The sequence below is a fragment of the Posidoniimonas corsicana genome (genome assembly GCF_007859765.1).
GTDB classification, from domain to species: Bacteria; Planctomycetota; Planctomycetia; order Pirellulales; family Lacipirellulaceae; genus Posidoniimonas; species Posidoniimonas corsicana.
In genome coordinates this window covers 57,672-115,342 of record NZ_SIHJ01000001.1, presented here as the reverse complement: position 1 = coordinate 115,342, position 57,671 = coordinate 57,672, and the positions used below count along the sequence as shown (strand labels likewise).

Genomic DNA, 57,671 nt, shown 5'->3' with positions numbered 1-57,671 from the left:
GGTAGGTCACGCTCTCCCGGCGGATCGTGTTGCTGCCGCCTGACGCGTCGTCGTACCCGTACTGCACCTTGGGCGAGGAGCCGGTCGCCGCCGCGCCGTGCTGCTGCCGCTCGGTCGTGATCTGGCTGAAGTCATTATACAGGTACTCCACGTCGCTGGTCACGCCGCTGGCGCCGCTGGTGGTGCTGTAGCTGGTGATCTTCTGCAGCCGCAGGCGGTTGTCGTAGCTGTGGGCGATCCGCCGCACGCCGCTGTCCACGCCCGAGCCCACCGCAGACACCGTGTCCTCGACCTGCCTCCCCAGCCCGTCGTACGCGTAGTCGTGGACCGAGTCGTTCTGGTCGGTCATCTGGGTCCGCTGGCCCTGGCGGTTGTACTCGTAGCTGACCGTGCGGTCAGAACCGGTCCCCGGGTAGGTGACGCTCGCCAGGAGCTGGTTGCTGGCGACCTCCGAGCCCGCCAGCGTCACCCCATACGCGTAGGTGGTCACCTGGGCGCCCGTGTCGCTGTTGGCGGCGGTGAGCGTCTTGACTTGGCCATCGGCCGTGTAGGTGGTGTCGACCTGTTCGGTCTCCGACCCGCCGTGGTTCCGCACCACGCTCGCGACGCGGCCCGCGTCGTCGTACGTGCTGCGGGTCGTCTGCGTGGTCGCCGAGGGCGAACCGGCCTCGAGCGGAGCGATCTGGTCCTCCGCCTCGCCCCGCGCGTTGTAAACGGTCTGGCTGACCAGCAGCGTCGCCGTGGAGCCGGCCGCGTTGGGCGTCGACGACGGGCGGCTGAAGGACGCGCTGTCGTTGCCCTGGTTGCCGTACTCGGCCGCCGCCACCGAGCGCCCGATCCCGTCGTAGTACAACGCCGTGTACGACGGCCGCGCGTTCGTGCCGGCCGCCAACGCGCCGTTGCCGCTGCCGTTGCGGTAGCGGGCCAGCGACTCGCTGATGGTGACGCTCGACGCGTCGTCGTAGGTGGTCTCGCTCTGCTCGATGACCACGTCGGTCGCCACGCTCTGCGGCGTCTCGGTCCCCGTGCCGCTGTAGTACGCGGTGTAGCTGGCTGTAGCCCGGCCGACCGCGTCGTAGCTGGTCTTGGTAAACGCGTCGCTGCCGGCCGGCGCCGACTTGAGCACGTTCCCCTCTTCGTCGTACCAGGTGTTGTCGGTCAACGCGGCGCCGGCGACGCCCGCGCCGCTCACCGCGTACCGCTTCGTCTGGTAGACCCGCCCCCGGTCGTCGTAGGAGGTCTCGCTCTGGGCGATCAGTGTCGTGCTGCGCTTCTGCTGCGTCGTCGTGGCTCGGCCCAGGTTGTCGAGCGTCGCGACCGCGTAGAACGTGCTGGCCCCGTCGGTGGTGACCGTCGTGGTCTGCCGGTCCCGCCAGTCGTAGACGTACTCGACGACCCGGTCGTTGCCCGGCGTGTCGTCCACCGGCTGGGTGGTCTTGGTCAACAGCCCGTCGAGCGAGCTGCTGCCCGAGCCGTAGGCGTCCGTGTCGTAGGTGTTGACCGCGACCTTCCGCATGTTATCCGAACCGCCCCCCGTGTCGTTGGTGCCGACCCAGCTCTCCAGCACCAGCCCACGCGGGTCGTACACCGTCCGGGTGATCGTGCCGCCGGGCGTCTTGACGTAGTCCTGACGGCCCATCGCGTCGTAGTTGAACTCGGTCCGGTCGTAGTTCGTGCCGACTGACCCCGGGCCGCTGTCCGGGATGTTGTGGTACACGTCGGTGCACTCCAACCGTCCGTTGTCGCCGTACTCGTGGCGGGTCCACCGGCACCACTGCGTCTGCGGGAAGCTCATGCCGCTAGCCAGCTGGCCGGCGACCTCGTTCACCGGGCTGCCGCCGCTGAACAGCGCCGCCTGGATCTCGTCGGTCACCCGGCCGCTCGCGTCCTTCCTCGTGATCGAGACCGGGCCCACCGTGTAGTAGTCGTAGGGCGCCGCCGCGCCGACCCGGTAGCCCGCCGCGGCCCAGACCTCGTGCTGGTCGTCCAGGTAGACCGTCTGCTGCAGCGTTTGGACCGTGTCGCCGTCGACGTCGTGCGCCGGCCCGATCGTCTTGGTCGGCCGGCCCATCCCGTCCGCCTCATACGCCGTCAGCAGGTCCAGACCCGACGGGTCCTGCGTTGTGCTGGCCATCGTGCCGGTCGCGTCGTCGTACGTGTGCTCCGTGACCGTGCCCCGCGCGTCGGTGCTCTTCACCAGCCGACCGTCGATGTCGTACTCCTGCACGCGGGTGTTGCCCGACAGCCAGCCGCCCCCGTTCTGGCCGCCGCCCACGTCGGGCAGGTGCTCGGTCCGCTTCTTGACCTGAACGGTCGGGTCCCCCTCGCCGGGGCTGTCCCCCCACCACTCGTGGGTGTAGGTGGTCTCGACCGGGTCGCCGCCGCCCGAGTCGCTCTGGTACGTGACCCGCTTCTTGACCGGGTAGACCGTCGCCTCGGTCGGCTGACCCGAGTTGATCGTCCGCCCCCCGTACTCCAGCTTGCTCTGGTTGATCGCCGACCCCGCAGAGCCGTGCTTCACCTGCTGGAACTGGGCGTACCCCGGCGCCCCGCCGGCGCCCGGCGTGTTCACATCGTAGTAGGTCGTGACGTTGATCAGACCGCTCGACTCGTTGAGCTGCACGTCCAGGTCGGCGAACCCCTCGTCGTACGGGGCGCCCGACATGTCGATCGCCGAGGGCTGCGCCCGCAGCGTGACCCGGCCGTTCTGCTCGCTGAACTCGCTGTAGTGGATCCACCGGCCCTCCCCCGACTTCTCGTGGTCCAGCAGCATGTCCTGGCCGAAGTGGTTCGCGAACACCGTCTTCGTCGAGCCGTCCGGCATCGTCGCCACCGTCTTCAGCTGCCAGTGGTTGTAGCCGATTGCGTTCGCCGACTCCGTGAAGCTGATCGAGAACTCCTGGCTGCCGCCGTGCGTCGCCGCGTAGGTCACCCGCCGGCTCGTCGGGTCGTACTCGTACGCCTTCTCCGCCACCGCCGCCACCTGGGGGTCGGTGGCGTTCCCGGGCGTGGAGCCCAGGCTCGCGTAACCCGATGGCCCCACCACATACTTCAGCCCGCCCGCGTAGGCCGTCGACGAGTCCGCCGTGTAGTACCGGTAGTAGTGGGTTCCCAGGTCGTCCCAGCCCGACACCCCGTCCGGCGCCTGGGTCGTGACCGTCTTCAGGTCGCCCGGCCGCCCCTTGCCCGACTCCAGCGCGGTGTAGTACGCGAACACCACCCGCCGAACCGCCTCCGCATGGGGGGCGCCGGTCGTGCCGCGGTAGAGCGTCGCTGTCTCCACGTTGCCGTCGCTGTTGTAAGCGAACACCCGCGACTCCACGTCACCGCCCAGCGTGCTCCGCTTCTCAACGACCCGACCGTCCTCCTTCAGGTACTCCGTCACCTCACCCCCCGGCGAGACCCGCCTAGAGATCAGCTCGTCGATCGCGTCGAACTCCCACACCGTCCCGTCCGGGTCCGTCACCCGCCACGTGTTACCGTCCAGCGTCAGCGTCTGACGCGCTCCGTACAACGCCGTGTACGTCGAACCGCTCTGGCTGAAACGCAGATACCATCCCACCGCTTCTGTAACAGCTAGCACCGCTGCCATCAGCGTGTATTGAAAGAGAGGCGGGCCACGCTTGGTTTCCTAGAATTGTTTGTTGTGAAACTCAAACAGAAGGAGACTAGCCATGACCCACCAACCGCATCCTAGCACGACGCGCGGCGTTGTCGAGCTGCTCGCCGAGCACGGCTTCGAGGGGATGGCCCAGGCGATGGAGCTGCTGCTTGACGAGTGCATGAAGATCGAGCGTCAGGAGTTCTTGGGCGTCGGCCCCTACCAGCGTGGCGAGAACCGCAACGGCCGGGCCAACGGCTTCAAACCGAAGCGGGTGAGGACCCGCGTCGGCGAGCTGAACCTGGCCGTGCCGCAGGTGCGCGACGCGCGGTTCTACCCATCGGCCTTGGAGAAGGGAGTCCGCAGCGAGCGGGCGCTGAACCTGGCGATGGCCGAGATGTACGTGCAGGGCGTCTCGACCGGCAAGGTCACCAAGATCGTCGAGGAGCTGTGCGGCTGCGAGGTCTCCAGCAGCGAGGTGTCGCGCGTCGCGGCCGCGCTGGACGAAGAACTCGAAACGTGGCGCAACCGGCCGCTGGGCGAGATCAAGTACCTGATCGTCGACGCCCGCTACGAGAAGATCCGCGAGGGCGGCTGCGTGATCGATTGCGCTGTACTCGTAGCCGTTGGCGTCGATCCGACCGGTCACCGCAGCGTGCTGGGCGTGAGCGTTTCGCTGAGCGAAGCGGAGGTCCACTGGCGGGAGTTTTTCAAGTCGCTCTTGGCCCGCGGCATGCACGGCGTGGAGCTGATCACCAGCGACGCGCACGCCGGGATGGCCGAGGCCCGCAAGGCGTGCCTGCCGGGCGTGCCGTGGCAGCGGTGTCAGTTCCACCTGCAGAAGAACGCGCTGGACCACGCGCCGACTGAGACGCTCAAGCAAGAGGTGACCGAGGACCTCCGCGGCGTGTTCAACGCGGCCGATGCCGAGCGCGCCGAGCAGGAACTGCGACGCGTCGTCGCGAAGCACGAGCAGGACGCGCCGAAGCTCGCCGCGTGGATCGACACGAACGCCCGTGAGGGACTCACCGTGTTCCGCCTGCCGGCGACCCACCGCAAACGCCTGCGGACCACCAACCTGCTCGAACGGCTCAACCGCGAGCTCAAACGCCGCACCCGCGTCGCCACGCTGTTCCCCAACGAGGCCTCCCTGCTACGATTGGTCACCGCCGTCTTGATGGAACAAAGCGAACAGTGGGAGACCGGAAAGCGGTACGTCACGTTCTAACCAAGCCTGCCCGCCAAACTCGATCTGTGGCTTTTACAGAAAGGCTGGGGCGGTATCGAAACGCACCGACTTGCCACGCCGCCCAGGCGACCAGATGAACACCAGCTCGTCGTCCGGGTTCGTCGTCAGGTACGCGAACGTGTCCAGCGACCAGTTCGCGCCCACGCCGCCGTAGAAGTCCGCCGGAACGCCACCGTTGTTCCAAAGGTTGTACCACGTAAGACGGAAGTTCCCCTCCCGCGGCGTCGACAAGAAGCTACCGCTCGTCTCCGCAGCAAGCTTCGCGAAGTCGACCGGGCAAGAATCACCCCCGCAACCTGCGTTCGTGCCGCAATCGCACTCCGTGCACGTCGGCTCGTCTTCCGGCCTCGCCTGCGTCGTCATGACTACTAAACTCCTGAATAAAAAGGAATGATAGGTGGCGGATCATCGTCAGCGGGTTAACGCCTGCTATCTCGTTAACGGACTCAGCCGCACCTCCGTCCGGCGGCGGGTAAGCCCCCTCCCACGCCAAACCCCGTCGGGCGAGCACGACAACCGACTCTTCCGGCGGCCATCCGCCCCCACGAGCACCAGACTGCCTTCCTCGATCCACCAAAAGTGTTCGTTTGGGCCAAACCCTTCCTCGACCTGTCCCGTTGGTCCCAGTCGCATCGGCCAGCGGTTCTGGCCAGGGCGGTCGTACAGGAACCTCTTGCCAGCCAGATCCGCCATGAACTCTCGGTCATCTTCGCGAACCCTGCGCATTAGATGGCTCTGCGGACACCAGGCAAGCCGCAGCTCATCCAAGAAGCCGAGGCAGAGCTCTTCGTGCACGAACCCGGGGATGTGGGTGTTTCTCCCGTACAGCGACCACTTGCGGTAGAAACGGTGCTGAAACAAGACCTCGCCGCAGAAGTCGTGCTGCTCAAGCGTGAAGAGGAGTCGACTTGAGGCGTAGTTGGCTGGCCAGCTGATCGGCTGATCAAGACGCTGCCATGCAAACCGGAACGTCTCCTTGTCGCCGTAGACCTGCGTGTAGTAGAAGTCGGAGTGCTCGTTGTACCAGTTGCAAAGGCAGAGCGCTCGCCAGCATCGCATCTTGTCGATTAGCAACTGCCCACTTTCCTGATCAGGGCTGTCGCGGTAGCTGGCGCCGAACACACTCCACAACGGGCTGGACGGCGGGGTATGAAAATGCTTCGGGTCCGGCCAAAACAACGTCCCCGACCGCTCATACTCCGCGGTGTCGAAAAGATCGCTAGGGTCACGCACCGGGACGTTGTCCGCGTCAAGGAACAACACCTCCCTAAATCGGCTGTGCTTAATCGCGTAAGGTTTGAGCTCCCAACCCCCCAGCCGTGGGTGCGGATGCTCCGGCAGCACATCTTCCGCATTCCGGCAAGTCACACCCAGCGGGCGGAGGAGCTCGATCCACTCCGGATCAAACTCATCACTATTGAGGCACCAGACCTCAATCGGCAGTTCACAGCCAAGGTGTCTGAGAAGGCGACAGAGGACCCAGACACACCCGCCGTACTTGATTCCACCACCGCAGGTTACAATCCCACGACCTTCACATTGATCGGGCCACTCCGGGCACCGATCTAGGAAAGCATCCGCATGCTTTGCCGCGTTGGCCCGAGTGAGTTTGACCATACCGTCTTTTCGAGCGTGGTCGCCGTCGGCAATCGAACGCGTAGCTGCACACATGGCGCCTCCTAGCTGACCGTGCTTCCCGATCGCCACCACTGGGAGCCAGAAAGGACCCCAGAGCCATGCAGTCCGTCGCAACGCGATTGGCGTCGTTGTGCCAGAGGTCCAGAATTGATGCCGCGCGACGCCAGTGCCGGCGTCCGCCGCTGTGTCACTGTAGATAAGCAACTGGGCTTATCGTAGCGGACTGCGGAGATCCGTCAAGCAAGTTCTCAGCTCTTCCTCTTGGAATATCCATGGACCCTACTGGCGCGGAGGCGAGGTGTCGCGCGATTGGAGTTGCAGATGGCCTCGGCCGCGTGGATTCCCACTGGGCTTCACTAAGTCGTTGTCGAACTACGCCGCAGCGTTTGTTGTCCGGCATCCAACGGCATCTCCTCACTGCCGCTCGACGTGCGCGGTAAGAGTCTCGAAGAAGTTGTATCTTTCCGCGAGCGTGCGGTATACTTGGCTGTGCGGGACACTCGCCATCGAAAGAGGCTTCTCGCTGCGGTCCGAACGCCCGCCTTGCTTAGCGTTGCAACTTTCGGTGGAGCCGATCGCATCGCGATTGGCCGGTCCTACCGCCAACTAGAGCATCGACAGGTGTTGAGGGGCTGACCACTTGCAGGCAGCAATCGCATGGACGCTGCAAACGGCGCATAGCAAGTCGCCCGTCAGTGCCTAGCATCGTCACACGGACAGAACGCAGTCGACGAGGCTGAAATAGTCGTTCTTTCGAAGTTGGGCCAGTCGGTTCTCCAGTCAGAAACGCTAGACGCAATGCACCACGGGCCCCAGTTCGTCCGTACGGGCCCGATCCTGGACCCCGCTCAGATCCGGAAGGTCGCTCCCAACTACCCTCACCACGATGCGATGTTTCCGTCGGTGGTGGCCACGGACGCCCTGCACAACGCGAGGGGCAAGTACTACTGCTACTTCGGACCTCATGACCCTCCTGGCGGCATCTATCTCGCGGTCGCTGACGACCCGGCGGGGCCGTGGCGCCCCCGAACTGAGCCCGTCATTCGGCGGGTCTGGCCGGGCCGCCTCAGTGTCGATCACGTAGCCTCCCCCCACGCACTTTGGGTCCGCGAACTGGGCCGACTCATTCTCTGGTTTCACGGCCCGAACTGGGTGACGCACTGGGCGGCGAGCGACGACGGGATTCACTTTGAGTATGGCGGGGTTTCGCTCCAAGACACGAAGCCCGCGACCGTGTCCTACGCGCGTGTGTTCAGATCGCTGGACGGCTTTCTCATGATCTACATGCGTAGGGACACCAATGGCATCCACCATCTGCACGCGGCGCATTCGACCGATGCTGTGAACTTCCAGGAGGCCGGCCGGGTACTACGATCGCAAAGGGGGCACTACTGTGGTGGCTGGCTTTGGCGTGGCTTGCTAATCTACCACCATGACCTACCCGGTCACGTACCCGGACGATTCACGGCGAACTTGGTCTGCCGTGAGTTTGACCCGTTGACTCTAGCATCCGGTGATGAGCGGGTGTTTTACGAAGCTCCCCTGCAAGATACGCCAAGAGTCGCATCCGCCTGCATCCTCGAGCAAGACCTCGCCCATCTCTACTACGACGCCGGTCCGCGACTAAGCAACTCCATCTGCCATGCCGTCCTCCGACCTTAGGATTTCGGTCCTCAACCGATCCCACGAAACCACGCCCGTGCACATTCATTGCAGCGGGATGCGGTGCAAGGATCAACGCCCCGGGGGCGATCAGCGGTCCGGCAGAGGCCTCTTTGATGCATTGCTAGCGTCGATCGAAGGACGCACGGCGGCGACAACTGCCGCAAAACAGGAACTGGAGGTCGTCACCTGCAAGACCTACAAGAAAAGCAGCCCCTTGGAGCTGTCGCTCGCCATGGTTGGGAGCCGCGCTGTCGTCTATCAGCATCCCCATGAACTATGGCACAACCGACTTAAGCTTTCGATCTACCTAGACCATTGCCGCCGGTCGCGTGCCTCATTCCTGCTGCTGAGCGACTCGTGGGACGCCGTGGTGCTCGCCTCGGCGGAGGTGATGCTCAGGCGTTTTCTGCATTTCGAGGTCGACGCCCTCTTGTCGGGCGAGCGCGTCAATCACCCCAGGTTAGATGATGTGGCTTCAGAAGAGCAGGCGTTGGCGAAAGGGAGCTACCCCTACGGCAACTCGGGGGGGGTCATCGGCCGCCGAGAGAAGTTGATTGAGATCCTCCGACTTTCTCGAGAGTTGCTCCCTGAACGACGACACTCCGATCAAGGCTCGGTGCGGGTAGCATGCCTAGAACTCGGCGTCCCTCGTGATACTCGGTGCGAGTTCTTCCAGAACCTCGCCAGCGTCAATCCAGGCGAGATCGAACTTCGGGCCGAGAGCTAACCGTCCAGGAGTTCAGCGACCCCTCTAAATGCCATACACTGCTGGACTGTGTTATGCCGAAAGTCTCCGCACTCATGATAACCGGAAAGTCGTCTCACCGGCGAAGTCTTGCAGAGATAGCCGTTCGCTGCTTCCAACGACAGACACATTCCGATCGCGAGCTGATCATCGTCAACACGGCGCCGGATGCCCCGTGGTTCACCACGCAAGCGAGCGGCGTGCACGAAACTGCGCTCCCTCGAAGCGACGCTACCCTGGGCGAGCTGAGGAACCTGTCGGTTCAGTTGGCGCGAGGAGAATTCGTCCTGCAGTGGGACGACGATGATTGGCATCACCCGCACCGCATGGCGTGGCAAGTGAGCAAACACTCGCCCGGAGAAATGACGATCCTGCGGCGGCAGTATTGTCTCGACGCAGTAACCGGCGAAGCCGGGGTGATCGATGGCCTCGATCTCAAGCGTGACCCCAAAGGAATCGCCGGCACGGTGCTATGCGAACCGAGGTCCCTGCATTACCCGGCCAGGGCCCGCGACGAAGACACTCTGGCCCTGCGTGGCAAACCGGTCAACATTGTAGAGAACGAACCATCGCTCTACGTTCGGGTATACCACGGCGGAAACACCTGGTCGCGTGACCATATCCTTGGACGAATTACGAGGCCCGTTCCCGACCAAAATTTCGTCGAAAGAATTGGAGCACTGTATACGCCGATTGACTAGTCCGCCATTTGACTCAGGAAGATCGACGAGCGACGACTATCAGTCACTAGTACGACATTCGACAGCTTGACCACGGAAAGGCCATCAGTTGCCAGTCGGAGATTTGGCCCAGCTCGCCGGGATGCCCCACTCCATCACATTAGAATGCCATCCGCTAAGCCAGTCGCCATTGAGCCCGCCACACCCAGCAACACGGCGGTTCTGACGATCGGATCGTATCCGCACGAAGAGCTAGAGTCACGGCTTGGCCCCTTGCTACGGTCTGCTCGGCGATTCGGCGCCGACTTGCATATCAAGGGCGTTGGAGAGGAGTACCAGTCCCACTATGTCAGCAAAGTCGTCAGGATGCGACGGTGGATAGAAGACCTCCATGCTCCAATCCGCTACGTACTGTACGTCGATGGGGGCGACTCTTTCTTCTGCCGACCGCTCGGGGCAGTCTGCGATGCTTTCCGCGATCTCAACTGTGACGTACTGGTTGGGGCCGAGAGCACATTCTACCCGTGTGGGAGGCCCGAGTGGAAGAATCGATTTCCTGCTAGGTGGACTGGGCGACGGTCAATTAATGCCGGCATGTGGATGGGGTGCCGGGAATCGCTTTGCAAGCTCTTCAGTTCGATGGCTGCATTCTCCGACTCTATTATGCAATCTGGGGTGAGGTGCGATCGTGCATGGAAACCCTACCGTCGCTTCATGCGAGACGACCAGTTCCTATGGCAGGCCTGCTACACCGATCCGAACATCGCTGCACTTCGCGAACCGATTGTGGTCGACTCGAATATGCGCTGCTTCGCTAACGTCACGTGCGGCTCCTGGAGGACGCCCCCCAACCGCGACTTCGCTCTGCGGAATCAGACGCCGATCGCACGACGAAGCGGTGCGAGTCCTGGCGTGCTACACTTTCCTGGACGCAATCGCGGGCATGTCCTGCTTGCCTGGGCCGAGACCTTGGGCCTCGGCTTTCAAGCCGAGGACAGATAGCTGAACGCGACTCGCGGATGCGGCGTGGTATACGCTCTATTTCGCCGGGCGTATAGCGTTGATGTCACGTGTGAAGCCGCGATCTTCGCAGTAGCAGAGCAAAGCCGGCCTAAGTCAGTCAGCAGATCGCCCCCAATCAGGCTCTAATGCGTAGCATTTTCGATCAATCTGCCGCGGCAGGCGGCCATAACGCCGTAGAAGTTCATCCCTGATCGCTCGCGCCTGGGCGAAGTTGAAATCGGTTAGCCTGCGAAAACGCCTGTGGGTCCACCGCTGCGAATTCTCCACGTGATAGGTCACATGTGCGTCGAGTGTCCGGACCTCTCCAGCTGCCGCGAGCATGTTAATCAGCATCGCTCTCGCGACTGGCGGCATTCCGATGCAAACCGGGCGCCACACAAACTTGCGTGCGTCCTCACGGTGAAACACAAAGCAGTCAGCCCCGGTGTGCGGCGCCCCGATCTCTGCGCCGCACACGGCCAACGCGTCACCGATGTCCGTGCAATCCCTTAGCACTTCCTGATCTACAGTGCGCCGCCGCACCTCGAATGAGCGCCACCCTCGGCGAACGCACGCAGCGATTACCGAGTAGAAGCCTGGAGTCGCGATAATGTCCGCGTTGGAATACACCAATACCTGCGCATTAGAAGTCGCGAGCAGGCGTCCGATTATGTCGCCAAGCAGTGGCAGTGGTGGCGCATCGAAGTCCCCAAAGTCGAGGATCGACCTATCGAGCCCAGCCGCCAGAATCCAATCTGACGACACTTCGCGCCGTTCATTAGGGTCCTGCACAGAAACGAGGTCGATGTCTAGCGCGTCTTCCGCTGCATACCGGCGTGCCCGTTGCAATGACTCCATCGTCAGTTGCTGGGCTAACGCGTGCTCGTGATCATCGGTGTTGAAGAAGTTGACCGCGTGCGCGATGTGCATGCCGGATGCCTGCTAGTTGGCGAATTGACGTGCGGCGCCTGTTCAAACGCCGTTACGGAAATGCTTCTCGTTGCCGTTTCCAATGGTCGCCCCTGCTGACGATAGTCCGAAGTTTGCCAGCGCTTGACTAACCGCGGCGCCGCCGTTCAATATCAGCGACTCGTAGCTCACGTTGATATAAAAGATGTTCGTTTCACACAGGGCCTGGTAGATGCGGCGATATGAGTCTTGTAGTCGCGCCAGAGCGGTCTCCGCATCGGTTGCGTGCCGACGCTCCAGCTGCGATTGCACAACGCAGTGCCAATCGCGTGTCATAACGACCGCCTTCGCGATATACCCCGAACTCTGGAGCCGTCGGATCGCCGCCACCGCGTCGGGCCAACCGTCTCCGTGAGGGAAGCTCCGGCGCCAAACTATCGGGCCGCTCTGGGGGATCGTGCGGTCGATACGCTGCCGATGGGTTGCATCCCCGTAACACCCCGCGTCGATTAGTAGCGAGGTCATGAGCCTGGTTCCGCTAGACTCGGGGCCCATGACAAGTATCGCCATGGTCTGATCGCCGGCGTCCACGCTGCGTGCCGAGTTGGGCCGCGGACGCACCGGGTAGTACATCAGGTCCTGACTTGAGTCTGTCGTCGGCGGCATGAAGTCGGACTCACTGCCGAGTGTAGCCCCACTGTAGAATCGACCTCGCCTGTCGGCAGGCGTGAACGGTCCGGTTCCACCTAAATCCTCAATGAGCAGGCCGGCGCTATGCAAGATCGTTGGCAGAAGGGCGTCTTCGTGACCTGTCCAGCCTGTCCGCGCAGACGTTCGCAGCAACTGCACCGCGCGCTGGGAGAGCCTATACGCGCAGCAGTTTGCGGCCAGGAGCTTGAAGTCCGTCCCGGCCACATCTCCTGAAGGCGCCGAGACGCTATCCCAGTATGGCCAATCCGGACGATCCCGGCGGCGAACCACCATCGGCGCCGCGAAGTCGACCTCATCGGCTACCGCGCTAAAAAGGTGTGCCCAATCGCCGCTAAACCGAACGTCGTAGTTGAGCACCCAGAAGTGTTGGACGCTGTCGTGAGCGGCTGCAAACTCAAGCACAGCGGCGTATGCGCCCCGCGGCGATGATTGCCCCGATCGCAACATGCGATAGCCGAGCATCTCGAGGTCCCGTTCGCAGGACCTCGACACTTGGTCTGGCGAGACCACGGGGAAGTCCGCGGCCTCAGTGTCCTGCAGCACTTGCAGCTCTACTTTGCAGGTGGCGCCCAGCAGTTCCTTGTAGAGACCACAATCGGGAACTTTTGCGCCATGGGCGACCAGCAGGACGGTGTGTCGAGATCCGGCGGCAGCTCCCATTGAATTGAACCCTCTTTGCTCCAGTATGTGACTTGCAGTCAGCACACAGCCGATGCCGTTGGCTTAACTGGGATCCCCGACCGAAGACGCGAGTTTGAGTTCAAACGCGTGTCGTCAGCGTCCTTCCTAGCGACCCCTCCATTGCGGAATCGGCCTTGCGGATCGCCTGCGCGATGACTTGGTCCATGTCTAGGTACCGGTATGATGCCAAACGGCCGCCGAAGACTACGCTCGTGCCGCCAGCGAGCTTCTCATACTGCGCAAGAACTGCGTTATTTGCGGCGTCGCGGACCGGATAGTATGGCTCGTTGCACCTATCGTGCGGCATCGAGTACTCACGTGTCACGATCGTATGGTTTACGCTACTGGGCGCGAAGTGCTTGTGCTCGGTGATCCGCGTAAATGGAACGGCCTCGTCGGTGTAGTTCACGATCGCGACACTTTGGTAGTCTCCCTGCAGCCTCTCATCGTCGAAGCGGAGGCTCCGGTAGGCTAGTCGGCCTCGTTCGTACCCAAAGTACTGGTCAATCTTTCCGCTGAATACGACCCGCCTCGCTTGGCGGCTAAGCTGCTCACGGTGACTGAAGTAGTCTACGCCGAGCTCTACTCGGATCTGTGGGGCGTCAAGAATGCTGGCGACGAGGTTTGTGTACCCTTCAACTGGAATGCCCTCATGGACAGAGGAATCCTTGAAGTAGCGGTCGTTCTCCGTCATTCGAATTGGGATCCGACGCGCGATCTCGGCGGGAAGGTTGGCCGGATCCTGCCCCCACTGCTTGAGTGTGTAGCCTCGAAAGAACATCTCGTAGAGCTCCTCACCCACTTGAGAGAGGAGCCAATCTTTCATCGACTTCGGGCGTTCGATTGCGACGCGCTCGGTTGCGATCCTCTCTCTTGCTTCAGCGGCTGATTCTACCCCCCATACCTGACGAAGTGTTGCCAGGTTGATTGGGAATGAGTAGAGGCGCCCTTTGTACGAGACTCTTCCGCGGTGCTGATACTTATTGAACTCGCCGAATCGTCTTACAAACGCCCAAACCCGATCGCTCGCTGTATGAAATATGTGGGGGCCGTAGCGGTGCACGTCTATGCCGTCAACCGATTCGGTGAAGCAGTTCCCCGACACATGCTCCCGTCTATCAATTACAAGTGATCGCATCCCACAATCCGCGGCTCGCCTTGCGAACGTGGCGCCAAAGAGCCCTGCGCCGACAACAAGAAAGTCAAAGTCTTTCACCAAACAATCCTGGCGTTGGATTTGCGTAGGCAGGCTTGCCGGAACAGTCTGGCGCGACCGGCGCTTCATGCAGCGATCTAGAGTAGACGTCCCTAGAGCTATGCTCCCGAGTCGTTCAACGCTCTCTTTCGAGCCGCAGTTTACTGATGCCTAGGATCTCGAGCTTATGGCCCGCGTTGCACTTGCGTTCGCCACAGCAGCATCCCGTAAACCAATGCATTGCCTTGATTTAGGTGCAATGCTCAGCCTCTGCACCGCGCTCCCTGTGGCAGAGCTCAGGCGTCGAAATGTCTGTACGATGCTTCAGTGCCTAGGTTCAATTGGAACTTCAGTTGGTTTGGATTCGTCGGCTAGTGTACTTTCACTAGGCCTCAATCAACCTGCCTTTCGAGATACGCTATACAGCCAATAGGCGTAGGTTCCAAAACAGGCAAGCACCGGAGTCCCTAGTACAAGCATACATGGCAATAAACCGCCAAAATACGCATCCAATAGACTGACTTGATTACTATCGTAGGTGCTTGTCAATGTAATGAACCACTGAGCAATCGCGACTATGCTCACTGCAAACAAGACTCCGGCCCCCATTACCCAGCCTGGAGTAAGCCGGCCAGCTTTTCGAAGTCCAATTACAATCGGGATGCCGAATACTATGGCACATACACCTGCGATCAGCGGGACAACAATGATAGCCCCAGCAATTAGAAGTGGAATCGCTGCTGGATTGTCTACTCCGGTCAGCAGAGCAACAATAGCTACTGCCACCGCTATGATTGCGGACGCCCCCCCAGCAGCTAGCGGTACAAATACCAAGCCGCGAAGAAGGTTCCCTTCACTACTCTGATACTCCTCAGCTGATGGGGAACTGTATGGGTTTTGTTTTTCGGAATCCATTGAATCGTGTTGGGTCGAGGCCCCCACTCCGAATATCGCTCCACGTTACCGGCGTCCAGTGCCCCACTCTTCATCCCAGCCACCTGTGATCGGGTAGGGCGTACCATCAGGATTCCACTCCCCTGGGAAAATGTCGATTACATCCCATGGGTCTGAGAAGCGGTCAACGATTCGATAGGTTGTTTCGCAATCGTACGTCATCCCCTTTGTGTCCATAATGTCTGGATCAGGTTGGTCCGTCTGGTTATCGATGCAGGGTTTGTAGCATTCTCCGGTGAAGGTGCATGTTGTTACTATCTGAAGAGTCGTATTGCCAAGTACGAATATAGAATCCTCAAGCTGAATTCCTCGGCACGTGTCCGTGACGGTTACTGTTACAGAAGCTGTCTCACCTGGTTGCTTTCCCTCGCACGGATTCGGATCGGAATTGCTGATGCGTTTCTTGTGTTTCCTAACGCAGTTTCTTACATCATCATCGCGCTGAAAGTCGTCTAGTAAGTCGTAGTCGCCAAGGTCGATCGGAGTTCCCGAATTGTCCCAGTAGTGATTGAACCAAGGAGGTTTAGGCTTTGGTTTTGGGCAAAACCGCGAAGGGTCACCGATCAGACTCTCGCACCATCCCTGGATTCCGAAGTCCCCTTGCAACCCGGTGGGATCGACGTAGAACGTAGGCCTGGAAACAACATAACCGTACAGATTCAAGCCGCCGAGATACCCAATCGGATCCCTTGACAGCCACGTGCCGAGTTGCTGGTGATAGTATCGCTTGCGATTCAGCTGCAGCCCGGTTAGGAGGTCGAGTTCCCTTGTCGCCGTCTTCCTCGTTGGCATGCTTTTCTGACCGTCTACGCTGCGATCCAACTGCTTCGCCTACTGCTTCGCGAAGTAGGTCCGCGATCTCTTCAGCACCGAATTTCCCGTTCTCGTTGGAGACATTTCGTTTAATGTAAGTGGCGACAAGACTGCGATCTAAAGGGAGGGGCTTGATAGGAGTTTGCCGTAGTGCTTCCGTGAGTCTTCGCCCAGCAAGATCAACTTCAGCGCAGAGCTGAATCTTTCCATCTGGCGTGAGGGAAAAATCGATGCGGTAAAACTCCGTCTCGGGTTCTTGCACAGGCATGCGAGTCGTAGATTGTGCTTTCGTAGGTTGCTTAGGCATTAAAAAAATCGTCCTATGGTTTTGCTAAGATGCCAGTGGTCGAACGCGCTAGCTATCGCAGTATATCGGTCGACCGACTCTTCATAAGTGCGTATCGATATAAGCTCAAGCGTATAGGGATCAAACTCCAGAGTCAGGTTCCTGGCCATGGGAATCCCAATTCGCCCCACTACAATTCTGCTGAAACTGATTAGGAGCGACGCGATGGCTCCATGAGATGGAGTTCGCAGTCGCGGATCGCGTTCGATTGCGGGAATCTTGCCTTTGGCAAGTAAGGCTCGTTCAGCCGCGCCGTCTGCGAACGCTATCCGATCTTCATTGTAGTCAGGGCAGCCTAGCTCCAGTTCTGCGTGTCTCAAGCTGATGGTGTGGCATGCAAGCATGTACTGTGCTGTTGGCCTTGTTGCGTTGGGCACCTTCCACTCGAAGGCCGAGATTGGAACTCGAACACCGCACGCAGGCCAGTAACTTCCGTCCGACCGAAGGCGGACCGCGTACAGAGCTGTCTTGTCGCATTGAAACGTATGGGCGGTGCAGGGATCCTCGTGTTCTCTTAGGGCCTTCGGAAGGCGAGCAAACACTATCGTCCACCATCCAAACCCTTGGGCACATCGCCCGAAAAAATCTCCCACGAGGTGGGAAAGGGCAATGTGTTGCGCACACCATGTGCTCTCTCTGCAGGATGACACTCCCGGTGCTTCCCCCATCAACAGGTCGCATTGCCGCTTGAAGAATTGCGACAGCGTATCTACTCGGTTTGCTAGGTCGATGCATGCGCCGCCTTGAGCGAAGGACCAGTTTCCATCGAATCGAGCACTATGGCCGAACTCGTCGAGGATTGGACTGCAACGCGATATGTCGCCAACGCCGCGCTTGAATCTCACGCCAAGGGAGCTTTCAAAGCAGCCCCTGATCTCAGTGAGAGGCATTCTCTCATGGGGCTTCCATGCTTCTAGATTCATAGTCGCTACCAACGATGTAATGCCTGGAGCAAACAGTGCTACCTCTGTGACTTCGGCAAGTGCGGTACAGCCGCCACTAGGTGAATCCAGTCAGGATGCACCTTGCGATCCAATACAGGGGCTGTCGTTAGCAGAGGGGTAGTCGCATCGCTCCTGCCGAGCGTATTTCGCCCTTGTCCACGATGCGTTCGATCATCAGGTTGCGATATGAAGAAATGAGGTGCGTCTTTCAGCGTTTGCTTGACATAGATTTTGAGACGAGGTAGGAGACACTGCGGAGGGATCGAATGTTTCACTGCCGTTGGGTCACACAACCGGTCGTTTGCGTGACACGCAGGAGGCACGATCAAATGCAAGGAGGTTGAATGCTGGTTGGATACATGCGGGTGAGCAAAACGGACGGGTCGCAGGCGACGGACCTGCAACGCGACGCTCTGCTCGCCACGGGAGTTGATCAGCAGCACCTCTACGACGACACCGCTTCCGGCAAGCAAGATGATCGCCCCGGACTGGCCGCCTGCCTCAAGGCCCTCCGTGAGGGCGACACGCTCGTTGTCTGGAAGCTCGATCGACTCGGCCGCGACCTCCGCCACCTTGTCAACACGGTCCACGATCTTACCCAACGCCAGATCGGTTTCAAAGTATTAGCCGGCGAAGGCGCCGCGATCGACACCACCACCCCGTCCGGGAAGCTGGTGTTCGGCATTTTCGCTGCCCTCGCCGAGTTTGAACGGGAGCTGATCCGAGAGCGGACGAAGGCGGGGTTGGCGGCCGCTCGGGCACGAGGACGCTACGGCGGACGCCCCTTCGCGATGGCGCCCGCCAAGCTGCGGCTGGCTCAGCTCGCGATGCAGAACCGCGACACGGTGGTCAGTGAGCTCTGCGAGCAGCTGGGCATCACGCGGCAGACGCTCTACCGGCACGTCGGGCCGGATGGCACGCTTCGAGCTGATGGAAGGAAGCTGCTGGAGCGATCCGCCAAACGCACCCGCACGTATGCCCGTAGCGGTGATGTGTTGACCGATGCTGTGCAGGATGACTAGCCGTGGAGAATCTCATTCGCTTGGCCTTTGAGGCCCACAGTATCGAACTCAACCGCCACCGACACTACGAGATCACTGTCGGGCGGGACCTGTTCGACGACTGGACGGTAGCGATCCGCTACGGCCGGGTAGGCGCCGGTGGCCAGGCGCAGCGTTGGGCCGCGAAACAGACGGCGGACGTGAAACGCCTTGTCAGCGAGCGTCTGCGCCGCCGCCTAACCGCGAAGAAGCGTATCGGCTGCCCCTACCGGCTGGTGATGCTGGACTCCGCGCCCGGTTTGGACGCCGCCGCGTGGTTGCCGAGAGAGCTCATGGCCAGATTCTTCTAACCTCGCCCGGTGATTGCACAATGTCGCATCACCGCATGTCTGATTCTATTGGTCTGGTTCAGATTAACCGCGAGAAGCGGATCAACGGTAATCTCGGCGGCTGGCTGGAGTCACCTCTCCTTCTTATTGCTGGTTGATCGAGCGTCCCGAGCGGGCCTGTTGATGCCGATGCTTAAGCCCGTCGCCGGCCCTGGCAAGCCGAAAAAATCGGCGCCCCCTGAAGGTCTCCCCCAATTTTTTGGCTGGCCCTGTCCGGCTGTTTGGCGGGCTTTTCTGCAGGCATCAGGCCGCGAGGGTCGCAGCCGACAACCCAGAAGAAGGAGTAACTACCATGACCAACTCAACCACCAAGAACGCCCCTGTTGACCGCGTACGCCTCGGACGCATCTCGGCCGCCATCTGGAAGCAGACCGCGGGTGACGGCAAGACGTTCTACAACTTCACCATCGAGCGGAGTTACAAGGACGAGGCAGGGAATTACCAGTCGGCCGCGAGCTTCTCGCTCGGTGACGCCCTGGTCGTCGCCAAGCTGGCCAACCTGGTCGACACCCGCATCCGCAAGCTGATGGATGCGGAGTACGCCGCGTCGCGGAGCGACGAAGAGTACGGTGACGCCGAGTAGGCCTCGCCGACGCACTAGCCGGCCGGGCCCAGCCCGGTCGGCTTTTTTTGTGCTGTTGTCGCTTTGTAGGTCGTCGTCCAGCGTCTCGTCTGATGGCCGGAGCTGACGACGCTGAGTGAGTATTGGTCGCACAGTCGTCGCCGTTGGCGTTCGTCTTTATGAGGGGGGCTGTCCCCCCAAGCCGTCAAGGATCGGGGCCACGCGACCGGCGGCTTCCTCCCCGCTTCCGCGCTGCGCTTGTGCAGCGGGGCCCCTCCGCCGCCGGTCGTCCTTGACCGCTTTCCCCCCGCACTTTCGGCCTTCGTCCCCCTTGCCCAAAAGCAGTTGCTTTTTTGCAAGGGGTTTTTCTTGCAGTGTTTCAATCACATGGAGTATTGACGATGGCTACCAAGTCCAAGAACCGCACCGACATTTACGCGAAGGTCACCAATCAGATCGTGGCCGAACTAGAGCGGGGCGTCCGGCCCTGGCACAAGCCCTGGAACGCCGAGCACGCGGCGGGCAGGATCTGCCGGCCGCTGCGGCACAACGGCGCGCCCTACCAGGGGATTAATATCCTGATGCTGTGGGCGTCGGCAGAGGACGCCGGCTTCCACTGCCCGCACTGGCTGACGTTCAAGCAGGCCAAGGAGCTTGGCGGATCGGTCCGCAAGGGCGAGAAGGGATCGCCGGTGGTGTACGCCAGCACGTTCACCCGGAGCGAGACGACCGACGACGGGGCCGAGGTTGCGGAGCAGGTGCCGTTCCTGAAGCAGTACACGGTGTTCAACGCCTGCCAGGTCGACGGGCTGCCGGCCCGCTACTATGAGCTGGCGGCGGCGCCGCGTGAGACCGTGGAGCGGATCGAGCAGGCTGACCGGTTTTTTGCCGCTACCGGGGCCGAGATCCGCACCGGCGGGAACCGGGCCTACTACACGATTGAGGGCGACTATATTCAGCTGCCGCCGATTGAGTGCTTTGTCGACTCAGAGTCGCACGCAGCGGTCTTAAGCCATGAAGCAGCCCACTGGACACGGCACCCGTCCCGACTGGACCGTGATTTGGGTCGGAAGCGGTGGGGCGACGCCGGCTACGCGATGGAGGAACTCGTTGCCGAGTTGGGTTCTGCTTTTCTGTGTGCCGATCTGGAAATCACGCCGGAGGTCCGCGAGGACCACGCCAGCTACCTGGCCAGCTGGCTGGAGGTGCTGAAGGCCGACAAGCGGGCGATCTTTACGGCCGCCTCGCTGGCGTCCAAGGCGGTCGACTTCCTGCACGGGCTGCAGCCGACGGCTGAGAGCTGACCGTTGGCGTTTCAGCGGAACTTAGGGGCCAGTCCCGGGGGACCGATCGCCGTGTGTCCCGCTGCCCACGGCCATGCCGGCCGGTCGTGGATGCCGTAGCAGGCGTGCCCGCTTTGGTGGGCCTGACAGTGGTGATCCTGCCAGCCGCGTGCGGGCGGTCAACGGTCGCCAAAAAATCCTCTCCGCTCCGCTGCCAGGATTTTTGGGTCGAGCTGCGAGCAGCAAACCGTTGACAGCCCGCCCTGTCCGGCTGGCTGTCGGACACCCTGTTCACTCTAACCCAAAGGAGACTATCTATGATGACATCTATCAAGAACCAGCCCGTTCTGCCACGACGAGTCGGCAGCGTCGCGTCCTACAACGCCATCGCTGTACTACGCAACGAGGGAGGCCGCTAATGGAGCTTGCTATGTTTGCATTCGCTACCGACGAAGTATTCGATCGCCCGGTAGACTTTCTGGCAAAGAACCCCATCAACCTCCACTTCTGGACGGCGCACCCCCACCTGCACGGGTGGATGGAGAGCCTCTACAACCGCAAGGGCGGTGCGCAGGTATTTAAGGGCGTGGCCGTCGAACTAACGACCGACGACCTGCTACAGCTTGCGGAAGACCTGTTCCGCGACCGACTGCGAAGACCCGTTGGCCTCGGCTTCGGAATAAGCAGACATTGTGAGACCGAGGACGACTTCGGGTTTATCGTGAAGGCCTGGCAGGCGCTCGCCGATGGCAACACGGTCTACTACGAAGCCAGTTGGTAGCCCGCCCGGGGTGGGGCCGCTGTCGGCGGCGGCCTCTCTTGTCGTTTTTCATTGCCACAACCGGCCGGGTGTGGCAGTATCGCACCGGGAGGAGAGAAGCATGTCTGATTTACAATCACTGAAATCCGAGTTGTCGCAGCTGCCGCTCGACCAGCGTGAGGAGATCCTCGCGGAACTCGAGCAGAGCATCTCCGCGGATCACCGGTCGATGGCCGAGGCCGCCGAGTCGGAGAACCTCGACGTCTGCCAGGAGCGGTTGGACCGGCTGGACGCGGGGCAGACTCAGGCCCTGCCGTTCGGCAAGGCGGTGCGCGGCGCCTTCCGAGGCCCGTGAAGTACCGCGTCCTGATCGTCGCCGAGGCGGAGGCCGACCTGCGGGAGATCATTCAGCAGCTCCGGGTAGAGTCGCCGGTCACCGTAGTCAAGCTGCAGCAGGAGCTGATGGCCATCAGCCGCCAACTGGAGGAGTTTCCCTACGCCTACCAGGCGTCGGCCGAGCCGACCGTCCGCCGGGCGTGCCTGCACTCCACCCGCCACACCGTGTACTTCCGCGTTCGCGGGCGTGTGGTCGAGGTGGCGGCGGTCCTCCCGCAGCGGATCGACCCCAGTCTTACCCGCGAACGCCTGGGACGCACAATCGTCGGCTAGTTGGCGGCTGGGATCGCTTCATTAGGGCCGGCCAGCTCTCCGGCGAAGAGCTCTTTGACCCCTTCGGCGGCCCGCCTGGTTCAGATCGCCACACCAGTGGCCCGACCGATGGCATGCTGAAGCCGCCGCCGGACGCCGCCAGCAGAAAACCGGTTCCTCCCCGCGTCCGCTGGCGCTCCCGCCGGGTCCCTCCCGTTTTCGGCTGGCCCCGCACGCTCCGCTCCGGCTGGGGCGGCTTCCCGGGATGCCATCGAGCCACGAAGGGCGTGGCTCCTCATCAACACAGGAGAACTATAATGCCGAGCCCAACGCAGATTCACCCACAGGAAGCCTACATCCGCCAACTCCCTGACGGATCCGTCCTGGAGGCCGAGGTTTCGCCTTGCTCATTCATTTACTCGGACTACCCGCTCCAATTGAAGGTAACGCTTAGGCTAGACAACGGAGCCGCTGGTGGCGTCGTCTACCCAACTGTTCGTGGACTCTCAGCGGCAGCCGCCACAAAAGCGGATGTTCGTTCCCTGCTGGACACCGTGCAAACCGTCCCCTGCAGCCGCTGCACGGCGCCGGCTTTTGATCCCACGGCGGTCGCTACCAATCGAAGTGGGCTTTGCGAGTCGTGCTACATGGGTCACTGGACGGCCGAGTTTGAGCGGCGCCTCGACGAACAGCGTCGACAGCTTGCTCAGCAAGACAGCGCGCAGAAAGCGGCTGGCATGCGGTTCCGAGCGTCCGCTTGGATTCATGGCCCAGTGGGCGATGACAAGCAGGTTGACTGGTACTTTTGTGCTCGACCGTCGGATTATGTCATGCAGCAACTCCTGCGTGACGCGGGTTGCGAAGCCCTCGACGACTATGAGATTATCCCTCTCTAGCCGTCGTGGAGGGTAGGCCACGACGCTGGCCCGCCGAATGCGATTGACGGCAAGGCAGGTCGCCTCGGCCCTCTATGCCGCTCCGCGGATGGCGAACCAGCGGCGGCAGAACCCGAGGAACGCCGCGTCGGGGCGCCGCGGGCGGTCGGTGAGCCAGGCCCGCCACTCTTGCTCGATCATGTAGACGTCCCACCCCGGCGCCAACCGCCGCGCCGCGTCGTAGGTCTCCGCCGCCAGCAGGATCCGACCGTCCCACTCGGTCGCCCGCTCGTCACGCCGGAGCCGGTTGGTGAAGTTCACCATGTCGTTCTCGTCGAGCCAAACGTCGTAGTCGGGGATATGCTGGTGGACGGCGTGCTCACGCGTGATCCGCGTGATCAGCCGCCGAAACTCCTTGAGTGTGGAGGTCGAGCCGCACTTCTTGTGCAACAGTTCGAGTGAAATCTTCCACGAAGCCTGGCGGCCGCAAAACTTGCGGCCGCACTCATAGAGCCGACGCTCCAACGGCTTCCGGAGCCGAAAGTAGTCCTTGTTGAGGGTCAGCACCTCGTTGTGCCGGATCGCGGCGAACACCCATTCCGCCAACTTTACCTCGATCTCCTGCATCCTTCCGTCCCGCGTCTGGCGGACGATCTTGGCCCGCTCGATCAGCCCGAACGTCTCAAATATCTCCTGGCCGCCGGTGACGATGTTGGTGCTGATCCGGGTGCCCGAGAGCCGTTCGAGCGCCGCCTTCAACGCCTCGTAACCCTGCCCGTTCGTCATCCGGTTGGTGGCGGTCAAGAGGTCGTACGCCTTGAACCGCACGACCTGCGAAACCGGTTGGCCCGCGTTGCGGGCGGCCATCAGCTGGCTGATGCAGTAGATCAGGATGTCGCGGTCGTGCACCGTCGCCAGGCCGTCGGACGATGGCTTCACCTCAACAAAGCAGTCACCGTGCTCGTAGCGGCGGACGCGGCGGTCGGGCTTCGACGAGAGTGAGAACACCGGGTGCTCCATCGACGCCATGTCCCCCTTGGGGGCGGCGTCCAGCACGTCGCACACAAAGAAATCGGCCGTCGGGTGCCGGTCGGGCAGCAGCGGCGAGCGGTCGCCCGGCGAGAGCTTGTCTGAAGAGAGGTCGAGCAGCGTGTCGGTCATCGCCGCCGATACTTCGATATTCTGCCCACCGTGTCAAGCGATTTCGATAGTTCACCCACCGCACGAGTCTTCGACGGTTTACCCACCGAGTTTCGAGCGTTTGCCCACCGGCTTTCGATATTCTACCCACCGCGTGGTTGGAGAACGTCTTGCGAATCAAGGGCTTGCCGATCATTGTCCACAGCGTAACTCATATTTAACTCTCTTCTTAACTCTCCCTCGGGAAGAATGATTGCCTGGGGATAGGTAACGGCTCCCGTCGAGGGAGAGCAGAAAATGCGTGGGCTGACGCCCACAACATGCCTGCCTACCCTTCGGCGCGTTGCGCCTCGCCCCATGCTCCGCATGGCCTGCTGGTGGTGATGGCAACGTCTCAGCGTTTCAGAACGGACCCCGTTCTGGGAGAGATTCGATTGCTTAGCAGAATGAGATTGGAGGGGGCCTCAAGGGAGTTGCCCCCAATCGGCTTCTCAGCGTGCCGAGAGGGCACACTTTGAGACAGCTACCCCCTCCGCCAGCGCCGGACAGTTGTGGCCCACACATCAAGAAATCGCGTGACAACGGCCGATTGCTGGCTATGCTCGCCCGATGCCCAAACGCTCGCCTCTGTTGGACTCGGATTCAAGGTCTCCCTACTCGCCTCAACCGCGGTTGATCTCTGCCGGTGAGTTGCGTTTTTACCACACCGTGCTCGAGCCGGGTTTCGGCAACCGATTCTACATCGGTGTGCAGGTCCCGATGACGGCCGTGCTCCGCGTTGACGAGGATCAATGGGACCGGGCCGCCGGGCGGAAGATCCGACAGAAGCGGTTCGACTTCGTGCTCGCCTACCCCAAGACGTTTCGCATTGCCGCGGTGATCGAGCTGGACGACCTCACCCACCGCTCACCAAGTCGCCGCCGGCGGGACCGTTTTGTCGAGGAAGCCTTGCTGCAGGCCGGCGTGCTGTTAGTCCGGATCCCAGTCTACCGGAAGTACGACGCCAAGCGGATACGGGCGATGATCCAACGCCGACTGCGTGAACATCGCACCCGAAAAAATACAGCTTAATGAAGACTTGATCCAATCATGCAGAGTCTGTTTCCCCGGGAAACAACAGAGTAAGGCAGTAGACTGACTATTGTGTCTATATGGGAATTGAAAGAACAGGCGTTTCCCTTAAGCACGCTTAAGAGATGGCCGCCTGTCGGGCGGCACGCAATTCCATCTGGGCGTCCAGCCGTCATGACATCCTGCTATCCAGACGGCAGGATGGCCATACAGCCAGCAAGTTGCATTGCGAGGTCGCTGCCTATCCATACCGCCATGCGCCTCGGCAGCCAACAGGCAAGCCATCCAATGAAGCAAGTGGCCAGTTCGACTGCCAAGCGGAGGGCCATCCCAGCAGCCGGACATTTATTGCTTGCCACCATGTTCGAAGTGCGCTATTAGTCCGCCTATGAGAAATCAGATTATCGCCGTAGCCAATGGAAAAGGGGGAGTGGGCAAGTCCACCGTGTCAGTCCACCTCGCCGGCTGGCTCCACGACCAGGGCCACCGCGTGCTGTTGGCCGACTGCGACGCTCAGCAGAGCAGCTCGCAGTGGTTGGAGGAGGCCAACCCCGATATCGACACCGTGCAGTTCGAGAAGGCCGACGATATTCTCGATAGCCTCCAGGAGCACGCCCGCGAGTTCGACTACGTCGTCGCCGACGGTCCAGGCTCTAACAGCGAGACGAGCCGAGCACTGTTGATGGTAGCCGACCTGGCCGTCCTGCCCTGCAAAGCCTCGCTCCTTGAGGTGCGCGCCCTGGCGGAAGCCACCAAAATCCTCATGCAGGCCCGCAAGATCCGCGGCGGACCGCCCCCGGCGACGATCATTCTGAATATGGTCCAGCCGCGGTTCAAACTGGCGGCCGAGATGAAGAAAGCCGCCTCCGCATTGCGACTACCAATTGTGAGCAAGCCGTGGATCCTGCGGCAGGTCTACGCCGACGCCCCCGGGCAGGGCAAGTTCGTGTGGAAGATGGGGGCTGCTGGCCGTATCGGCGCTGCCGAGGTGCAGAAGATTTTTGAGGAACTGATGCCGGAGGCGATTGCCACGAACAGGCAATCCAGCAGATCAAAGAAGGAGGCTGCGTCATGACGCGAAGAACACTAGAGGACGGAGTCAGTCTCTCCGATCCTTCACGCACGGAAGAAGCCCGCCGGTTTGTCAAAGGCGAAGAGCCCGGCAAGGCTCCGGACCCCAGGGCCGTTCTGCCGCAGATGGTTGGGCGGAAGTCCCTCACCATCAAGCTTGCCCCCCAGGTCGCATCGGACCTAAAGCGCCTATCGTTGGAACGTCAGCTCAACGGTGTTGATCCCCACACCATGCAGGACATGGCGGAAGCCGCGATCACGGCATGGTTAAAAAAGCAACAGTAGAGTCTCGCGTTGGGCCGTGGAGGGGAGTAGAGGGGTGTGAAGCGACTTGCATTCCCCTTCATCCCCCAGGAGCACTTTGATGCTCCCGGGGGCTTCTTCGTTGCTTGCTATGACGGAATTGGGACTCAGTAATCTCTCGCTAGCAGCAGCTTCCCCAGAAACTCGACAACGCCGCCGAGAATCTTCCAGGTCGTGACTAGAGCTCTCAGGACTAGAGCTCTCAGAGTCTTGCCGATGGCAAAAACCGTCCGTTCACTGGCCGCTGCGTTGTCTTCGCAGCGACGCTTGTAGCGAAAGCTTACCGTTACATCAATCTTGGACATGAGATAGTCCCTTATCCTGATTAGGAGCCCGTGTGGGCTTGGGGAAACACTACATGCCTACTGATCGGCAGGTTGATGTCATAACCCCTAGCCGGTCAGGATTGATTTCTGGGAATCCGGCCGTTTTCCATGTAGAAGTCGGGCGTCATGGTCGGGCCGGCCTCGGCTGGAGCCAATCTGATCGCGAACGCGGTGTGCGATGAGCGCCGTCGACTTTAACAATACGGTAACCTTTTCGTGCTAGGGTGACCCTTCACCAAACAGCGAGGATGGATGACTCATGAAGAGGAATCGCAAGACCCTGTGACTTGGGAAGATGTTTGCCGCAAGTGCGAAGAGGCGGAGGGCAAGGACAGCCGTGAGTTCATTCACGTGCGAGACGGGACACGTGTCGCCAAGACGATAGCGGACCTAAAGATGGTGTTGATCGAGCTCTATGCTTCGAGGCATCCGGATAGGTTTATGAGGGCCTTTGAGGCGGCTAAGGCGGGAGAGCCGATCACTGAGCTGATGGTAGGTGCTTCGTTTACCAATGAGGAAGAAGAGTTGATACGGCCACTTCTACTCAGCAGTGTGCTCGAAACGCCCGAGGGCTTAGTTGTCGGCAGCCCCTACGCCCGTGACGAGCGTGGGCGCCCTCCCAAACGTGACTTGACCCGGTTCGGCCGCGAAATGATCGATCGCCTTATGCCGCCCGACCAAGACAGCGGGCCACAGCGTTAGTCCACGATCCCCAAAACCCTTGTACGCCCTGAGCCATTTGAACGGTTCCTCGTGCCGCGAACGACTTCCAGTCGTTCTCGCGGAACCGCGGGGACATCGTCATCGTCACCGCATCATGTTCTTGCAGCGGGGTTACGCTGCCTGTCTTCTTGAAACCCCATGCCAGGGCGCGCTCGGTAATCTCACCCCCGTAGACGTGCGTCACCAGGTGCAAAGAGTGGTCGTTCACGCTCTCCGCCACCGACGCTAGATGCAGCAGGCTTAAACCTACTGCTTTGACTCGGAAGGCGGGTTCTCTCCATTTGTCGCCGAAATGTGCCCCGACGAACACCCACTGAGATTTTCCCCGCACCGCCACCTCCACAACATCTGCCGGATCGAGTTCTCCTGCCGCCAGAGCATGGAACCCTTCCTCGGAAATCGGCATGTAAAAGCTGGAGTAGGTTTTCTGGGGGTCGCTGGAGTCTCTCCACAGCCAATGCGATCCGGGAGAGGCGATAGCTTCCCTTCTGAAGATCTCCTGCAGCTCTTCAAACGACACGCCCCACAGGTCTATGCCTGCATCAAAGGCTTGATCGTAGGAAAGGCGACTCCGCCCCTCGAAAGCCATCAGCCCCCAATGGGCGGCTACACAACGGGCGAGAGCGGCGACATCGGACCTGCTGTGAGGGTTCAGCGGCCCTAGCTTGTCGGGGAAGATCATGGGCCCCGGGATTGCTCCAAACGGCAATGCCTCTGGTCCATCAGTGGGCTTGTATCGTGAACCGTCGTCTGCGGGGAGTTGCCGAGACGCGGACTCTTGCCAAGGCTCGATATAGCGATCCGCCAGCACATCTAAGGGAAGCTCAGCGGTGCCGTGACCAAACGCCTCGTCCAAGATGGCAGGTTTGTGCTGCTGCAGATAATCCAAACCGCACTTCAAGAGCCGTCTCTGCTCACGCCTACCGTACTTGAGGGCGGTTAGTCGGTCACTGTGGATGCTCAACCCCTCGTAGCATTTCTTGCTAGCGGCGAAAGCCCGGAACTTTCCCAAGGGAAAGACTCGCCCGCCAAGTATCAACTCCCGCAGCGCTTCGGGTAGTTGATGATTTCTCCCTTTGAGGCTGGCTGGCATCGGGGACTGCTCCGTTTTTTCGAAGGCTCGATAAGGCTTCCACGCGGCCGTGACGCGACTGTGCAGTCCGTGCAGTCGGTAGGTTTCCCCAGGAAAAGAGGTGCGCAAGGTTGCGGCCGAAGCGAAACGCTTTCGCTTGCCGCATTCCCATCATTGTACCGGGGAATCCCTTCTCGGAGGAGAAGTCTGTCGGCATTCTCTCACTGCCAACCTGTGGGACCTGACGCAGTTCCAGCGACTTCCAGAGAGCAACGTGCAGTCCATTCAGTTGCTTGGTTTCCTCTCGAAGCACTGAAGAATTGATTAGGCCGAGGCGAGCTAGTTCGCAAGTTGCCTTCCCTATCACCCTACTGGAGCAACCCATGCTGACCTGTCTGCTGTGCGTCCCGATGCTTGAGCCGCTGACCCACCCGTTGACGGTGCTCATTCATCTGCTTTGTTACCCGGGCCTGCCTTTGCTGGCATAAGCCACTGCGCGTACGCGAACTGCCCCATTCCTCTCAATTGGAGCTGTTGATCATGTTGCGAAACTACCTGCCGCTATTCTTGAACAATGATGGTCCCCGCCGGTTGGGCATGGCGATCGCCGCTCTCTCCCTTGCGATGGGTCCTGCGGCCCAGGCCCACCCGCTTGTTCACATCATGCATGCAGCGGGGCACGCCGTCGCCCACGCCGGAGCAAAGCTGATGGGCGGGGCTTCTGCTGCTTCTAAGACCGTCGGAACGGCCGCTACGCAGTCCGCCAAAGCCGCTGGGACCGCAGCGACCAAATCCGGCGCCGCCTCGAAGAGCGTGGCGGGAACGAGCAGCGGACTTGTCCGCTCTGTCGCTCTCGACACGGCCGTTAGCTCCGCGTTCCACGGCGGAAGCAAGGCGCTCGCTTCAAGGGCCCCGCAAGCGGCCGCGGGAGCCGCCCGCAGTGCCGGTAGTTCGGCGATCGACGATGCCGCCAACGCCGCCTGGCGCCACCGTGGAAAAATAGCAGCCGCAACCGCTCTAGGCGCCGTGGCGGTCCACGCTGATGCCCTCGCTGAATCGGCGGGGGAGAACGTGGCGAAGCCGCTGATCACCGGCACGATTGAGCACGTCGCCAAGCCAGTGGTCAGCCCTCTGGCCAAGCTCTTCGCCTTTGCTTTGGGTGGGCTGGGAGTGTGGCTAGCGGTAAAGACCCGCGTCACTCGCAAGCTCGTGCGTACCCTCAAGCACCACTTCTGGCCGCGGGTTATGAACTACCCCCTGAAAAAGTGAGCGGGTCTTCGAAGCCCCTCCGCAGTCCCTGCGGAGGGGCTTCTTAGCACGATCCGTGCGGCGTTAGCAGCAGTCGAGCCTGCGGCCGCCAACGCTCTATACACCTTCGACCAGATGACTCAAGGAGTGCCACGATGCCTAGACCAAACGCAACTGCACCGGCCGAACCCCGATGCGTCGCAGTAGAGTTGTTGCAGCCGATGTCGTTGTCACGATCTCTTGACGATCCAACGATTGCGAGGCTGCAAGAAAGCATCCGCCAGCACGGATTGCTGCAACCGATCCTCGTTATTGAGAGCGGTGGCGGCTATGAAATCGTGAGTGGAAACCACCGCACTGAAGCCTGCCGGCGCAACGGGGAGACCGAGATCGACGCGATCGTTCTCCCCGCGGGCACAAGCCGCGAAGACGCATTGGCAAAGTCGCTCCATGAGAACCACGTGCGCCGAGACGAAACGCTGCCGGACGTGATGAAGCGGGTGCATGCCCTGGCGAGCTACCACAAGTGCCGCTTTGAGGAGGGGGCCCGTCTGGCGGGCGTGAGCCGTTCGACTTTCAGTAAGATCCAAACCGTGCTCGACAAGCTCGGTCCAAGAGCGATGGCGATGGTTGCCGAGCGCAAGATTGGGGTCTCGATCGCGTACGAAGTAGCTAAACGGGCAGTGGATCACGAACAGCAGGTAGAGTGGTTGGCCGCCCACGCCGCGGGTGACATGCGGCGCGATGATATTCTCGCCGCGACGAGACCGTCTGGAGCAACGCCTAAGCGGCTAAAGCTTGCACTGACGATTGATAGCGTCCGGCTACAGCTCACAATGCCTGCAGACTCGGGGTACGACGACCTGCACCAGGTGCTGGGAAAGCTCAAGAGCCGCCTCGTCTCTCACGCCAAGCAGCGTCATCCGTTGGAGCTGCTTCCGAAACTTCTGCAGTCCCAAGCTAGCTAGGAGGGTGTCGTGTTCTTTAGAAAACGCCAGAGTGACATCTTTCATGACCTCGATCTTGGGACGAAATCCCTATGCGATCACACGCTAGCTGTAGGCGGATCGGGTTCGGGAAAAAGCTCCCTCCTGAAAGTTCTTCTGACCGACGCCCTACGCCGCACGTGCCAGGGGCGACCGATTGGCTGCGTTTGGTCGTGCGTCAAGAACGACGAGGCGGACGCTGCGATCCGGATTATCAGCGCCGCCAGCGCCGAGGGCCGCCTGCTGCATCTGGTCCCCGGGCAGTTCACCTGCAACGTGCTGTCTTACGAACTGAACGACCGGCCCGGCGGGTCGCCAATCACGGCGACGATCCTGCTGGAGCGGTTGAACAAGCTCATGACGCGTAGCAATGGTGAGCGCGGCGAGGCCTACTGGCAGAACCTCTTCTCGCGTCTGCTGGAATACAGCATCACCATCTGCTGGCTTGCCAAACGAAGGGAGGTTTGCCTCGCTGATGTGTTCTGCTTTTGCGCATCGACGCCGAGCAGCTTCGAGCAATTGAGTTCCGAGGCGTTTCGGAATAAATCTGTGTGCCTCAAGATGCTCCGGCAGGCCGAGATGAATCTTGTGAGTGACGCCGAGCGCCGGCAGTACGAACTCGCCGCCACGTTTATCTGCAACGAGCTCATCCTTATCGGCAGCAAAGGGCGCGGTAGCGCATTGACCCAAGTCATGGCGATCCTGTCGCCGTTCATGCGGTCGCCGCTCTACGAGACCGTCAACACGCCGGGTCCGAGCAGCTTCACCCCCGGGATGGCCCTGAAGGGCAGTTGCGTAGTACTCGACTTCCCGCTGCTAACGCACCAGACGGGCGGCCTGCTGTTCACGTCGCTGATGAACATCCTTGTCTGCGAGGCGGCGCTCAGGCAGACTGATCCATCAAACCTAACGCTGCTCGTGCGGGATGAGCTTCCGGCCATCCTCGCCGACCCGGACTTTGAAGTTTTTGTCCAAAGTTTGGCGCGGTCGCATTTGCTGGGATTTGTTTCCAGCGGCCAATCGCTTGCCCAATTCCGCGCGGCGATGGGGGGCGGCGCCGACGCTGCTGAGAGGCTCCACGCCATACTTGCGAACTACTCGCAGAAGTTCTTGATGGCCACGCCGTGCAAAGACACGGCCGCTTACTTCTCCGAGGCGTGGGGGGAGCATATCGAAGAGACCGTCACGGTCTCCGAGCGGACCGAAGAGATCGAGAAGCTGAACCTGATGGACATCATCTTCGGGTCGCACTTTACCTACAGCGTTGGCGAGTCTCGCGTCAGAAGATGCCCCGTCGAAGCGTTCTTGTCGCTTCGCCGTGGCGGCGGGGCCAACCGCCGACTCGTCGACTGCTTCTACACCCAGGCGGGCCGCACGTTCGGCCGCAACGGTTCGCCCTTCCGCGTTTATACATTCGAGCAGAGGTGATCACGATGGACGAGTTGAATCCCGACAAGGCCCCGCCCACTAAGACTGCCGAAGAGTTCGCGAAAGAGGATATCCATGCCGCCAAGAACGCCATCGCCGTCATGCTGCTGATCGGCTTCGCGGCCGCGGGGAGCGTCCAGCTGCTGAGCCGACGCCTGGCGACTAGCAGTCGGCCGCTGCACGCAGCTCGGCTGGTCGGCGTAGCGCTGCCGCTGGCGGTGTACCAGGGGCGACACGAACTGACCGGCGTCCACGATGCGATCCGAGTCGAATACTTGCTGCTATTGCTCGCTTCGATCTGGACGCTGGCGACTGTCATTCACCTCTTCCGGCCGCCTAGACGCTCCGCCAGCGAGATCGAATTCGGGCTCAGCATTCTTTCCCCGAAGTTTCCGTCGCAGGTTGCAGGGGGCATCGGCGACCTCGCTGTCGCCGGCGGGTTGAGTTGGTTCTTCTACCAGTTCAACTCACCGATTCAAGGCGGTTTCTTCTTCAGCCTTGTCACCTGGCTGGTTTTCTGCCACGGCTGGCTGTTCGCTCGTGAATCCTTGCACCGATCGCGTCGCAATGCCGCTCGTGGACGCGCACGTGATTGGCGGCAGCAACTGCGAAAGGGGCACCCATGAGCCGCCGTAAGCCGACGGGGCCGCGTCGCAAGCTGGGGCAGGGGAGCGTCTCTGGCATGCTAAGGCAAGGTCACAAAGAGATCGGTCGTTTATGGAACGCCGTCGAAGAGCCGGGTGTGCTCGGCACTGCTACCCCGATGTTGGTCTCGATTCAAACCGGCGTCAGCCCTCAACCCCAAACCTCACGAGAATTCCAAACCATGTCAGCAACCGAACCCCATGAGATCGCACCGCCCGAATCGATTCTCGACAACCTGATCGAACAGGCAGCGGAAATGGCGCAGCCGGAAATGGAACCCGAGATCGAACGTTGAGCCGCTATCAACGGTAACGAAGTATTAACCTTTCTGCGGTAGGGTAGCGAATGGCAAGAATCACGACCCATCGCGGGTCCGCCAAGCAGACGCACAACTACTACTTAGCGGACTACTACGACGCTGGCCCGGAGTTCGAGGGGCAGTGGCTTGGCGCCGGCGCCAGGCGTCTTGGCCTGGAGGGGGCGATCGACCCTAAGCAGTTCATGCGGCTGCTGGAGAACCATCACCCAACTACAGGCGAGCGGCTCTCGCAACGCACCCGTGACAACCGTCGCAACGGCTGGGACATCACGTTCTCGGCGCCCAAGTCGGTGTCGATCGTCTTTGGGCTGAACAACGATCGGGCCGTCGTCGACGCGCTGCGTGGCGCCACGAACGATACGCTGCTCGAGATGGAGCAGGATGTCATGCGACGGGTAAACATTGCCGGAGGCGAGCAGCGGCACGAGAAGACGAGGAATTTCATTGCCGGGGTGTGGGTTCATGTCGACGCCAGGGGCGTGAAGGGCCACGTTCCTGACTGTCAGCTGCATTCGCACGCCTTCGTATCCAACCACACGTTCGACGAAAAGTCGGACCGCTGGCTTGCCGCCGATATCAGCAACCTGTTCCGAGACGCCCAGCGGTACTACGAGTCGGTGTTCCAGAGCCGCTTAGCGACCAACCTGCAAGACCTGGGCTACGCGGTCGAGCGGACTGCCAACGGCTTTGAGATCGCCGGTGTCTCGCGTGGCTTGATCGACAAGTTCAGCAAACGCACCGCGCAGATCAACGAGCGCATCGACGAAGGCTACGCCGAGCGGCTCGCCGCCAAGCACGGCGTCTCGCTCGCGGACGCCAAGGGCATGATCGGGGCCCTGTCCCGCGACCGCAAGGGCAAGTCGTTCTCGCTGGACGAGCTGCAAGAGCATTGGCAGCTGCAGCTCACCCCGGCAGAGAGCCGGCAGCTTGACCAGGTCGGCCGCAGCAAGCTCGAGCCCACACCGACCAAGAATAATGCCATCACCGCTCAAGCGGCGGTCGACTTCGCCCTGGAGCACGGATTTGAGCACGAGGCGGTGCTGCGTGAACGGAACGTTCTCAGCGACGCCTTGAAGCACGGCATCGGCGACAACAGCGTGGCAGAAATTAGAGCCGAAGTCGCCCGGCGACGTGTGATTCGGCAAGGCAAGGAGGAAGCCGCTGTGCTCACAACGAAGGAGCTGCAGCAAGAAGAGCTAGCGATTCTGAATTTCGCCAAGCAGGGTCGGGGGCAGGTTAAGCCGCTCAATGCAGCCTACGAGGCAGAGGCAAGCGACCTGAGCGAGGAGCAGCGGCGTGTGGTCGCCGGCCTGCTCACCTCCACCGACCGTCTCCAGGTTGTCCACGGCGTTGCCGGCGTCGGCAAGTCGTATATGCTCCAGCACCTTGTTCCCCAGATCAATGACGCCAGCAAGCCGACCGCCATCATGGCGCCGACCAACAAGGCCGTCGACAACCTCAGGGAAGACGGGTTCGACGCCAAGACGGTGCAGTCGTTTCTGTTGGATGAGAAGGCCCAGTCGGCTGTCAACGGCGGCGTTCTTATCGTCGACGAAGCGGGCCTGATCGGATCGCCAACATTCCGAGCACTCGTCCGCGTAGCCGACCAGCAGAACGCAAGAATTATCGCCGTTGGCGATACCCGACAGCACCTGCCGATCGAGCGCGGCCACCCGCTCAAGATGCTGGAAGAGCAAGCGGGGATTGAACCGGAGTCGCTCTCGACCATACGGCGTCAGGAGGGGAGCTACAGAGATGCCGTCGAGGCGCTCAGCCGAGGCGATATCAGCGAGGGATTCGAGCGGCTGCAAGCTCTCGACTACGTTCATGAAATCGCGGATGAAGAGCGCGACGCTATCTTGGCACGCGACTTTGCGGACGCCAGGGAGAAGCATCCCGACCAGAAGCTCCTCGTTATCGCGCCGACCCATGCCGAGCGACGGCAGGTGATAGACTCCATTCGAGACGAACTTAAGTCTCGCAAGCTGATCGGCGACGAGGAGCACGCGCTCACCAGCTACGTCCCGAAGCAACTCTCGAAGGCACAGCGACAGGACCCGCTTAACTACCAGGCGGGGGATCTGGTGGCCTTCCACGCCAAGGGACGCGGCGGAATTCAATCGGGCGATCAGCTCCAGGTTGCCCGAGTCACCAACGGCAAAGTTTTCACCGAAGAGGGGAGGACGGTGCCGCTCGAATCCGCGGGCGCCTTTGCTGTGTTCCGCCCCGAAGTCGCCGACTACGCCGTAGGCGACGTCATCCGGCTCACCCGGGGACGGCGTCAGGAGCCCGGTCAGAAGAAGCTGACCAACGGCAGCCTGCACACCATCCGATCGATTAGCAACGGCGCCATCCGGTTAGACAACGGCGAGAAGCTGGCGCCCGACTGGAGGTTCTTTGACCAAGGAATCGCGGTAACGAGCCACGTTAGTCAAGGCACCACGGTCCACAGGGCGTTTGTCGCCGCGTCGAGTTTGAGTTTTCCGGCGAGCTCGCCTGAGCAGATGTATGTCAGTGCCTCGCGCGCCCGCACGAGGTGCGATATCTATACGGATTCGACCGACGGGCTTGAGCGAGCCATCAGCCGGTTTCGTCACAAGCAGCTCGCAACGTCCGTCCAGCCCACTCAACTCGGTGGGCGCACGCCCACCCGCTTGCTCCAGGCGTTCAATCGAGTCAAGTCCGTTGCCCAGCAACTGGCCACCAAGCAGCTCCAGCGTTTCCACGACTGGTTGCCGCGTCATGAAATGCAACCTCAACCGGAACGGTAACCATGTCCAGCACGATCTCAGACAGACACACCTTCAGCCACTTTGGCGGCGGCGGTGAGGCCGACCTTGACGCCCGTCCAGAAGAATACAAGGCCTTCGCCATCGACGATCAGGTTCGCCCAACCAACGCCTTGATCGACTTCTGGCTGGCCAACGGCGACCAGCGGGCGATTTCCTACAACCACCTCTACGACGTTGCGTGGAATCGCTCGGAGGGTTTGGAGCTGACCTTCAGCGACCACAAGGTGGTCATTCGAGGCCACGGACTGGAGGGGCTCTACCGCGGCCTCAAACGCCACCGCATCGTCTACGTCTGGGAGGCTGCGAAGCAGGAAGCCATAGCCGCCTCCGAGGGTCAGCCCGTTGTGACCCGCATCGAGATTCAGCCCAGGACGCTGCCCACTGACATCCGCTTTCCATCCGAGCCGGCCTGAACCAGAGCACTCCGATGATTGACGCCACTACCGAAACGCTGCTGACCATCCGGCAGGCCCGCGACGTTTTTCCCAACTCTCCGAGCGAAGCCACCCTCTGGCGATGGCTGCTCAAGGGCGTGCGGGGGCACGTGCTGGACTCCGTCCGTGTGGGGGGGCGCCGGTTCACCAGCCGGGAAGCGTGCCAGCGATTTATCGAGGCCACCTCAGCGGAGCCCGAGCGGCCCAAGCCTCCAACCCTCCACGAGCGGCGTCGGTCGCTCCAGCAAGCTCAGGCGACTCTCGACCACTATGGGGTATAAAAAACCTTGGCCTCGCCCGGTTTTCTGTGATAATGTAGGTGGTCTATTGCCAAAGGAGGGAACCGAAATGCAAATCGAAGTAAGCGACGAAACCGGCAACCTGGTTCAGACATTGCTGGCGTCTGGGCAGTTCTCTTCAGCGGGTGAGTTTATCGCCACCATGGCCAAGTACGCTCAGCGAATTCAAACGCTCCCACGCGCCAGCGATCTCCCCGAGCATGTGGAGGCCGACCAGTTGGCTCAGCAGCAGGGTGTCGGTCCCATCGCCGACCCTGAGGCGCTGCGTGCTGACTTCTGGCCGGAGGGCGAGTCGGTCGAGGCGTTCGTGAACGAGATACGCGAGCGGCGTGGGCAGGACGCGCCGCGGGTGCGCTGATGAGCGATCTGGTCATCGACACGGACGTCGTCTCTTTTGGGTTCAGGCAGAATGACCTGTTCAAGCAGCACTACGCTCCCGCGATCGCGGGGCATCGGTGCTTTGTTTCCTTCATGACCATCGCCGAAATCCAGTTCGGCATGCTAAATCGAACTTGGGGAGCGCAGAAGCAGCAGAGCATGCTGCAGCACCTGAGTCGATACTATGTGCAGTACGGCGTGACTCAGCGACTCTGCGAGGCGTGGGCCGGTCTAGCGTGGGAGGCCAAGCGGCAGGGCCGCGTGCTGTAGACCGCTGACGGCTGGATCGCGGCCACCGCCAAAGTTCTTGGCGTGCCTCTGGTGACGCACAATGCCAAGGATTTTGAGTATCTGCAGGGGGTTACCCTGATATCTTACCGCGGCGCGTGAGCGAGCGATTCTGAAAGAGCCGACTACTCGCCCAATACTCCCAACAGCCTCAGGCGTGTCGGACCGACGCAGGACTCACTTGCGTAGAATGCAGCAGTCTATCAAAACCGATTCACATTCTTGCAGCACATTGACGGCCAGGACTGTGCTGCAGAACGCCACTTCCGTAGCCGAAAACTAACGTCAACTGGCGCTTTAACTGCTACCCCGGTTGGGTTTCCATCCTCGATGGACGCGGCAGCGGTTCGGCTTCCTTGAGCCACTTGGTCAGCTTGGATCGGGGTTGGCGTGGGGGCTTACGGAAAGTATAGGTCATAATTTCATGGTCATGACGTCTACGCGATCTTTGAGCCTTTATTGCGGGACGGGCGACACGATGCGATAAACGCTACCGCTTCGCTCTCTCGTCATAGCTGCCCAATGTCCACTGCCAAACCTAAAGCCCTGTCAGCCGCTCCAATACCCACGCCAACGGTATCGGCCTCCATCGCTGCTAGCAATGTTGTCTCGGGGCCACCCGTTCCACCGTTGCAGAGAGTTAGGTTGTTTTCGTCGGGCGAGTGGGAGGAGTTTACCCAGGAATGGGCGGATGCGTTGAGAAGCCGGTATAGCGACGTTTGGCGATGCGGTGGAGCAGGAGACATGGGCAGGGATGTCATGGCGTTCATTGACAAGCCTGGTCCGACGGCAAAGTGGGACAATTTCCAATGCAAGCACTACGACCACTCACTCCGACCAAGCGATGTCTGGATTGAGCTTGGAAAGCTGATGTACTATACGCACACCAAGCAATACACCAAGCCTGAGAACTACTACTTTGTTGCTCCACAAGACGTGGGCACCAGTCTTGCCCGGCTCTTTCATACCCCAGACGCTTTGCGGACTAAGCTCTATGCGAATTGGGCCAAGTACTGCCAAGACAGCATCACGAAGAAACCTGTCACTCTAACCGCCAGACTAAAGAAGCACATTGATTCGTATCCTTTCGATTCAATTAGCTTCAAGCCGGTGCTGTCGGTGTTGAGAGAACACGCAGGTACGCGGTGGCACGTTCACCGGTTTGGCGGAGGGCTTCCGAATCGGCCCGATGCACCGGACCCACCATCGCAGCTAGCTCCGAGCGAACTGCCCTACGTTGCCGAGTTGCTAAAGGCATATGGCGATCACAAGAAGACGCCAATAGCCTCTCCAGTCGATTTGACTTCTTGGGGCAATCTTGACAGCCATTTTCAGTTGTCTCGCAAGTCTTTCTACTCTGCCGAATCGCTGAAGGAGTTTTCCCGCGATCATTTACCAGACGGAGAGTACGAGCGTTTGCAGGATGAGATTTGTGACGGGGTCCAAGAATCGTATTTGGAAGCCCACGACGATGGATACCGACGAGCGGTCGCGACTACTCAGGCTGCGGTGCAGCTCGCAATAACTAGCCATCCATTGCTGAGTGTGCTGCGATCACCTGACCGACGCGGTGTCTGTCATCAGCTTGTAAACGATCTCCGTCTAAAATGGGTTGACTGACGTGCATGATGCCGCAAGGAGTTCTGAAAGGCCCCATCGGTCCGGACGACCATTTAATCACCCCGTTGAAACTGGGTTGCGGTCGCTGTGCGTGCTGTACGAAGCGTTTCCACGTCGATATGACTTGCAGCGGCTTGTGTTCTTCGACTACCTGATCGTCCATTCCGGTGATGCCCCTAGCGGCCCTGATAGTCTTCACCCACCAACACCGTTCAGGTCGAACGAGTTTCTTGTCCGACGCCGCCTCGTGGAGGATGGCATCCGACTGATGTTGTCCAGATGCCTTGTAGACACAGTTGTTGATGCCTCCGGATTTCACTACGCAGCATCAGAGTCGGCAGCATCATTCATCGAGGCACTGACGGCACCGTACACCCAGTCTCTGCGGAGGCGTGCGGCGTGGATTGCCAGGGCGTTCGGACAGATGCCGGACAGTGAACTTAGCGACTTCTTCAATCGCAATTTGGACAGATGGGGAAGCGAGTTCGAGTTCATACAGGAGTGGGATTCGGAGGGTAGCAATGGCTAAGGCTAACCTCCCCGGATTCTTGATCACTGGTCTCACCCTCACCGGGAAAAGTAAGGAGCCTGCGTCCCTGACATTCTCGCGTGGACTGAATGTTGTGTCGGGAGCATCCGACACAGGCAAGTCTTATCTCGTCGATTGCATTAACTACATGCTTGGAGGCGAAACACCGCCTAAGACAATCGATGAGAGTAAGGGGTACGAAAAGCTGTGGTTCGAGATCGAGACCTGGGGGGGAGACGCCTTTACCCTAGAACGGTCATTGCGGGGCGGCGATTTCAATCTGTACTCCGGGAAACTGGCGGAGGTTGGCGAGAACAAAGAGCCAACCACCCTTAAGCAGAAGCATCGTGCAGGTGCCACCGACAACGCATCAGGATTCTACCTGTCGCTGACCAATCTGCTCGATGTAAAAATTCGAACGAACAAGTCTGGAAAGACTCGCAATGTCACGTTCCGCGACGTTGCCCATATGACTCTTATTTCAGAGGAGCACATCTATACGACGCGGTCGCCTATTCACCCGACTGGCAGTTTCACCAATCGCACAGTCGAAGAGTCGTTTTTTAGATTCCTTCTAACCGGCGTCGATGACAGCTCTGTTATTGCAACCCGCCCGGCAACCGAAGAGAAGGTTCGACGCGAGGCACAGGTGGAGGCAATCGAAGTGCTGATTGAGGAGACAGAGAAGGCTCTACGCGAACTCACGGACTCCCCTGATGAAATTAGTGAACAGCTAGAAAAGGTAGCCAACACGGTTTCTGAACTGACGGAGTCTGTTGCCTTAGACAGAAGTCGATTGCATGAACGTCAAGAGCAGCGTCGCGTACTCTGGAGTCAAGTCCAACGACGCACTGCAAGGCTGGAGGTTCTTGAGAGACTCGAGAATCGCTTCGTGTTACTGAACAAGCACTACGATAGTGATGTGGAGCGACTCAATGCCGTAGCAGAGGCTGCCTACACGTTGTCTCAGTTGCCAGGTGCAAGTTGCCCAGTTTGCGGGACATCAGGTCTAGAGATTGAGGAAGGTGCCGCAAGCGTAGATGTGGCGTCGTTGCAAGAGGCGTGCAAAGAAGAGATTCGTAAGATCAATCTGCTCCGAGAGGATTTAGATGCAACGCTCTCCGATCTTCGGGACGAAATGGAGCAGAAAGGCAGAGGCAACGAGAGAGATCGGCGGCGGTATCAGCGAATTGCAGAAGAGATCGAAAATGAACTTCGACCAGCAGAGGTGGTGAATAGAGAAGAGCTATCCGAGCTTCTAGACGTGCGAGCGAAGCTTGAGCGAGCTGAAGGTCTGGCATTGCAGATTTCAGCTTTGCGGCAGCGGAGAGATAGCATTGCCTCATCCCGGAAGAAGAAGGTAAAGCGAAATGAGGCTGATGTTGCAACTGCAAAGACAAGTGAGTCCACAGAATTCTGCCAGTTCGTTGAGGAACTGCTGGAAGAATGGAACTTCCCTGAGTCTGGCCGAGTCACCTTCAGCGAAGAAAACCAAGATATTGTAATTGCAGGTCAGGATCGCAAGAGTCACGGAAAGGGCATTAGAGCACTTACCTATTCTGCGTTCATAGTCGCACTCATGTGGTACTGTCGCAGCAAGGATAGACAACATCCGGGACTAGTTGTCCTCGATTCGCCATTGGTTGCATACCGTGAGCCTGATGCAGTCGAGCGAGTGAAGGCGAAAGATGTAAAGGGGGCGTTCTACAAATCATTGGCAGATTGGGAAGAAGATGTTCAAGTGATCGTGTTCGAGAATGAAGACCCTCCGAAGGCCGTGCAACGTTCCGCGAACCATGTACACTTCTCAAAACAAGTTGGACGCGGGATGCGATACGGATTCTTCCCGAAGTGATATTGCTTCTTTCGTGGAAGATTTGGCGGCGGCAGTGCCTCGCGTCTTCGATTATTCTTGCTTGCGCTAGCGTGACACGTAGGGCATCCCTTATGCGTCTCGAATTCTTCCAGTTCGGTTCCAAGCGGACGCTCTCCATTGCCAGCGCAAACCTGCGTCGGACGTAAACTCCGAAGGAGTTTCGGGCCACCACGCTAACGACCCTTCAGGCTCAAATCGGGGCAGGTGCAGAGGCTGGGACTGGCTACCACAGAAGACCTCCGAAGTCGCAGAGGTGTCCGGCGATAGCGACTCCGCCGAGTGCACGCTCCATCGGGAGCTCAGCGAAGTCGATGCAGCCTCGCTCAGTTGGAGCCGGCTCCGGAACCACCGAGGTTGAGCTGACCGACGCGGGTTCGATGGCGACACTGTCCGGCTTGTCCGGAGGTGGACACCGCGTACCCGCTTCGCATTGCTGGGCAGAGCCAGCAGTGGCGCCCGGCAGACGGCTCCTCATTTGCGAGTTGCTGGTCAAGGCTCGATCGGCCGGGCTAAGCCAATGCATTCGGCCGCTCAGCAGCCCTCAGCATTCACCGAGTTCACTGCACGTTGCAACCTGGTAGTTGATCCCGCAGCCAAGCTCGCCCTTCCTGGCTTACGCCGTCGCCGAGTAACACACTCTTCAAAGAAGTCATTGTTGAAAGATGCCTGATTCCATCATCAGTTATCGATGTCTCACGCAATTGAATGCCTTTCAAGTAAGGCAGAGCGGAAAGGTGACGCAGGCCATCGTCCGTGATTTTAGTATTACTCAAATGAAGCCACTCAAGATTCCTGAGTTCACCAATGTATTGCAATGCGTTGTCGGTGAGCGGCGTGTTGTCAAGCGTCAGTCCAGTCAACTCTTGCATGTCGACAAGATGCCTAAGGCCTTCGCCGCGAACCCTTGTGCCATTGAGAGCAAGGACTTCCAATCGCGACAGTCCACGCAGGTGTCGGAGACCCGCGTCCGTAATCCGTTCCCGATTCATAAGGGTGAGTTGCTTCAGGTCGGCGAAACGCTCGACCGCTTCTAAGTCGTCGTCGTTCGGGTCAGATCCGTCATCGAAGTTGACTACTTCGATAGAGCGTGCGTAGTCTTCGCCAATCAGATCGATCAGCCACACGGGTGCGGGAAGTTGTGGGTCCTTCCTCCAGTTCATCTTGGTATCGAACTGGTAGTCGAAACCGATGTGACCGCCCAGCCCATACACGCGATCAACGGCAGCCCTCTGGGTTCGGGCGCGATTTGATGCGTAGGCAAGCCAAACGCATGTGGCCGTGACTATGAGAAGAAAAGACCGCAAACTAAATCGAAACCATCGATTAGGGTTTTCGACGACTACGCGGTGCTTCGGGTGCGATTCCATAATTGCGTCTCGCAGCAATGATGCTGGTTCTAACCACAACCATGACACGGCAGGTCAGCGGTTACTATAGCGATGCCGAACAGGCAGTGTAGGAACAGCTAGTCACAAGACTTGGCTTCCGCCGGGTGCCGCTGCTGGCTTGCCAGCAGTATTGAAGTGGGTACCCGGCGTCCACTGCAGGGCGGTCGGGACAGCGGCCCCAGAACTCGCGTCGGCGCCCGTCACTTCGGCAGTTAACGCCTCCACGCAAGCAGCTGCAGCCGGTCCATCCGCTGAGCCGTGGAGAAACTGCGAGTTGCAGACGGCTTTGGCGTCCTCTGCACTTAGGGTGAATCACCACCCCTTTCGCTAGGCGGCCGAGGGCTAGTGGACTTCAGCTTGTAGACTGCCCTCGTCGGTTCGCCAGGTCGACATGTGATTGTTCGCCCGTTCTCTTCGCCCGATCGATAGCCTTCAGGATAGGCTCTTAGGCCAACGCCGATGCGTAAGTCACCCGGCGGGAACAGCACTCGCACCTTGCCGTCCGTGTCGGTGCGAGGCCGTTCGTAGTGGGAAATCCTCGTCTCGACTTCCCAGCTGCGATAGCCGCGGACTTGGCGGTACGGCCTGCCGTCATGCCTCTTCTCTTCCCACCAGACATCGACGCCCTCCAACGGCTCGCCTGTACTCTCGTCAAGCACCAAGATCTCGACGACCGCCGCCGGGTCCATCTCGATTTCTATCGGTTTGCGTACGCTCTCTTCAGAAACGAGCACCTGACGCTCTGCTTTCAAATAGGGCGTTCCAAAGCGCGGGAAGATACCGAGGTCGTACGAACCATCCGCCAGGGGCGCCGTGACCAGCCCGTTCTCGGCGGTGGTCTCCCAGAAGCCGGCTTGGGTAACGGTGGCCCCCACTCCAACCCCCTGCGCTGGCTGGCCGGTGTCGCTGTAGACCACGCGGAACGTGACCTGCCGAGGCCTCGGAAACACCAGCTCGAAGTCACCGCCGTAGCTCTTCAAGACATCAAGCATCTCAAAGTTCGGCTCACCGGTAACGACTGTAATCCTGCGGGGGGAAACGCCCTTGGGACGCACGTCCAAATCCCAGCGGACGTTGGCGGGGAGTCCGGTGAACTCGAAGTACCCGTCCTCATCCGAGACTCTTGCCTTGACTTCTGTGGGCACAATCGCGCGCCCGTTGAGGCTGTTCAGGCCGGATCCTTGGATCAGGTTGTAGGCGGACCTGTCGCGGTTCCATTGCTTCCGCTCCCAGTCGACCCCTCGAATGGTGACCTCGGCGTCCGGCAGCGGCTCTCCCAGGTCATTAACTATGCGGCCGCGGAAGCTCGTCGGTTTTCCAAACGTGAGGTCCAGAGAGACCCCCTCTTCACGACCGTAGATTGTCTTCCGATCGCCAGGCGGTTTGGACGGGCTCGTGTCGTCGACGACCGCCCGTGTGGGATCGAGGTACTTGGTCGGTCGCCAACTGAGCGCGTACCCGTCGGCGACGCCAAACACCTCGAAGCCGCCACTGTCGCGGCCCCGGTTTGTGTCGGCCCGCTTGATCGGCAGCGGCACGTTCTCGAATCGGTAGTCGCCCCGCTCGTCGGTAATCGTTTCCGCGAGCCGTTTGTACCCTGGAGTGCAAGCCGCCAAATAGATCTTGGCCCCGGGGATCGGCTCGCCCTGCTCGTTTGTCGCGCGGCCCGCAACCGATAACGGGTACTCATACTCTTCCGGCCGGCCTTCAGCAGGACCAGCTTCGTCTTCCTCCGACGGCGCAATGCCCGACTGGGAAACGCTGACCCGCTCGAAACTAAGCTCTTGACCAAACTGCTTCTTGCGGGGGTTATCCCATTGAACCCACTGCTCAATCTCCTCTTTCGCTGTCTTTGAGTAGCGCAGACGGATGAGCAGCTTGTCACCGCCAGCAGGGTGGAGTTTCTCGATGGCCGATTTCACCATAGGAAGCACGTCCTCGACAAACCGGGCCCCGTCCGCATCGCGAACGATCGGCGCGACATCGACGATGCAGTCGGCGCCTGACAGGCGGTAAGCCAGGAGGGTGTGCACCGAAGCCACCCGCAGGACGCCGAGTTCGACGATGTTCTCCTGGCTGGCATCGCGGTCAAGTGTCGCTTGCTGGGCTTCTTGAACGTACCTGCTCCACTGGAAGTCTTCGCCAGGCCGGCGGTCCACGCCGAACGTGTGCGTGACGCGAACCGGCTCGAAGCCCGCCTGCTGGCAAGTGTCGGTGAGTAGCCTCTCGAGTTTCTGCATCCGCTGACGACGCTGGTCGAACGTGAAGTCGGCGTCCCCTGGGTCGATCAACCGGACCGAGGTCTCGCGACTGTCCGATGGCACGAGCAGCTTGGGCAGGATCGCTCGCAACTCGTCCATCCCTTCCGACTGGTCGTGGATGTCATCGAGCGACCCGAAACTTGCCGCATTCACCAGCAGGCAGACGGACGCGCGACTTGGCGCGCCGCCCAGGTTGCCCAGCAGAACCCGCTGCAACTCGGTCGTGACGGGGCAAACGAGGTAGCGGTCGCCTATGAGTTGCGGGGCCATGGAACCGCCAGGCCGGCCTTCCGGTGGCTCAACGGGCGGCACATTTTCGTTCGGCTCAAGCGGCAGACCTTCAAAAGCGACCTGTTCCTCGTCGGCGGTGAAGAAGAACGTCGCGGCTTTTTGAGATTTGTCCAGGTCGGCGACGACGGCTTGGTAGGCCTCCGATGGCTCGCCGTTCTCGCCGGCAACGATGACACCTAAGAACCGACGAACCGGGGTGATTCCAAAACCGGCGGTTGCGCCATTGATATTCGTAGCGCGGTACACAAATGCCCGGGAGATGCTCTCGTGGTCTGAGCGACGACGGTCGTCAACGCCTTGCAGCGTCCAGCTCACGTTAACCAGCGGGGTTCCATCGGGAGCCCACCACTGGGGTGGATCGCTCTTGGGGGCGCCAATGGCAAGGAGCTCGATCTTGCCTCCTTGTAGCTCACGTGCAAATGCCGGAGCAGCAGATTCGTTAGGCGCCGCGGGGCCACTCTGCTCTGCGGCGTGCAGGATCGCCAACGGGAATGCCACCGCCGCCAGCAGCAGGGCCAGCCCGCCCGCTAGGGCTCGGCTCAGGGCAGACCGGTTGCGGGCGGAGTCGAGGATCAAACGCACGCGGCCCTCGAGCTCGCTCGCCCGGGCCATGCCGATGGCGGCCGCACAGGGCGGCATGGCGCCGGCGCTCTGCGTGGCAATGTGCAGCAGGTGCTCGGCGTAGTCGGTGGGCGTGTGCCCGGCGTTGAGCACGCGGTCGTCGCAGGCCTGCTCGCGGTAGGCGGTCATCTGTCGCGCCGCGACCCACACCAGCGGGTGAACCCAGTAGACCGCTCGGACCAGCTCGGTCAGCATCAGCCAGCCGCTGTCGCGGCGCTGGATGTGGGCCAGCTCGTGCAGCAGCACCACCCGCTTCCGCTCGGGCGACCAGGCGTCGCAATCGGCGGGCAGCAGGATGTGGGGGCGCCACACGCCCCAGGTCATCGGCATCGCCGCCTGGCCGCTCTTGACGAGCCACACCCGCCGCGACATGCCGAGGCCCGTGGCAAGCTCTTCTGTCAGCGACAGCCATGATGGCTCTTCCAATGCCGCTGCTTGGACCGCTGCTTTCCGCAGCCGCACCATCGCCGCGGCGAGTCGAGCCAGCAGCGTCATGCAGCCGAGCAGCCACAGCACGGCAAACGACTGCCAGGCGACCGGCAGCCAGGTCCGTGCGGATTCGTCATTGGCGTCGGCTGTAGTCGCTGCTGACGCCAGTATACCGGCTTCAGTCGCGTTCGCAGGACGGTCCATGACGAGCGGAAGATCCGCTGTCGGTGAGTGCTCACCTGTTAGAGGGACGGGGGAACCAGCCTCGTCGATCGGCGATACTGACCGCGACTTGAAGCCCGACTCGCTCGCGTTTGAGGGCGCACTGGCCGTCAGAGGCAACTGGGCGTGGAGCGCCAGGGTCCACGAAGCCGGCAGCACCTGCAACTGCGGTCCAAACGCCGATAGGAGAGGGAGCAGGCAGAGGCTGCCCACCGTGAGCCCGAGCAAGTAGTGCTTGCTCGCGGCGGAAGCACGCCGCAGAGCGGCGCAGGAGAGCAGAGCCAAGAGAAGCAGCAGCGTCGCTTTCGCCAGAGTGTCGACCAAGACATCTGGGGCGATGACCAGGCCCACCGACGACAGCATCTGCAAGAGTCCGGCGATCATCACGGCTTCCCTTCTTTCTTGGCCTGGGAAATCAGATTGGCAATCCGCTCAAGCTCCTCCGTGCTCAGGTCGGCGCTGGGGTCGGACAGATGGGTCGCCACCGCCTGCTCCAGGGAGCCGCCGAAGAACGTTTCGAGCACGCGGCGCATCGCCGACTGACCCGCCCGCGTGCGGGCTCGAGTCGGAAGGTAGAGGTACTCGCGGCCCTGCTTCTTGTGCTTGAGGTGCCCCTTCTCCTCCAGGATCCGCATCAGCGTGCGAATGGTGGTGCGCGACGGTGCGTCGTCGATCGCCTCGACCACCTCGGTCACGGTGGCCTGCTTCAGAGCGTAGACGGCGTCCATGATCTGCCGCTCCCGGCGCGAGAGCTGGTCTTCGGACGGCTTCGGGGGCATCGATTATTCTCCATCAGTGAGACACCAAGCGGTTAATATATTAACCTGTCGCTGCCGGCCGTCAATGTCATCCGCTAAATTTTTAGCACTTTGCCTGCGGCCTTTGAGGATCTTGTCCTGGGCGCAAAGCTGTTCCGGGCCGGAGGTCTGCTTCCCGCATCGGTGTCCAGCACCTACTGCGCGGGCGCTAGTTTCTTCGCGACAGCGGATATGCATCGGCCGTTGAGCTTACGTCCGTTGCCGAACTCGCGTCGGTGCCCGTCACTTCGGCAGGAATCGGCTCCGCATAAGCCGCCGAAGCTGGACCACCCGCTGGCTCGAGCGTTTCGATGCAACTGCGGGAGGTGCAAGAGACCTCCGCGGATTCCTGGCAGCTCCAGATAGGTGCGAGCAAGAACCTGCGCAGGACGTAAACTCCTGAGCTGATTTGGGCTCTCAATTGCCGCGTGTCTTCCCGATGACTAACCCAGCTCTGCGGCAATACTCGAAGCCAACGCCATGTCTCGTTCTGCGTAGATCTGCGTCACGTCCGCCGTGCTGTGACCCAGCACAGTCTGCGCCGCCTCCAGCCCGTATCGCTTTCGAATCTCGGTGGCCGCCGTATGTCGGATCCGGTTGGGCGACCATTTGAGCAGGCCGTGCTTCTCGCAGGCCCGGTGAATCGCTCGCCGGTAGCTGTCGGTCGTGTAGGCGTCTTTCGGGACCCGTTTGGACGATCTTGGACGCGAGCCCGGCTTGTTGCCCTGCTTAATGGGTGTTACTCGGGCCAGGTGCCGCTCCAGTCGTCTCTGGGCCTCCGATTCGGCGGGTGAGAAGCAGCAGGCTGAAAGGGGGCGATCCAGGTAGGGCTTCAGCACCTGCTGCGATTTTGGTCCAAAGAACACCACGCGGCTGCGTTCGTGGTGCTCGGTCTTGTGCGAATCTGGCCGGTACGCCCAGACCGCAGTTGACTGGTCGATGTCGATAGGGCGAAGCCCGACAATCTCGCCCGGTCTGGCGCCGCTGAGCCGCTGCAGCCGCACCATGTCGGCGATCATTGGCGGCAGATGCTTTAGCGTCTTCTCGATCAGCTCATCGGCCACGGGCTGGACGGGGGCCAGATCGGGGGCGGCGGTCCTCCCTTTCCGAAGCCCCGGTACCGTCGCGAGTGCCAGGTGTACGGCCGGTGGCACAAGTTCTTCGGCCACGCCCCACTTGAACATCCGCAGCACGCGACCGACTTGCTTGTTGATGTACCGGCGGGACCAGCCCACCTCGATCATTCGCTCGCGGACGGCTTTCAGCGCCTTGGGGCCAAAGTCGGCGACCAGCGTCTCCCCGTGGAGTGGGCGGACCTCGCGTAACGCCTCGGTGATGCAGCCGAACTCTCGAGTCAGCTCGCCGTTCTTGACGTAATACTCACGGGCGTGCGTTAGGTAGGCGGCCATCAGCTCCGCCGCGGTCAGATTGACCACGTCGTTGAGCGTGACCTGCTGCCGGCGGAGCCAGTCGGCAATCAGCCGGTCGTACTTCGCGTGCGACTCGGGCGAGTCGTAGGGGCCGAGGTAGACATCTCGGCCGTCAATCCGAACGACCGCCAGGTTGCGGGACTTCTGGCGGCGGTACGAGGGGATCCTTCGGGCTGGCATGAGAGGGTGATCTCCGTGCTGCACTCGCGAAGAGTAGTACAGCGGTAGTACACGGAAATCACTGCCAGCTTCGGCAGGTTACTTAAGTAGTTGTTACTTAAGGGTTTAGAAAGTGGCGGGGGCCGGATTCGAACCGACGACCTCGAGGTTATGAGCCTCGCGAGCTACCTGGCTGCTCCACCCCGCGTCATTGGTGGAAGTCCTGAATAATAAGGGTCGATCGGGATTTGGGCAACCGCCCCTGCAATATTGCCCCGCATTTTTACGAAGCGGTGGTGGGGGGAGGCGCCGGATGCGCTGGTTGGGGCGTGCTGGCCACGCGCCTGTTTGCTCCTAAGTGCTTACGCGGTGCGATGTTCTGCTTGTCCGCCCGGTCGCCAGTCGATAGAGTTCACCAAGGCGGAGCTCTGGCGGCCTCCGCTCAGTATGACGCCTCCGGCCGCTAGATGTTTGACGGTACTCCCCAACTCATGGCGACCGCGCCGCGGCAACCCGATAGCGTTGTTGACGCGGGCGCCGCGGACGACGACGAGCGTGGTTCGCTGGTCGACCTCTCCGCCTGGCTGCGGTTCTCGCCGCCGTGGCTCGCCAGCGCCCTGCTCCACATGCTGGTGGTGCTCGCGCTGGGGCTGTGGCTTGTGTCGGGGCAGCGCGAAGAGCCACTGGTGCTCGACGCGCAGTACGCGGAAGAGGTGGGCGAGCAGCTGATCGAGGAGCCGCTCAACCTGGACCTCGACCCCGAGTTGGAGGTCGAAGAACAGACGCTGTCGATCAACCCGCTGCCGCAGGTGGACGACCCGCTGGCGGCGCCGGAGCTGTCGCTCGTGGCGCCCAACCCGACCTTCTCGACGCTCTCCAGCACCGCCGATCAGGTCGGCGTCGCGCTCACCGGGCGCGAGCCGGGCATGAAGGCCGTGCTGCTCAAGGCGTACGGCGGCACCGCGTCGACGGAGCAGGCTGTGCTGGATGGCCTCAGGTGGCTGGAACGCAATCAGAGGAAGAACGGCTCTTGGAGCCTGAAGGGCCCGTACACCGACGGCGGCACCACCGAGAACATCGAGGCCGCCACCGCGATGGCGCTACTGGCGTTTCAGGGCGCCGGCTACACGCACCAGGACCCGCCCGGCACGGAGTTCTACGGGGTGGTTTCCGATGGCTGGGATCGCCTGCTGCAGAGCCAGGACGACGCGGGCAACTTCTTCCGCGCCAACGGCTTCAACCACGCGCTCTACACCCAGGCGCAGTGCACCATCGCGTTGTGCGAGCTGTACGCGATGACCAAGGACGAGAAGCTGCGCGAGCCAGCGCAGCGGGCGGTGGACTACTGCGTGCGGACGCAGTCCCCGACGGGCGGCTGGCGGTACATCCCGCGCGAGGGCGCCGACACCTCGGTGACCGGGTGGGTGGTGATGGCGCTCAAGAGTGCGCAGATGGCCGGGCTGGACGTGCCCAGCGAGGCGTTCTTCAAGGTCGGGCAGTTCCTGGACTCGGTGCAGCGGCAGGAGGGGAGCCGCTACGCCTACCAGCCGCGCGACTCGCCGAAGCTGAGCATGACGGCCGAGGGGCTGCTGTGCCGCCAGTACCTGGGGTGGGGCCGCGACGACGACCGGCTGCGACGCGGCGTGTACTACCTGCTGGAGAACCTGCCCCGCTGGACCAACGGCCGGCGCGACGTCTACTACTGGTACTACGCCACGCAGGTCTGCCACCACATGGAGGGTGATGAGTGGACCAAGTGGAACAACGTCACGCGTCAGCTCATCCCCGAGCACCAGGTGAAACGTGGCCGCGAGCGGGGCAGCTGGGACACGAAGATCGACCAGTCGCACGGGACCACGGGCGGTCGGCTCTACACGACCTGCCTGTCGATCTACATCCTCGAGGTGTACTACCGCCACCTGCCGATCTACCAGCAGGGCCTGCTGTCTAGCTTCTAGCGTCTAGTTGCTCACCTTGAAGCGGAACGCCAGGTAGTGCAGCCCGGTGTTGCTGTCGTACAGCAGGGCGCCGCTCGGCGTGGCGTAGCGGAGCAGGTCTTCCACCGGCGGCAGCTCGCCCGCCTCTAGCGCGCGGCTCATGGCGGCCATGAACGGCTGGTTGCGTTCGCCGAGCCACTCGCGGTTCTCCTGCTTCGAGGCCATCGCGTGCCAGTGGCGCAGCGACGCCTCCGGGTCCTCGTAGCTGAGCATGCCAACCTCGTTGGGGCCGGCCAGCCGGCGGACTCGGCTCTGCACCAGCTTGAACTCGATCGAGTCCTTCAGCCGCGGCTCCGTCCCCTCCGAGGCCGCCATCATCTTCTTGAGGACCTCCTCTGAGTTGCCCAGCACCAGCGAGCCGTTGAACACCGCCGCCACCGGGCGGATCGCCCGGCGGGGGCCGCGGCGGCGGTCGCCGTCCTCCTGCTGCTCGGCGCCCTCCGGCGGGCCGTAGTAGGTGAACTCGCCGTGGGTCTTTTTGGTAGGCGTCCGGTTAACGTCGCCCTCCTGCGCCTTGACCGCCTTGTCGAGCAGCTCCTGCGCCTGCTTCTCGTCGGTCACGCCCAGCACGACCATCGTGTGGTTGGCCGGCGACTGCGCGTCCGGCTCGAAGGCGGTCAGCGTCGACAGCCTGCCGGTCAGCACCGGCAGCAGCTCGCTGGGCAGGTCAACTCCGACGTTGTCGGAGAAGTTCTGCTTCACGCGCTCGCGGAACATGCCCGCGTAGGTGAAGCGGTCGACGATCGCCTCGACGTCGTCGAAGATCTGCTGGGGGTCGACGTACAGCGTGCGGTAGTTCTGGATGGTGGCGGGCACGCAGTCCGGCGGCGCGGTGTCGCCGGATTTCAGACGCAGCACGCCGGCCACCCCCGCCCGCGGGTTGTCGATCAGCACGTGCCCGCGGATTAGGGTGTCCCAGGTTTCGTTGGCCAGCCAGGCGGCCGCGGAGATCCCCTCGAACGCGTCGACGCCCAGCGCTGGCAGCGCGGCGAGCGCCACGCGCACGCCGGTCTGGCGGCCGCCGGTCGCGCGGACCAGGCCGATCGGGTCCACGAACGCGATGGCCTGCGGCGGCTCCTCGCGTCCCGCCAGGCACTCCTTCAGGCTGGTGGCGAAGGCCTTGTTGTGGTCGAGGGTTTCGGTGTACCGGACCGGGGCCGGGTCCTCCTCTTCCTCCGCCGTGGCGGGCGGCGGGGTGAAGCCGTCCCAGCGGTCGAGCACGCTCGACAGCACGGCCGGGTCGGTCGCGGCGACAAACACCCCCTCGCGTCGCACGACGCCGACGATCTTTTTGGAGTCGTTCTTGTCGCGCAGCGTGACCGCCTTGTCGGCGCGGAGCTGCTCCTCGCTCACCAGGCCGCCGTCCTCTTCAACCTTCTCCTTGGCGCGCTCTAGCAGCGTCTGGGCGATGTCGACCCGGTCCTCAAAGTCGGCCAGCAGCAGCACCGCCGGTTCCTCCTCGCGGCGCTCGACAATCGCGAAGGCCACCTCCCCCTGCGGCAGGCTAGTAAGCTCGTCAAAGTTGACGCCCAGCAGACCCTCGGCGTTCTCGGCGTAGGCGTCGCGGGCGGAGTCGCGGAGCGAGCCGACAAACGGCTCGAGCGCCGGGTCGCTGGCCATCTGAGCGATCGCGGTCTGCTGCACGCGGTCGACCAGTTGGCCGGCGTCGACCGTGCGGACAAAGAGCACCGCTTCCGCTGGGAACAGGGACATCGCCGTCGGCCGCTCCGCCTTGGTGGCGACGGGGGAGGCGAGGAAGGTCAGGCAAACGAGGCCGGCGGCGAAACCGCGCAGCTTGGATTGGGGTTGAATCAGGGGCATGGCTGGGGCGCGTGGGAGACGAGTTGGCGGGGACTAGGGGTCCGGTGATAGTAACCGTTCGCGGCCCGCCGGACGATCTTGCCGGATTGCCCGGGTGGCGAAAGATTTCCGAAGAAGCGGGCGGACGAGCGCCCTATAATCGTAACGTATGGGGACTTCGGCGTCTCACCGGCGCCGGCGGCCCGGAGCCGACGATAGAGGAATTCCATGAGCGCACAGAATCGAATCATCGCGACCCTGGTGGCATTCTCCCTGGCGGCGGTCGGCTCGGACGCGCTGGCCCAGCGCAACTCCACCACCGGTGGGGGCGGCAGCAGCCTGTTTGGCGGCGCCGGCAACAGCTTCGGTGGTGGCGCCGGCGGCTTTGGGGGTGGCGGCTCGGTCGCTGGCCCAGGCCGGATTGGCGGCGGCGCCGGTGGCTTCGGCCAAGGAGGCCAGGGCGGGTTCGGCGGCGCCGGCGGTCTTGGGCAGGGCTTTGGCGCCGGCGGCGCTCAGGGCGGCAACACCTTCGTCGGCCGGGACTCGGCCGACGTGGCCGACTTCTTCAACTCCAGGAACCCGCTGGCCGGCCAGGCCGCGGGGCGGGGCACCCAGACCCGTGCGGCGATGGAGCGGGGCCGCGGCGTGAACTCAGAAGACAACGCGCGCCCGCCGGTGCTGGTCAAGGTGAGCCTTGGCTTCGCCCCGCCGCCACAGCCTCTGGCGTACCAGGCGGAGCCAACCGCCGCACGGCTCAACTCGATGATCACCCGCCACGGCTTTGACGACGCGCGGATCGAGCTCGTCGACGGCGTGGCGGTGCTGAGCGGCAGCGTTGTGTCTGAGAGCAACCGCCGTGTGCTCACCCGCCTGGCCCGACTCGAGCCTGGCGTGTCCCGCGTCGAGGACCGCACCACGCTGGTCTCCGACGACGGCGAGCCCGCCCCACTCCCTACGCCCGGGGCGAACTAGCTCGGCAAGAACGCGAGCTGAGCAGACCTGCTGCAAGGCACCATAGGCGTCCGCGGCGCCGCCGTGGGACGCGACTCTCGTTGGCCGGATTCTTGTGGGAACCGGCCACCTGCCGTGGTCCAATGGAGAGTGCACAACGGTGTACACCAATGGGCGGGCCGCGGCTCTAGCGGTTGGCAGCTGTGATTGCTGCTGCGCGGTTAGCAGTTTGAGCCGCTCCGCCGACTGGTTTTGTCCGGTGCTTGGCGTTTGGGCGACCCAAATCGGACAAAACCCTCCCGCTCGCCCCCGCTCCCATTGCAGAAAACCCGGCCAATGAAGCGTCAATCGAGGTCCGTAGGCAGGATGCCTCCGGGGTTTTGTCCGCTTCGCTCGTGTTTTTGGACAATACTAGGCAGCTAGTCGCATCGGCCCGCCAGACCACACCCATCTGTCTAGCAGGCTCTAGGGAAGCAACAGGACGGCGCTAGTTGGTGAACCGGCGGGGCCGCGATGGCAGCTTGATGGTGGTGGTCTCCATGCCCGAGTGCTTGATGGCGCCCACGGCGGGCATGGGCGGCGTCGACTGGTAGCCGGCGTTGGTGACCGTCGCCTGGCCGGCGCCGATCGGCTGCGTCGAGGCGACGCGCGTGACCTGCGGCCGGTTCTCCTGCCCGGCGATCATGGTGTCGATCGGGTCCATGGCGCCCGGCAGCCGCTGGCGGGTCTGCTCGCTCACGACCAGGTTGCCGCCGGCGTTGGGCTCGAACCGGGCGATGAGGCTGACGTCGGTGGCGGCGCCGCCGGTGGCGTCCCACGGGAGCCACACGCTGTACGACACGCCCAGCTCGGACTCGCTCACGTGCTTGACGAACTGCTCGGCCGGGAAGACGTACCGCTTGGTCGGTCGGTTGTCGGTGGGCAGGCGGTCGGTCTCGTCGAAGGCGTACACCACGAGCTGCCCGTCCACCTTGATGGGGTCGGACTCGTCGCGGTCGTAGAAGAAGATCCGCCCGCCGAAGCCGCGTTCGGCGCCGGCGCCGCTCTGGTGCCGCACGGCATCGGTCCAGGTGACGACCATCTTCCGCGGGTCCCCTTCGCGGTGCTCCTGGTGCTTCCAGGGGATGCCGTTGGGGATGTCGATCTTGCGGGCCAGCTTCATCGGGGCCGAGTCACGCAGCGTGGCGCACCCGGTCGCGAGCAGGCTGGGCGCCAGGGCCAGGCACAAGGCCGTGGAAAGGCGCCGACGGGATATCGTGGACTTAGTCGAATTGGTCATGTGGGTCATCCTATTGCACCGGAGGCAGGCGACGCGCGGGGGCGTAGCCCGAAGCTGTTTCAACGCCGGGTCCCCCTCCGGGCGTGAACCCGGCCGGCGTAATGGTCTGGTCGCTGCTGGGCGCGGCTTCCGCTCCCAGGTCGTACGGGGCTGGCTGCACGGGGCCCTGCTCGTAGGTCGGCGTGGGCTCGGCGCCGTTGGGGACGTGTGTGGGGTACACCACCTCGGACTCGTACGCGTTCCAGTCGTCGTTCCGGCTACGCAGGCCGGACGGGCCGTGCATGTTGACCACGTCGCACATCACCCAGCTCATGCGGGAGGACTCGATCTGCTTGACCATGTCGGCGTCCACCTCGCTGCGGATGATGCGGGGCGTCATGATGATGAGCAGCTCGGACCGGGCCTGCGACACGCCGTCGTAGCGGAACAGGTCGCCCAGCAGCGGGATGTCGGACAGGAACGGCACTCGGCGGTGCACGTCGGAGGTCTCCTTAGTGAGCAGGCCGCTGAGCACCACGGTCTGGCCGGTGCCGGCGGTGACCACGGTCTGCGCGACGGTCTGGCGGATGGTCGGCGCCCGCACCACGGTGCCGCCGGCGGCGGCGAAGATGGGGATGCCCTCGGCCTCGGGGCCGAGCTGCGACTTCTCGGCGTAGACCTCCATTACCACCTGGTCGTCCGGGCTGATCCGCGGACGCACCCGCAGGATGATGCCGACGTCCTCGTAGGTGACCTGGTTGGTCTGCTGGCCGAACTCGGTGAAGTTGACCGCCTGGATGGTCGGCACCCGCTCGCCCACGCTCACCAGGCCCTCCTGGTTGTCCAGGGCCATGATCTGCGGGCGGCTGAGCACCTCGAGGCGGCGGTTTTCTTGCAGGGCCCGCAGCAGCATGTTCACGCTGTTGCTGCTGGCGGAGAACACGAAGCCGCCGAAGCCGAGCTCGCTGTTGATGCGGCCCACGCCAAAGTTCGACAGGCCCTGGGTGGCCACCTTGCCGGCCGTGGTCAGGGCGTTGGTGCTGGCGTTGTTGCCCAGCGGGTTCTGCACGTCGTTGAAGTTGAAGCCAGGCGTGAGCGGCGCGTTGAGCACGATCTGGTCGGTCTCGGTGATGGTGGTGGCGCCGCCGCCGGTGGTGGTCTGCGTGGTGTTGGTGATGGTGTTAAGCTCACCCACGAGCGACCGGTCGAACAGCAGCGAGTCCTGCAGGCCGAGCTCGACGCCGAACTCGTCGGTGTCGTTCAGCCGCACCTCGGCGATCAGCACCTGGATCATCACCATCGGCGGCCGCTCGTCGAGCTTGCGGATGATCTCCTCGAGCTTGGCGAAATACTCGTCGGTCGCGCTGATGATCAGGCTGTTGCTGACCAGCTCGGGCACCACGATCACCTCGCGGTCGATCTGCTCGAACGGCCCCGAGGGCAGCTCCGCGGCGTCCTCGATGTCACGCTTGTTCTGCAGCCAGTCGTTGATTGCGGTCGCGACGTCCTCGGCCGGGGCGTTGTTCAGGCGGTACACCTCGATCCGCCGGTCGCGGTTGTCGCTGCCGTCCAGCCGGATCAGCACCGCCTCGACGATGGCCAGGTCCTCGGCGGCGCCGGCGGCGATGATGCTGTTGGTGCGGGCGTCGACGGAGAACTGCAGCGGCACCAGCGAGCTGGTCGCGGCGCTGAGTCCGCCGGCGGTCGGATCGTCGTTCTCGTCGGCGCCGAACATCGACTGCAGCATCTCCATCAGGGCCTGGGCGTCGCCGTTCTTGATAGTGAACACCTTCAGCTCAGCCTCGGCGTCCGGCGTCCCGTCCAGCTGCTGGATCAGCGCGGCGATCAGCTCCATGCTCTCCGACGGCGCGGTGATGATCAGCGAGTTGGCCCGCACGTCGGGCGCGACGCGGACGTTGGTCAGGATCCCCGAGTCGAGCCGACGCTGGGTGTCGGAGTCGATGGTGATGAACCGCAGCCCGGCGGACCGGGCGCCCTCGCCGTCCTGGCCCACCTCGGCGCCGGCGACGGCCCCGAGGAGGATCTCGGCCAGCTCGTCGGCCCGGGCGTTGCGGAGCTTGAACACGCGGACCTCGTCGACGGACTCCACCTCGGCGGTGTCGATCCGCTCGAGGAGCGCGTGGATCTCCTTCATGTCCCGCGGCGCGGCCCGCACGATCAGCGAGTTGCTGCGGACGTCGGCGATCACGATCGCCTTGGGGTTGAGCATCGGCTCGGCGGTGTCGTCCTGCTGGCCCTGCGGCTGGTTGTCCGCGGCGCCCAGGTACTGGTCGACCAGCTCCTTGGCGTCGCTGGCGGCAGCGTTCTTCAGCGGGAACACCACGAACTGCGAGGTGGGGTCGGCCGGCTTGTCGAGCCGCTTGACCAGGTCGATCGCCATGCGGACGTTCTCCGCCCGGCCGATCAGCAGCAGCTCGTTCGGCTTGCCCAGCGTGGTGACGCTGACGCCGCCGGTCCGCGGGCCGAGCACCTGCTGGTAGACGCGGTTGAGGAGCCGCGTCATCGACTCGCCGTCGACGTGCTGGAGCGCCAGCACCTCGATCGACGGCACCGTGACCTCGCTCAGGCGTTCGATCTGATCGATAATCTGCAGCACCCGCTGCACGTCCTGGTCGTTGCCGCGGAGCACGATGATGTCGAGCCCCTCAATGAATTCAACCTGCACCGGGCCGAGCAGCGACCCGGCCTGCTGGGCCTCGACCACGGCGCGGAGCGTGTCGGCCTGCTCGCGGGTGGCGCGGCCGGGGAGCGGGGTTTCTTGTTCGTCGAAGTCCTCGATGTCGAGCTGGTCGTCTTCCTGCAGCGGAACCTGGGCGGCGGCAAACTGGCCCTGCAGCGGCTGTCCCG

Annotated in this window: 47 protein-coding genes and 1 tRNA gene (2 of these 48 cut by a window edge); 29 read left to right on the top strand and 19 right to left on the bottom strand. The window is 62.0% G+C overall.

Features of this window, described 5'->3' with window-relative positions:
* Positions 1-3,562: the 5' portion of an RHS repeat domain-containing protein gene (locus tag KOR34_RS00440; RefSeq protein WP_146561198.1), read on the bottom strand. Its footprint begins 1,877 nt before the window's first position; 3,562 of the gene's 5,439 nt are visible here — the first part of the coding sequence; it begins with the start codon at positions 3,560-3,562; its stop codon lies off the left edge, out of view.
* 112 nt (positions 3,563-3,674) lie between these two features.
* Here KOR34_RS00440 and KOR34_RS00435 point away from each other — a divergent pair, with 112 nt between their 5' ends.
* Positions 3,675-4,829 (top strand): IS256 family transposase, encoded by a 1,155-nt coding sequence (locus KOR34_RS00435; RefSeq protein WP_146561196.1) that lies wholly within the window; start codon positions 3,675-3,677, stop codon positions 4,827-4,829.
* A gap of 33 nt (positions 4,830-4,862) precedes the next feature.
* On the opposite strand, the gene KOR34_RS00430 is transcribed toward KOR34_RS00435, so the two are convergent.
* Positions 4,863-5,081: a hypothetical protein gene (locus KOR34_RS00430; RefSeq protein ID WP_146561195.1), complete on the bottom strand. Its 219-nt coding sequence runs from the start codon at positions 5,079-5,081 to the stop codon at positions 4,863-4,865.
* Positions 5,082-5,279: 198 nt separating this feature from the next.
* Positions 5,280-6,467, bottom strand: coding sequence for a hypothetical protein (locus KOR34_RS00425; protein WP_197531006.1), 1,188 nt, complete (start codon positions 6,465-6,467; stop codon positions 5,280-5,282).
* A gap of 1,663 nt (positions 6,468-8,130) precedes the next feature.
* Here KOR34_RS00425 and KOR34_RS00420 point away from each other — a divergent pair.
* The 3 genes from KOR34_RS00420 to KOR34_RS27625 all read left to right on the top strand — a co-directional run bounded on the left by KOR34_RS00420 (position 8,131) and on the right by KOR34_RS27625 (position 10,580).
* On the top strand, positions 8,131-8,880 hold the full coding sequence (locus KOR34_RS00420) for a glycosyltransferase domain-containing protein (RefSeq protein ID WP_146561191.1): 750 nt from the start codon (positions 8,131-8,133) through the stop codon (positions 8,878-8,880).
* Positions 8,881-8,933: 53 nt separating this feature from the next.
* The gene (locus KOR34_RS00415; protein WP_146561189.1) at positions 8,934-9,599 is read left to right on the top strand and encodes a glycosyltransferase family A protein; all 666 of its coding nucleotides are present in this window, start codon (positions 8,934-8,936) and stop codon (positions 9,597-9,599) included.
* A 144-nt stretch (positions 9,600-9,743) separates the two neighbouring features.
* Complete coding sequence (locus tag KOR34_RS27625) at positions 9,744-10,580, top strand: glycosyltransferase domain-containing protein (protein WP_449301096.1); 837 nt, start codon at positions 9,744-9,746, stop codon at positions 10,578-10,580.
* A 114-nt stretch (positions 10,581-10,694) separates the two neighbouring features.
* On the opposite strand, the gene KOR34_RS00410 is transcribed toward KOR34_RS27625, so the two are convergent.
* From KOR34_RS00410 to KOR34_RS00390, 5 genes are all read right to left on the bottom strand, one after another.
* Positions 10,695-11,510 (bottom strand): hypothetical protein, encoded by an 816-nt coding sequence (locus KOR34_RS00410; RefSeq protein ID WP_146561187.1) that lies wholly within the window; start codon positions 11,508-11,510, stop codon positions 10,695-10,697.
* Between the two features lie 42 nt (positions 11,511-11,552).
* On the bottom strand, positions 11,553-12,860 hold the full coding sequence (locus KOR34_RS00405) for a hypothetical protein (protein WP_146561186.1): 1,308 nt from the start codon (positions 12,858-12,860) through the stop codon (positions 11,553-11,555).
* A 100-nt stretch (positions 12,861-12,960) separates the two neighbouring features.
* Positions 12,961-14,097, bottom strand: coding sequence for a UDP-galactopyranose mutase (glf, locus tag KOR34_RS00400; RefSeq protein ID WP_228714443.1), 1,137 nt, complete (start codon positions 14,095-14,097; stop codon positions 12,961-12,963).
* A gap of 375 nt (positions 14,098-14,472) precedes the next feature.
* Positions 14,473-14,991 carry a hypothetical protein gene (locus KOR34_RS00395; RefSeq protein WP_146561182.1) on the bottom strand — a complete coding sequence of 173 codons (519 nt, stop codon included), beginning with the start codon at positions 14,989-14,991 and terminating at the stop codon, positions 14,473-14,475.
* A 45-nt stretch (positions 14,992-15,036) separates the two neighbouring features.
* Positions 15,037-15,822 carry an RHS repeat-associated core domain-containing protein gene (locus KOR34_RS00390; protein WP_146561180.1) on the bottom strand — a complete coding sequence of 262 codons (786 nt, stop codon included), beginning with the start codon at positions 15,820-15,822 and terminating at the stop codon, positions 15,037-15,039.
* Positions 15,823-17,477: 1,655 nt separating this feature from the next.
* Between KOR34_RS00390 and KOR34_RS00385 the strand changes: the two genes are divergently transcribed.
* From KOR34_RS00385 to KOR34_RS00355, 7 genes are all read left to right on the top strand, one after another.
* A complete protein-coding gene (locus tag KOR34_RS00385; RefSeq protein ID WP_146561178.1) occupies positions 17,478-18,155 on the top strand; it encodes a recombinase family protein in 678 nt (225 codons plus the stop codon).
* 2 nt (positions 18,156-18,157) lie between these two features.
* Positions 18,158-18,484, top strand: a complete 327-nt coding sequence (locus tag KOR34_RS00380; protein ID WP_146561176.1) for a WGR domain-containing protein — start codon at positions 18,158-18,160, stop codon at positions 18,482-18,484.
* A 331-nt stretch (positions 18,485-18,815) separates the two neighbouring features.
* Positions 18,816-19,106, top strand: coding sequence for a hypothetical protein (locus KOR34_RS00375; RefSeq protein ID WP_146561175.1), 291 nt, complete (start codon positions 18,816-18,818; stop codon positions 19,104-19,106).
* A gap of 380 nt (positions 19,107-19,486) precedes the next feature.
* Positions 19,487-20,389, top strand: coding sequence for an ArdC family protein (locus KOR34_RS00370; protein WP_146561172.1), 903 nt, complete (start codon positions 19,487-19,489; stop codon positions 20,387-20,389).
* 397 nt (positions 20,390-20,786) lie between these two features.
* Positions 20,787-21,149, top strand: a complete 363-nt coding sequence (locus KOR34_RS00365) for a phosphoglycerate kinase (protein WP_146561170.1) — start codon at positions 20,787-20,789, stop codon at positions 21,147-21,149.
* A 100-nt stretch (positions 21,150-21,249) separates the two neighbouring features.
* Positions 21,250-21,483 carry a hypothetical protein gene (locus tag KOR34_RS00360; protein ID WP_146561168.1) on the top strand — a complete coding sequence of 78 codons (234 nt, stop codon included), beginning with the start codon at positions 21,250-21,252 and terminating at the stop codon, positions 21,481-21,483.
* Positions 21,480-21,797 (top strand): type II toxin-antitoxin system RelE/ParE family toxin, encoded by a 318-nt coding sequence (locus KOR34_RS00355; RefSeq protein ID WP_197531005.1) that lies wholly within the window; start codon positions 21,480-21,482, stop codon positions 21,795-21,797. The genes KOR34_RS00360 and KOR34_RS00355 overlap by 4 nt, the downstream gene beginning before the upstream one ends.
* Before the next feature lie 947 nt (positions 21,798-22,744).
* On the opposite strand, the gene KOR34_RS00350 is transcribed toward KOR34_RS00355, so the two are convergent.
* Positions 22,745-23,812: a replication initiator protein A gene (locus KOR34_RS00350; RefSeq protein WP_146561164.1), complete on the bottom strand. Its 1,068-nt coding sequence runs from the start codon at positions 23,810-23,812 to the stop codon at positions 22,745-22,747.
* Positions 23,813-24,400: 588 nt separating this feature from the next.
* Between KOR34_RS00350 and KOR34_RS00345 the strand changes: the two genes are divergently transcribed.
* The 3 genes from KOR34_RS00345 (at position 24,401) to KOR34_RS00335 (ending at position 26,218) form a co-directional block, all read left to right on the top strand.
* Complete coding sequence (locus KOR34_RS00345) at positions 24,401-24,862, top strand: DUF2726 domain-containing protein (RefSeq protein WP_146561162.1); 462 nt, start codon at positions 24,401-24,403, stop codon at positions 24,860-24,862.
* A 388-nt stretch (positions 24,863-25,250) separates the two neighbouring features.
* On the top strand, positions 25,251-25,937 hold the full coding sequence (locus KOR34_RS00340; RefSeq protein WP_146561160.1) for a ParA family protein: 687 nt from the start codon (positions 25,251-25,253) through the stop codon (positions 25,935-25,937).
* Positions 25,934-26,218: a hypothetical protein gene (locus KOR34_RS00335; protein WP_146561158.1), complete on the top strand. Its 285-nt coding sequence runs from the start codon at positions 25,934-25,936 to the stop codon at positions 26,216-26,218. Before KOR34_RS00340 ends, KOR34_RS00335 begins: the two co-directional genes overlap by 4 nt.
* Before the next feature lie 125 nt (positions 26,219-26,343).
* On the opposite strand, the gene KOR34_RS00330 is transcribed toward KOR34_RS00335, so the two are convergent.
* Together KOR34_RS00330 and KOR34_RS00325 are read right to left on the bottom strand one after the other, a co-directional pair.
* On the bottom strand, positions 26,344-26,541 hold the full coding sequence (locus tag KOR34_RS00330) for a hypothetical protein (protein ID WP_146561156.1): 198 nt from the start codon (positions 26,539-26,541) through the stop codon (positions 26,344-26,346).
* Between the two features lie 685 nt (positions 26,542-27,226).
* Positions 27,227-28,378 (bottom strand): hypothetical protein, encoded by a 1,152-nt coding sequence (locus KOR34_RS00325; RefSeq protein WP_146561154.1) that lies wholly within the window; start codon positions 28,376-28,378, stop codon positions 27,227-27,229.
* Positions 28,379-28,897: 519 nt separating this feature from the next.
* On the opposite strand from KOR34_RS00325, the gene KOR34_RS00320 reads away from it, so the two are divergent.
* The 13 genes from KOR34_RS00320 (at position 28,898) to KOR34_RS00260 (ending at position 41,178) form a co-directional block, all read left to right on the top strand.
* Positions 28,898-29,626 carry a hypothetical protein gene (locus KOR34_RS00320; protein ID WP_146561152.1) on the top strand — a complete coding sequence of 243 codons (729 nt, stop codon included), beginning with the start codon at positions 28,898-28,900 and terminating at the stop codon, positions 29,624-29,626.
* A 134-nt stretch (positions 29,627-29,760) separates the two neighbouring features.
* Positions 29,761-30,573, top strand: coding sequence for a ParB/RepB/Spo0J family partition protein (locus KOR34_RS00315; protein ID WP_146561150.1), 813 nt, complete (start codon positions 29,761-29,763; stop codon positions 30,571-30,573).
* Positions 30,574-30,582: 9 nt separating this feature from the next.
* The gene (locus tag KOR34_RS00310) at positions 30,583-32,019 is read left to right on the top strand and encodes a TraM recognition domain-containing protein (RefSeq protein ID WP_146561148.1); all 1,437 of its coding nucleotides are present in this window, start codon (positions 30,583-30,585) and stop codon (positions 32,017-32,019) included.
* A 5-nt stretch (positions 32,020-32,024) separates the two neighbouring features.
* Positions 32,025-32,645, top strand: a complete 621-nt coding sequence (locus KOR34_RS00305) for a hypothetical protein (protein WP_146561146.1) — start codon at positions 32,025-32,027, stop codon at positions 32,643-32,645.
* A complete protein-coding gene (locus tag KOR34_RS00300) occupies positions 32,642-32,959 on the top strand; it encodes a hypothetical protein (protein ID WP_146561144.1) in 318 nt (105 codons plus the stop codon). The genes KOR34_RS00305 and KOR34_RS00300 overlap by 4 nt, the downstream gene beginning before the upstream one ends.
* Positions 32,960-33,009: 50 nt before the next feature.
* The gene (mobF, locus tag KOR34_RS00295) at positions 33,010-35,754 is read left to right on the top strand and encodes a MobF family relaxase (protein ID WP_146561142.1); all 2,745 of its coding nucleotides are present in this window, start codon (positions 33,010-33,012) and stop codon (positions 35,752-35,754) included.
* Positions 35,755-35,756: 2 nt separating this feature from the next.
* The gene (locus KOR34_RS00290) at positions 35,757-36,188 is read left to right on the top strand and encodes a hypothetical protein (protein WP_146561140.1); all 432 of its coding nucleotides are present in this window, start codon (positions 35,757-35,759) and stop codon (positions 36,186-36,188) included.
* Positions 36,189-36,202: 14 nt separating this feature from the next.
* Entirely contained in the window at positions 36,203-36,490 is a 288-nt protein-coding gene (locus KOR34_RS00285; RefSeq protein ID WP_146561139.1) for a DUF1580 domain-containing protein, read from the top strand.
* 67 nt (positions 36,491-36,557) lie between these two features.
* Entirely contained in the window at positions 36,558-36,866 is a 309-nt protein-coding gene (locus tag KOR34_RS00280; protein ID WP_146561137.1) for a hypothetical protein, read from the top strand.
* Positions 36,866-37,156 (top strand): type II toxin-antitoxin system VapC family toxin, encoded by a 291-nt coding sequence (locus KOR34_RS00275; RefSeq protein ID WP_146561135.1) that lies wholly within the window; start codon positions 36,866-36,868, stop codon positions 37,154-37,156. Before KOR34_RS00280 ends, KOR34_RS00275 begins: the two co-directional genes overlap by 1 nt.
* Before the next feature lie 777 nt (positions 37,157-37,933).
* Positions 37,934-38,794 carry an ABC-three component system protein gene (locus tag KOR34_RS00270; protein ID WP_146561133.1) on the top strand — a complete coding sequence of 287 codons (861 nt, stop codon included), beginning with the start codon at positions 37,934-37,936 and terminating at the stop codon, positions 38,792-38,794.
* Position 38,795: 1 nt separating this feature from the next.
* Positions 38,796-39,323 (top strand): ABC-three component system middle component 2, encoded by a 528-nt coding sequence (locus KOR34_RS00265; protein ID WP_315852828.1) that lies wholly within the window; start codon positions 38,796-38,798, stop codon positions 39,321-39,323.
* Positions 39,316-41,178, top strand: a complete 1,863-nt coding sequence (locus tag KOR34_RS00260) for an ATP-binding protein (RefSeq protein ID WP_146561129.1) — start codon at positions 39,316-39,318, stop codon at positions 41,176-41,178. Before KOR34_RS00265 ends, KOR34_RS00260 begins: the two co-directional genes overlap by 8 nt.
* A gap of 578 nt (positions 41,179-41,756) precedes the next feature.
* On the opposite strand, the gene KOR34_RS00255 is transcribed toward KOR34_RS00260, so the two are convergent.
* The 5 genes from KOR34_RS00255 to KOR34_RS00235 all read right to left on the bottom strand — a co-directional run bounded on the left by KOR34_RS00255 (position 41,757) and on the right by KOR34_RS00235 (position 49,005).
* Positions 41,757-42,323, bottom strand: coding sequence for a hypothetical protein (locus KOR34_RS00255; protein ID WP_197531003.1), 567 nt, complete (start codon positions 42,321-42,323; stop codon positions 41,757-41,759).
* Positions 42,324-42,889: 566 nt separating this feature from the next.
* Entirely contained in the window at positions 42,890-46,795 is a 3,906-nt protein-coding gene (locus KOR34_RS00250) for a M56 family metallopeptidase (protein WP_146561125.1), read from the bottom strand.
* Entirely contained in the window at positions 46,795-47,190 is a 396-nt protein-coding gene (locus KOR34_RS00245; protein WP_146561124.1) for a BlaI/MecI/CopY family transcriptional regulator, read from the bottom strand. The genes KOR34_RS00250 and KOR34_RS00245 overlap by 1 nt, the downstream gene beginning before the upstream one ends.
* A gap of 461 nt (positions 47,191-47,651) precedes the next feature.
* A complete protein-coding gene (locus KOR34_RS00240; protein WP_146561122.1) occupies positions 47,652-48,818 on the bottom strand; it encodes a tyrosine-type recombinase/integrase in 1,167 nt (388 codons plus the stop codon).
* Between the two features lie 113 nt (positions 48,819-48,931).
* A tRNA-Met gene (locus tag KOR34_RS00235) sits at positions 48,932-49,005 on the bottom strand.
* A 259-nt stretch (positions 49,006-49,264) separates the two neighbouring features.
* Here KOR34_RS00235 and KOR34_RS00230 point away from each other — a divergent pair.
* Entirely contained in the window at positions 49,265-50,755 is a 1,491-nt protein-coding gene (locus KOR34_RS00230; protein WP_146561120.1) for a prenyltransferase/squalene oxidase repeat-containing protein, read from the top strand.
* A gap of 3 nt (positions 50,756-50,758) precedes the next feature.
* On the opposite strand, the gene KOR34_RS00225 is transcribed toward KOR34_RS00230, so the two are convergent.
* Entirely contained in the window at positions 50,759-52,615 is a 1,857-nt protein-coding gene (locus tag KOR34_RS00225) for a hypothetical protein (protein ID WP_146561118.1), read from the bottom strand.
* A 207-nt stretch (positions 52,616-52,822) separates the two neighbouring features.
* Here KOR34_RS00225 and KOR34_RS00220 point away from each other — a divergent pair, with 207 nt between their 5' ends.
* The gene (locus tag KOR34_RS00220) at positions 52,823-53,566 is read left to right on the top strand and encodes a BON domain-containing protein (RefSeq protein ID WP_146561116.1); all 744 of its coding nucleotides are present in this window, start codon (positions 52,823-52,825) and stop codon (positions 53,564-53,566) included.
* Positions 53,567-54,032: 466 nt separating this feature from the next.
* Here the strand turns inward: KOR34_RS00220 and KOR34_RS00215 are convergent, their stop codons facing one another.
* Both KOR34_RS00215 and KOR34_RS00210 read right to left on the bottom strand, forming a co-directional pair.
* Positions 54,033-54,824 (bottom strand): hypothetical protein, encoded by a 792-nt coding sequence (locus KOR34_RS00215; RefSeq protein WP_146561114.1) that lies wholly within the window; start codon positions 54,822-54,824, stop codon positions 54,033-54,035.
* A gap of 10 nt (positions 54,825-54,834) precedes the next feature.
* Positions 54,835-57,671 carry the 3' portion of a secretin N-terminal domain-containing protein gene (locus KOR34_RS00210; RefSeq protein ID WP_146561112.1) on the bottom strand. 847 nt of this gene lie beyond the right edge of the window, so 2,837 of the gene's 3,684 nt are visible here — the last part of the coding sequence; its start codon lies off the right edge, out of view; it ends in the stop codon at positions 54,835-54,837.

Coding starts and splice junctions, on each gene's coding strand:
- KOR34_RS00420 (WP_146561191.1), top strand. CDS start 8,131: ATGCCGTCCTCCGACCTTAGGATTTCGGTCCTCAACCGATCCCACGAA.
- KOR34_RS00345 (WP_146561162.1), top strand. CDS start 24,401: ATGCCCAAACGCTCGCCTCTGTTGGACTCGGATTCAAGGTCTCCCTAC.
- KOR34_RS00245 (WP_146561124.1), bottom strand. CDS start 47,190: ATGCCCCCGAAGCCGTCCGAAGACCAGCTCTCGCGCCGGGAGCGGCAG.
- KOR34_RS00390 (WP_146561180.1), bottom strand. CDS start 15,822: ATGCCAACGAGGAAGACGGCGACAAGGGAACTCGACCTCCTAACCGGG.
- KOR34_RS00405 (WP_146561186.1), bottom strand. CDS start 12,860: ATGGGAGCTGCCGCCGGATCTCGACACACCGTCCTGCTGGTCGCCCAT.
- KOR34_RS00385 (WP_146561178.1), top strand. CDS start 17,478: ATGCTGGTTGGATACATGCGGGTGAGCAAAACGGACGGGTCGCAGGCG.
- KOR34_RS00325 (WP_146561154.1), bottom strand. CDS start 28,378: ATGCCAGCCAGCCTCAAAGGGAGAAATCATCAACTACCCGAAGCGCTG.
- KOR34_RS00280 (WP_146561137.1), top strand. CDS start 36,558: ATGCAAATCGAAGTAAGCGACGAAACCGGCAACCTGGTTCAGACATTG.
- KOR34_RS00305 (WP_146561146.1), top strand. CDS start 32,025: ATGGACGAGTTGAATCCCGACAAGGCCCCGCCCACTAAGACTGCCGAA.
- mobF (WP_146561142.1), top strand. CDS start 33,010: ATGGCAAGAATCACGACCCATCGCGGGTCCGCCAAGCAGACGCACAAC.
- KOR34_RS00425 (WP_197531006.1), bottom strand. CDS start 6,467: ATGGTCAAACTCACTCGGGCCAACGCGGCAAAGCATGCGGATGCTTTC.
- KOR34_RS00415 (WP_146561189.1), top strand. CDS start 8,934: ATGCCGAAAGTCTCCGCACTCATGATAACCGGAAAGTCGTCTCACCGG.
- KOR34_RS00250 (WP_146561125.1), bottom strand. CDS start 46,795: ATGATCGCCGGACTCTTGCAGATGCTGTCGTCGGTGGGCCTGGTCATC.
- KOR34_RS00290 (WP_146561140.1), top strand. CDS start 35,757: ATGTCCAGCACGATCTCAGACAGACACACCTTCAGCCACTTTGGCGGC.
- KOR34_RS00275 (WP_146561135.1), top strand. CDS start 36,866: ATGAGCGATCTGGTCATCGACACGGACGTCGTCTCTTTTGGGTTCAGG.
- KOR34_RS00220 (WP_146561116.1), top strand. CDS start 52,823: ATGAGCGCACAGAATCGAATCATCGCGACCCTGGTGGCATTCTCCCTG.
- KOR34_RS00410 (WP_146561187.1), bottom strand. CDS start 11,510: ATGCACATCGCGCACGCGGTCAACTTCTTCAACACCGATGATCACGAG.
- KOR34_RS00360 (WP_146561168.1), top strand. CDS start 21,250: ATGTCTGATTTACAATCACTGAAATCCGAGTTGTCGCAGCTGCCGCTC.
- KOR34_RS00340 (WP_146561160.1), top strand. CDS start 25,251: ATGAGAAATCAGATTATCGCCGTAGCCAATGGAAAAGGGGGAGTGGGC.
- KOR34_RS00225 (WP_146561118.1), bottom strand. CDS start 52,615: ATGCCCCTGATTCAACCCCAATCCAAGCTGCGCGGTTTCGCCGCCGGC.
- KOR34_RS00270 (WP_146561133.1), top strand. CDS start 37,934: ATGGCGTTCATTGACAAGCCTGGTCCGACGGCAAAGTGGGACAATTTC.
- KOR34_RS00335 (WP_146561158.1), top strand. CDS start 25,934: ATGACGCGAAGAACACTAGAGGACGGAGTCAGTCTCTCCGATCCTTCA.
- KOR34_RS27625 (WP_449301096.1), top strand. CDS start 9,744: ATGCCATCCGCTAAGCCAGTCGCCATTGAGCCCGCCACACCCAGCAAC.
- KOR34_RS00330 (WP_146561156.1), bottom strand. CDS start 26,541: ATGTCCAAGATTGATGTAACGGTAAGCTTTCGCTACAAGCGTCGCTGC.
- KOR34_RS00375 (WP_146561175.1), top strand. CDS start 18,816: ATGACCAACTCAACCACCAAGAACGCCCCTGTTGACCGCGTACGCCTC.
- KOR34_RS00350 (WP_146561164.1), bottom strand. CDS start 23,812: ATGACCGACACGCTGCTCGACCTCTCTTCAGACAAGCTCTCGCCGGGC.
- KOR34_RS00365 (WP_146561170.1), top strand. CDS start 20,787: ATGGAGCTTGCTATGTTTGCATTCGCTACCGACGAAGTATTCGATCGC.
- KOR34_RS00395 (WP_146561182.1), bottom strand. CDS start 14,991: ATGGATTCCGAAAAACAAAACCCATACAGTTCCCCATCAGCTGAGGAG.
- KOR34_RS00285 (WP_146561139.1), top strand. CDS start 36,203: ATGATTGACGCCACTACCGAAACGCTGCTGACCATCCGGCAGGCCCGC.
- KOR34_RS00370 (WP_146561172.1), top strand. CDS start 19,487: ATGGCTACCAAGTCCAAGAACCGCACCGACATTTACGCGAAGGTCACC.
- KOR34_RS00260 (WP_146561129.1), top strand. CDS start 39,316: ATGGCTAAGGCTAACCTCCCCGGATTCTTGATCACTGGTCTCACCCTC.
- KOR34_RS00435 (WP_146561196.1), top strand. CDS start 3,675: ATGACCCACCAACCGCATCCTAGCACGACGCGCGGCGTTGTCGAGCTG.
- KOR34_RS00240 (WP_146561122.1), bottom strand. CDS start 48,818: ATGCCAGCCCGAAGGATCCCCTCGTACCGCCGCCAGAAGTCCCGCAAC.
- KOR34_RS00315 (WP_146561150.1), top strand. CDS start 29,761: ATGCCTAGACCAAACGCAACTGCACCGGCCGAACCCCGATGCGTCGCA.
- KOR34_RS00300 (WP_146561144.1), top strand. CDS start 32,642: ATGAGCCGCCGTAAGCCGACGGGGCCGCGTCGCAAGCTGGGGCAGGGG.
- KOR34_RS00230 (WP_146561120.1), top strand. CDS start 49,265: ATGTTTGACGGTACTCCCCAACTCATGGCGACCGCGCCGCGGCAACCC.
- KOR34_RS00320 (WP_146561152.1), top strand. CDS start 28,898: ATGTTGCGAAACTACCTGCCGCTATTCTTGAACAATGATGGTCCCCGC.
- KOR34_RS00215 (WP_146561114.1), bottom strand. CDS start 54,824: ATGACCAATTCGACTAAGTCCACGATATCCCGTCGGCGCCTTTCCACG.